This is a genomic window from Bacillus sp. RAR_M1_44 (assembly GCF_020165935.1).
Lineage (GTDB): Bacteria > Bacillota > Bacilli > Bacillales > Bacillaceae > Bacillus > Bacillus altitudinis.
Genome location: NZ_JAIUKX010000001.1, coordinates 1,142,606 through 1,199,958 on the forward strand (window position 1 = coordinate 1,142,606; position 57,353 = coordinate 1,199,958).

Genomic DNA, 57,353 nt, shown 5'->3' on the forward strand with positions numbered 1-57,353 from the left:
ACACCTGCAATTGATGCACAAGAGCCTGGCTCTGCAAACACCCCTTCTTCACGTGCGATCAATTGATAGGCATGAAGAATTTCTTCATCTGTCACTTCATCAATTTTCCCGTTTGATTCATCTGCCGCTGCTACAGCTTGTTTCCAGCTTGCAGGGTTTCCGATGCGAATGGCTGTTGCGACTGTTTCTGGCTGCTCAATGACTTCATTTCTAACGATGGCTGCAGCTCCTTCTGCTTCAAAACCACGCATGACTGGCAGTGCAGTGCCTTTTTTCTCATGATATTCTTTGAAGCCTTTCCAGTACGCTGTAATATTCCCCGCATTTCCAACAGGAATCGCCAGTACGTCTGGTGCGGAGCCTAGCTGCTCACAGATTTCAAATGCCGCTGTTTTTTGTCCTTCAATTCGGTATGGATTGACGGAGTTAACAAGTGCGATCGGTGCTTTTTCACAGATGCTGCGGACAATTTTAAGTGCATCATCAAAGTTGCCGTCAATGGCAATGATCTCTGCTCCGTACATGACAGCCTGCGCCAGCTTACCGAAGGCAATTTTTCCATCTGGAATGATGACAATACATTTCATATCAGCGCGCGCCGCATAAGCTGCCGCTGCTGCAGACGTATTCCCTGTCGATGCACACATGATCGTATCATTACCTTCTTCTTTTGCCTTTGCGACGGCCATGACCATCCCGCGATCCTTAAAAGAACCTGTAGGGTTGACGCCTTCTGTTTTCACATGAAGTTCAATTCCTAGTTTTTCGGAAAGCTTTGCGAGATGAATCAGCGGTGTGTTTCCTTCATTTAATGTTAGTTTAGGTGTTTGTTCGTTTACTGGTAAGAATTCTTGAAATTCTTCAATGAGTCCATTCCACTTCATCAGCTTAAACCGTTCCCTTCTACTCGGTACGTGCTCTTCACTTGAACCACCACGTCGAGATCGTTTAATGTTTGCAGGATATTTGAGAAATCTTCTTCTGATGTTTGATGTGTAATAATCACAATTTCAGCCAGCTCATCATGCCCTTTGACAGGAAGCTGCAGGATCTTTTCAAAGCTGATGCCTCTTTCAGAAAAAATCGATGTAATGCGGGAGAAAGCTCCGACTTGATCTCTCACATGTATTCTTAAAAATTGCTGAGCAAATACTTCGGATGATGATTTGATTTTCTTCTCAAATTGCGGTGCAATAAATCCACTGCCATTCACACCAAGACGCATGTTTTTCATAACAGCGACTAAATCTGAGACTACAGCTGTTGCCGTTGGCAGGCTGCCTGCTCCAGGTCCGTAAAACATCGTTTCTCCGACAGCACTTCCGTAAACATAGACAGCATTAAATTCATTATTGACGGAAGATAACGGGTGATGATCAGGAAGTAAAGTTGGCTGTACGCTGACCTCCACTTTCTCTCCGTCCCTTTGGGCAATTCCAATCAGCTTCATTGTATAGCCAAAACGTTTACTGAAATTAATGTCCTCATCCGAGATGTCCGAAATGCCTTTCACTTTCACATCCTCTAAGTCTACATTCATGGAAAAGCCGAGTCTTGCCAGGATGGCCATCTTTCTTGCCGCATCTAGTCCTTCTACATCCGCCGTCGGATCTGCTTCTGCAAAGCCAAGATCCTGCGCTTCTTTTAATACATCTTCATACTCACTTTTATCGACATTCATTTTTGTTAAAATAAAGTTCGTTGTCCCGTTCACGATTCCCATCATTTTTGTGATGCGGTCAGAGGCTAAACCTTCCTCTAGTGTACGCAAAATCGGAATCCCACCTGCGACACTTGCTTCATAGTAAAGGTCACAGCCGTTTTCTTTTGCTACATGTAAAAGCTCTGTGCCATATAGCGCCATTAAATCCTTATTGGCTGTAATGACATGCTTCTTCTCATTTAGTGCATCTATTAAATATTGTTTTGTCTCTTCAATGCCGCCCATCACTTCAATAATGACGTCGACCTCTGGATCTCGAATCACATCGTATACTTCAGTTGTGAAGACCTCTCTTGCCACATCCACATCTCTTTTTTTATCGGGATTGCTCACAAGCACTTTTTTTATTAATACCGGACAGCCGATCTGGTGCATTAATTTATCCTGATGATCTTGAATAATCTTAACGACACCGCTCCCCACTGTTCCTAATCCTAGTAGTCCAACTCGAATTGCCTTCACCTGAAATTCCACCTTTCTCCGTAAATGTCCTCTCTAAAAAGACATTTGTTAACCTAACACAGACATTCAATGTACACACATTATAAAGGGGTATCCTCATTTTGACAAGGTAATAAAATAAGAGAATATGAGAATGAAACCGCTTAACAGCTATTTATATCAAGATTCTATATTTTCAAAATATTTTTGTGAGAAAAGCTCCCGAAGACGGGAAGCTTGAGATTACGCCTGAACTGGCGTTTTGGCTTGCTGATCTTGCAGGACAAGCGCAATATTTTCAGCACATAAATGCATCATGTTTTTTCTCGTTTCAACACTTGCACTTCCGATATGAGGAAGCACTGTTACATTTGGTAATGTCGTTAATGGGTGATCTGGGCTGAGTGGTTCCTTGCTAAATACATCCAGACCTGCTCCTGCAATTTTTCCTGTCGTGACAGCATCATATAAAGCCTCTTCATCTACCGTCTGCCCTCTGGAAACGTTGATGAAGTAAGCTGTGTTCTTCATCTGTTCAAATGCTTTCTTATTAAACATTTCTTTCGTTTCAGGCGTTAAAGGCGTCAAACAAACGATGAAATCAGACTGCGTAAGCAGCTCATCAAATGCGGCATAGGTCACACCTAGCTGTGCTTCTGCTTCTGGCTTTCTTGAACGATTATGATAAAGCACATTCATATCAAAACCTTTTGCCCGCTTGGCCAGTGCGGTTCCAATACTGCCCATTCCGACAATCCCTAACGTTTTATGATGAACATCAGCACCGGCTAGAAGAAGCGGCCCCCAGCCTGTCCAGTTCCCGTCCTTAATCCAATCACTCGCTTCGACAATTCGTCTTGCTGACGCCATCAAAAGCGCAAAGGCTAAATCAGCCGTCGATTCTGTTAAGACGTCCGGTGTATGACATACCGTGATCCCGTGCTTTTTAGCTGCCTTTAGATCAATATTGTCATAGCCGACCGCGAGATTCGCGACCACTTTTAGATTTGGAGCATTTGATAAAAGTGCCTCATCTACTTGATCTGACAGCATCGTGAGCAGCCCATCTGCTTGAGCCGCTTGTTTTTCTAACTCTTCTCTTGGACACGGCTCATCCTCGCTCGTCCACATGTCAATATGAGCGACTTCTTTTAATGGTGTAAGTGTTGTTTCATCAAGCTTTCTTGTGATATAGACATAAGGTTTCGTCAAGAAGAACACTCCTTTGGTTGATTTCTTTAAGCATAACGAAAAACGCCTCAAGAGAAAAGAGACGTTTCGTCTGTTCACTGAAACTTCAAATCAGCGGATTGATGAATCCATCCAACAGGAGGAATGAGATGCCCACCGCTGCGCATGGCACTCAATTCTTGAAACACCTTGAGAAAATATTCGTAGCGATTCGCATCATTTAAAACGTAATCTAATCGTTCTTCATAATAAGATTTTTCATTTTCTCCTGACATATAATAACCTTCGACAATTTCAAAATAATGAAGCGGAAACAGAAGACGGCTGTACAGCAGACGCTTTGAAAATGATGAAAGAGGCGTAACCTGCTCATAGTGCTGCAAAAAGGAGAATCCCTCTTCAATTAAATCCTCCTTATGCTGGACAAAGGTTTCTCTTAAATATTCCGCGATATCTCTTGTTGGATGGTCAAATACCCAGTCAACAGGTAAACGAATCGGCTGCTCATGTGGCCAGGTCATACGTGAAAAGCGCTGATGACAAACAGTACCTGAATCACATTCTTTTGGTTCATCATCAAGCTCTGTATCCACTAAATATTGAATGGCATTTTCCGTTAATCCGAGATAATACGGAAAGGATTCAATGAATTTCTTTTCAAATCGTTCAAGTGGTTTTTGATGCATTTGCTGCATCCAAAAGCCTTCCAGCTGGTCTAACCGTTTTGCCCATAATTCCTTCCAAGCTCCGACACGTTTTGTTTCAGACACCTCATATGGAAACCCTCTCCCCCTGACATGAAAGGCCGCCAGCTCTGATGCGTGCTGAAATGAGCGGCTTGTAACCAGCGGTGCTGCCTTTAATAGAGCGTACAGTTCTTTTCCATGGGTAAAAGTCGGTTTCTCTTCGTTTGTTAATTCAAACACGGCAACGTATGGGTCACCGTCATTCAGTAAATACTGACTGATATGATAAAGCTCTGTGAGTTCTTCTTCTCGCAAATGAGACACGGGAACAATGATGAAGAGAGCTTTCGCCGTTTGAAAGCTCTGATAACTGCCATATGGCATAAATTGACGCACATCAATACCAAATGTGTGATAAATGGTTTCTTTCATGATTTCACCTGCGTTCATAAAATCAGTCTCTTATCATATCGTAGTCGCAGGTTGAGGGATTTATGAATACTATTTACTATCCGAAGCTTTTTCACACGTTGTGGACAAATTACGAGGATTGGGTGAGGAACATGCCGCATCATCATGAGATGAACGAAGTAGAAAAAACAGCAAGACGCCGTTTACAAGAACGAGGCGTAACCATTCAAGATATAGCAGACCTTGTCTTCTTTTTACAGGAAAAATATCATCCTGGCTTAGACATGACAGAGTGCATCCACAATGTGGAACGTGTCATCGCAAAACGTGAAGTCCAAAATGCCATCTTAACAGGCGTTGAACTAGATGTTCTCGCTGAGCAAAAAAAGCTGACAGAACCGCTGCAATCCATTCTTGAAACAGATGAAAGTCTATATGGTGTGGATGAAATTTTATCCTTTGCCATCGTTAATATTTATGGCTCCATCGGCTTTACGAATTACGGATATATCGATAAAGAAAAACCAGGGATTCTTGGGAAACTCAACGATAAATCCACAGGTGAATGCCACACCTTTTTAGATGACATTGTCGGTGCTATTGCTGCGGCAGCATCAAGCAGACTGGCACATAGTGCGAGAAATGCAGAATAAAACACAAAAGAGGACGTGCGTCTGACGCTTGTCCTCTTTTCATTAAGATAATCGTTCAATCCACTCAGATAATGAATCAATGACATAGGTTGGCTGTTTGTCATATTTCTGAAGCAGCTCTTTTGTCGTGACACCTGTATGGACAAGCAGTGTATCCATCCCTGCATTCATCCCTGCCATAATATCGGTATCATAGTTATCGCCCACCATGAGCGTCTCTGACACATCTGTCCCGAGCACCCGCATGGCCTGTTCCATAATGATAGACTCTGGCTTCCCGATAAATGTTGGCTGCACTGTTGTCGTAACCGTCAGCACAGATGTTAACGATCCATTTCCAGGTAACAGCCCTCTTTCTGTCGGAATGGCAATATCTCCATTTGTTGAAACAAATTGTGCACCTTGACGGATCGCAATGGCTCCTACCGCTAGTTTTTCATATGTAATACCGCGGTCTATTCCAACGACAACGAAATCAGCGTCTTCTTGACCAAACGACAAGCCTTTTTCTTCAATGGCCTGCTGAATGCCTTCTTCTCCGATCACATACACCGAGGCATCTTTCTTTTGTTCTGCGATATAGTTTGCCGTCGCCATACTTGTTGTAAAGACTTGTTCTTCCGTTGCTGGAATATCGAATGAAACGAGTTTCTCTGCTACTTGCTTCGGTGTGCGTGAAGAGTTATTCGTGACAAACAAATAAGGGATGTTCAACTCATTTAACTTGTGAACAAATTGCCCCGCCTCTTCGATCTTTTCTGTTCCTTTATACATCGTCCCGTCTAAATCAATTAAATAGCCTTTGTATTTCATGCTGCTTACAACTCCAATGGTTTATTTAAACGCTGATACTGGTCCAAGCTCCTGCTCCAAGTAAGTGCGAATTCGATTCGGAAAGACTTGCAGCGCCTGTTCTACCTCACTGATGACCTGCAACAAATCGTGATGAACCACTTCTTGGTACTGCTGAACAAGTGTTTTACGACACGAGACCAGTTTTTTCAGGTGAGTGCCTTCTTCTGTTGGTACAACCTTTTCATCCACAAGAATATCCATGATGTCGTCATAGCTTCCTGGGTCCCGCATGATAAAGCCGTCAATCATATCATTTCCTGTATCAAGAATACATTCGACGAGCAAATGAACAATTCGTTCCAGCGCTTTTTTTTCTAAAGGACTTGACCATGTTTGATGGCTGCGCATCAAATCATATTGCTCCTCAAAAAAACGTAATGTCTCTTCAATCTTCTTTCTGTCTACGAAATACATCATGACGCCCCCTTTGCGTTATTTTCTAATCCGCTTTAAGACAAAATAGGCACAGCCAAAATTACAGTATTCATAAATGTATTCATCGAGTGTACTGATTTTTGTATCGAATGTGGCCTTTTGGTTTTGGTCATCAAAAAACCCCTTCAGCCTAAGCTGGTTATAGCCCCAATCCCCCACAATATAATCATACTTATTTAAAATATCTGAGTACCTTGCTTTAAACGCTTCCTCATCAAAGCCGTCTTTGATTTCTCTGACAAGATCAAAGGTAGCATTCTGAATGACGATCATCTTCTCACCTCTTTTTAAACGATCCACCTTTAATGATAATTCATTGGAACAACTCCATCAATTGCTAAAGCATGTTTTTTCCGATTTAGCCGAAGCTAAAGAAAAAAGGAGGTCACATTTATGATGAAACAACTGACAGCCACTATTCTCCTATGCATGCTTTTAGGCGGGTGCGGCTTTCAATCAGGCATGAACCGGCAAGTGGATGAAGATTCTTCCAGCAAGACAATTCGCCTGTCTGATCGTCATGAAGGAAATAATTCCAACATGCCAGAAGCAGATACGAATCGAGCAGGCTATGTTCGTTATCAGCGCCAGCAAGTCACCGATCAGAAGGAAAGAACCCCTGCTTTAAATCGTGAGCATCTTGCCCACGTGATTACAAGTTTAGCCATTCAGCTGCCAAATATAAAGGATGCAGCAACACTTGTCACAGACGAGGATGCCCTCATTGTGTATCGAACAGGCAACAAAAACCGAGATGAATCAGCCGATCAAGTGAAAAAAACAGCGGTTTCTGTTCTCCCTCGTTATTATCATGTGTACGTCTCTGATAACCCAGAGCACTTTCAATCCATTGCCAATTTTTCACGTCTTCAAACCAATTCACGTGATTTTGATCAAATTTTGACAAAAACGATTCAACAAATGAAATACTCTCCTCAAGGCGGAGATATTTCAACGAAAGAAGATGCCAATGGCATGACGAATTCCGATCGGACCATGAGACGAAACGCACCTTACGGCCAAAATTAATACGAGAAAAAACGCCAGAAAGCTCTGGCGTTTTCTTTGTTATGCTTGCGCCTGACGCTTCTTAGACGCTTCGTTTACTTGTTCGTCTGCATGATAAGAAGAACGGACAAGCGGTCCAGCTTCACAGTGGCTAAAGCCTTTTGACATGGCAATTTCCTTCAGCTCTGCAAACTCATCTGGATGGTAGTATTTTTGCACTTTCAAATGCTTTTTCGAAGGTTGTAAATACTGACCAATTGCCATGATGTCGACGTTATTAGCAAGAAGATCATCCATAACTTCAATGATTTCTTCCTTCGTTTCACCAAGTCCAATCATAATGCTTGATTTCGTTGGAATGTCAGGCTGCATTTCTTTTGCACGACGCAAGAATTCCAATGAACGATCGTATGTAGCCCGTGCACGAACTCTTGGTGTTAACCTGCGTACTGTTTCAATATTGTGATTTAAAATATCAGGGCGTGTATCCATTAACGTTTTCAAATTATCATAATTGCCACCCATGTCTGAAGGGAGAACTTCAATTGTTGTGAATGGACTTTTTCTTCTAATGGCACGAACAGTTTCAGCAAATACGCCTGCTCCGCCATCTTTTTGGTCATCCCTTGCAACCGCTGTTATAACAGCGTGCTTTAAATTCATCAAAGCCACTGAATCTGCCACGCGTTCTGGCTCTTGCAAGTCTAATTCAGTAGGAAGTCCGGTTTTCACCGCACAGAAACGGCATGCGCGCGTACAAACAGATCCGAGGATCATAAATGTAGCAGTTCTTCTCACTGCCCAGCATTCGTGAATATTCGGACATTTCGCTTCCTCACAAACGGTATGCAGGTTGTTTTCCCGCATCATTTTTTTCAAACCGGTATAGTTTTCATTCGTATTCAGCTTAATTTTAAGCCAGTCCGGTTTTCTTACGTGCTCTTCCTTCTTTGCCAATTCCATCATCTCCATATGAATTCGTTAAAGGTGCATATACAATCATCTTCCTGCTATATACGATGGATGCAGCTATTGCCGCAAAAAATTGAATCTTCGGCCTAAGGCCTTTTCTTTAGACACTTTAACATAGTACAGATTGAACAACAAGGGAATGAGCTGCAAAAATACCCAAAAGACTCCTAAAATAACAGAAGAAAATTACTAACATTTTCTTCTTATGAAATAACGTGATCAAACCACACTAAACGGTAGAAGAGATGTTCGAAGAAAGGAGATGGACGTTTGTGAAAGTGGTTTTAGCGATCATCATCGCTCTTTCAATGATTCCCGCATCAGTCCATGCACAAGGGACAAACAAACAGCCCGATGAATTAAAACAGCGAATGGCACTGTATGAAAAGATCGCCATCACCACACAGGTCCCGTGGTATGTACTTGCTGCGGTTGATCAGTATGAACACAATATACGCAAAAGCAGAAGAGATTTACCCAAACAAACAGGTGTGATTGGCATCTACATTCCCCGGGAAATGTGGATAGGACCAGAAAATCCAAATAAGCAGGATACCTCTCCATTAAGCATTAAAGTTTTTGACGGTATTGGGCTTGATGGAAATGGGGATGGAAAAGCAGAAATCGATAACGATGAAGATGTCCTGTTCACGTTTGCTCAATACTTGCTCCATTACGGCAGCAGCATCGACCAATTAAAAATCGCGCTGTGGGATTATTACGGACGTGATCAAACCGTTGGAATCATTTCATCTTTTATGAAGCTCTATAAGCATTACGGCCATCTTGACCTTGGTAAGCATGCGTTTCCTCTTCCGGTTGGCGCTGACTACAGCTACAGGAGTACATGGGGTGATGCGAGAGGCTTTGGAGGCAGAAGAATTCATGAGGGCACTGATCTTTTTGCTCATTACGGTCTTCCTGTTCGTGCGACATCGTACGGAGTGATTGAAATGAAAGGCTGGAATCGCTTTGGCGGCTGGCGGATCGGCATTCGAGATATTCATAATCATTATCATTATTTTGCCCACTTAAATGGCTTTGCAAAAGGACTCAAAGCTGGGCAGATTGTAGAACCTGGTCAAGTCATCGGATCAGTCGGAAGCTCCGGTTACGGTCCACCTGGCACAGCAGGGAAATTCCCGCCACACCTTCATTACGGCATGTATAAAGACAATGGACGAACTGAATGGTCGTTTGATCCTTACCCTCATTTAAGGGCATGGGAAAGAGCCGAGCGGAAACGTCGATAAATAAAAGGAGAAGTTTAGCGATACCGCTGGCTTCTCCTTTTAATATGTATCAACATTATCACTTGTCTACTGTTACTGCTTATGCTTTTCTTTCAATCCTAAAACTAAAAAAAGAATACCCATGATGAAAAAAAGGAGATACACAACTGTTACTTCAAGTGGAATCATGTCAAACATCCCTCTAAATAAGTCGACACTCAAACTGTCACTCCCAGCTAATAATATCGATGCTGACATATATTTAGCACTAAATACAATGGCAAATACTAAAAAACAAAACCCGCTTACATGAATTTTCTTCATATCAATCAAATCCTCCTCTCACTTTCATAACAGACGATCGTGAAAAATCAGCCTTCAGGATAGCTACACTATTCAAAAAGGAAAACAATGAACATTTATCATGGCACGCGATTCGTATGGATGAACAGATCACATAAAAAAGTCTAAGCATCGCAGCCAATGAATAATTACTTCACAAAGAGTTAGGGGGTTGTTTTTTTGAAAAGAGGAATGACCTTTACCATTCCAAATGAATACGGAGTCTTCCTTGGAGAAGTGCTAAAACCTATCGACATCACCAAATTCAGCTGGCGAATCGATACCGAAGACTCGAATATACTAGTTGATGGCGAAAAAGATGAAGAACTTTTTCCTGAAGGTAAAACAGAAATGGACGGTATAGAACTCAAACACCTCATTGAAAACAAGACGTATTATATGATTTTCGCCGATTTACAAGCATATCCAAAAGGGACATTGTCTCATATTAAGACCTATGAAGAATTTATTGAAAGCCAATGCGAGCTTGTTCTTTTAGTGGCCGATTGCTCCTATGTTACGATCTATTGCAAAAATAAGGGAACACTCGAATGGCTATACAAGAATGCAGTTGAATGTGGATTTGAAGACGTGACCTATATCACCGATGAAAATGATGCAAGGACAAGACTGTCTGTTTCGTAACAACAAAACGTTCATCACAAAAACACTATATGCAATCACAGCGTATGAAAAAAACAGCCCAATTCGTCCATTGGGCTGTTATTCTTTCTTCTCCTTTTTTTCTGGCAGAACAATCGATGGAGCGCCTGAATTTGTTCCGCTGCCATTATAATAATCTGGGACGTCTCCTTGAACGGCTTGGATGGAGACAGGCACGGAATTTTTGACGACGATGGTTTCTGAGGCGAATGGGATGATGACTCTCACCTTCACCTCAATGAGCACACTAATATCAATCAAGGCATTGTTAATGCCATATGGCTTGATGTTTTTTTCAACGTCTGTATGCGGGTCACCAATGACACTGAATCGTACAGGCACTTTTGGTCCTAGGTTGGCGATAAGTGCATTTCCGGACGCTTGCCCAAGCGGAATGTTATATATAATGCCGTCATGTCCATCTGTTTGATCTTTTAATGCTTCTTTTGCCTCTTTTTGAAAATTCCCCTTTTCAATGTCCTCTAGATTTTTTTGAAGGTGACGTGACAGGTCAGCCATTGCTTTCGATGTTGCTTGCGCATTGAAGTCGATGGTTGTTACTTTGCCGTTCTCACTTGTATTCATCACAACCATATCCTTCATATTCTCCTGATCATCTGCAAAATCCTGAACAGAATATTGGATGAGATGATTGGCGATTCGTTCTGTTTCTAGTTCAGCAATGTGAATCAACGTTGGTTTAATGGAACGATTGATGAAGAATAGGCTAATGACAGTTGAGAGCACAAAAAATAATACGGCAAGCAGCATGACATAACGAAATGGCAGAGGGCCCTTTTTATAGGGGCGATAACGGCGGTTCAATCTCAATAAAAAATCCCCCCTTCTCCATTACAAGTGTATGCAGACAGGCGGGGGGATAGGAATCATCTGTACATTTTATTTCACCATTTTTAATAATGCATCTCTTCCAATTGTGCCAGCATGAATGCCGAGTGACTCAGCGGCATATGTCACAGATTCTAAAGGTGCATCCAGCAATTGCTCGATGGTTCTTACACCGACTGCTCTTCCTGCGATGATTCCTCTATCTGCAAGCTTTTCATTTAGGAGCCCGACATCAAGTGCACCGCACATAATATAACCATGCTCATTTGTCACTGCCATGAAATTGGTCTTTGGCAGTTTGACGGTGACGGCTGTAAAGGAATGGCCATCAATTGTAATAGGTGTTAAATTCACCATATCCCTTCACTCCCTTCAACACAATCTATGTGAAGGGAGGGCAAGTGTTGTTAGGCTGGAGCGGATTTCACTTTGCGTCCTTCAATCGCCAGCTCAGGACATCACGCAAAAATTCCGGCATGAAATATTCGATGTGTTCATGGTCACGTATATGAGGAAAAAGAGAGCCAAGTGTATACATATCCACTGTGCCAACCGTATAGGAATCATCTTCTTTGACGAGTTGATCGTTTACATAGACCTCTTTTACTCGTTTGGTTTCGCCCTCTTCTAATGAATAAGTCAAACCGCTGTATAGCATTTTCCCCATCAGTTCGCCTCTAAAGCCAAAGCCTTTGATGCGTAGCTGTTCCATTTTTTCTTCACAGCCACGAGACACTGTTTCGATCAATTGCTTCCCAGTAAGTGTCACCCTGATTGGATTAATTGGATGCGGACATATCCGGTGAATGTCCTCTCTTGTGACGATGCCAGCCTCTAATGAATCAAGCACCATCCCTGCATTCATCATGCCGATATCTGCCTCGCACCATTCTTTAATGGCATCTGTTAAAAGCTGCGGAAGCTGGGAGTCATCAAACCACTTTGTTTCGAGCTTTGATTCAATGGATGTCACTTTTTCCTGCATGAGTGACTTCGCTCTTCTTTCAGCTTTCTGTAAAGTCGTGATCGCTTCATCGGATTCACTGATCAGCTGGTCCACTGATTGCACCGTCGCTTTTTTCTCGATGAGCTCGCTACTCGCTGTATCAATGGTCAGCTCGACACAGCCAATATAATGCCCATACTTTTCAGCACATGCAAGAAGAACGCCATTGTCCATCTCGCCCTGTTCTAAAAGATGATGCGTATGTGAGCCTAAGATGATGTCGATTTCCGGGAAGTCATGGGCTACCTCTCGATCATGGATGATGCCTAGATGGGAAAGAAGAACAATGACATCGGCTTGTCCTTTCACTTCTTGCAGCATCTCCCGTATGCTCTCAAATGGGTCTGTAATGTCCCAGCCCAGCTTTTCATAGACAGGTGTATACGCAATGGTCACCCCTAAGATGGCGATTTTCAGTCCATTCTTCAATGTGATCACTTCATAAGGCTTTGCCCACGATGGTCTTTTGCCTTTTTCAAATAAATTAGATAAAATCACCGGGAATTGCGCGTCTTTGTACAATTGGTCGAGCTTCTCATGAGGCAACGTAATGCCTTCATTATTACCAATTGTGACGCCATCATAGCCAAGCTGATTGAGAAGTTTGACATTCACTTTTCCATAATCCGCTTCTGATACAAGGTTTACTCGATCCATATGATCGCCAATATCAAATAAGAGCATCTGATCGTGAACTTGACGCTTTTCTTCAATATAAGCTGCGATTTTTGGCCAGTTTTCAAAGTGGCTGTGCAAGTCGTTTGTATGATATAACCATAGCTTCTGCAGCATGTTGATCTCTCCCTCAAGTTGTCACTGAACCGTCTCGTTCAAATTGAAAGCCACAGCTCTCATTTAACTAAATAAATCTAACTGCTTCGGCGATAAGCTTGAATACGTCAAATCCAGTAAATCAATCATTTGCTGGCCATTCGCTGCCGCATCTCCGCCTGAGTTATTATTAAATACGACATATACATCTTTCGATTGTTGATGCAGGATGTCGAGGTTCTTTTTCCATTCCTTTAGTTCAGCTTCATTATATAAATATAAGTAACGAACTTCACGCCAATTCTCATGATCTGCCGGGTGAAGCCAGCCTTGTTTATTTCTTCCGTGGAAACGGACCAATGTTTTGTCACGGTGTGTGGCTTTTATGACTGGCGGTATAGACCCTTCTCCGACTTGCGGTTCATCACAGACGGAATGAATCCACCCTTCTTTCTCCATAAAGGATAAGGTTTGTTCATAAAACTCGTCTGAAAACCAAGTTCGGTTTCGGAATTCGAGTGCACAAGGAATGTCCCCCATCTTCTCCTTACACCATCTTAAATAGTGGACGTGCTCCTTTTTGCAATCAAACCATGGTGGAAATTGAAACAGAACCATTGCCAGTTTCCCTGCTCGAATGAGAGGAGTCAGTGAAAGAATAAAGGCATCAAACATTTCTTCCTTTGAAGCAAACGGGATCTCGCCTCGTTGATGCCCGGTCATTCCTTGATATGCTTTCACAACAAATTGAAAGGCGTCTGGCGTATCTTTTATCCATTTTTCATGGTTGCGCTCAGGCTGAACAGCATAAAAACTTGCATCCAGTTCCACAATGGGAAACGTTGATGCGTAGTGAAACAGCTTTTGAGAGCTGCCGATTCTCGGCGGGTACAGACTGTCATGATCGCCCCAGCCAGTTAATCCGATATAAATCATCTATCTCACCTCTTGCCACTTGCTTGTCTAAACGGATTTTCCCATTGAAAGTCTTTGTTTCTTGGGATACCCATCTTTCTGAAAGAAATTCTTCTGTCTACAACATATCATATTTACCCATTTTTCTGAATGAAGATGACTGATGTGATGTTGCCCTGCCATCTTTTTTGTGATATTACATCACAACTTTCTATCTAAATTGAATGGAGCTGATAACATAAAATTGATATCAGAGACTTTGACAGCGATTGTCCATTTTTTTATTCATCTTCACCAAAGGCTTCAGCTCTAAAAAAAGGAGAATGAGTGGATATGAACATTGTCGATCATCATGTTGAAGTATTGCAAAAAGTGGCCCAAAGAATTCATCAGCCTGTCTATTTGATCAATCAGTATGGACGTATTCTTTTCACCTCACCCCAAGATATGAAAAATTCAGATTGGATACAAATGCTCCGCTTGTTTCACAGTACGCAGCAGGATTATTTTTCTATGGTTCATTCAAAAGAAAGCGTTTCTGTTTTTCCTATCTATATAAACGAACAAGCTTATGATTATTTAGTCGTTCCCGCCTTCATTCATCCTCAAGACGACATGGGGCTGCATTTGATAATTGAACAAGCTGTAAATGCCATGTCCATTTCACGCATCAAACAACATGCCATCAAGCAATCGACAGAGCGAGCCAAAAATGAATGGTTTCGCAAATGGATGGAGGGCACGATTTTCCCAGAGCAAGATGTCACCCGCCTAACACGCATGTTTGGATTAAACACAACGATTCCCTATCTATGTATCGTCTGTCAACTTGATCAGAGCAGTCATTTCTCTTGTTTCCTTAAGCAGCAAACCCTTGTAGATGATGTGTTTGCTTTACTTGAAAGCACCCTTTCGCACTGTCCATTTCCCGCCTTTCTTTTTGTCAAAGGAGATATCGGCATCTTCCTTATAGAAGAGACTGGCGGCTGGCAGGCAATGAACAAATCGATCTGCTCTTTTTTAAAACAAATGCAGATCCTTATTAAACAGCATGTGAATGCCACCATTTCCTTTGGTGTAAGCTTAAGCGGTTATCTCATCACCGATCTGCCAAAAGGATTCAGTGAAGCTGTCCATGCTCTGCAATCAGGCCAGCTCTCATTACGAGCTGAATATATTCAGTTCTATCAAGCAAAAGATGTGTCAGATTTACTGAAGCTCATCCCACCAAAAGATTTAACAACATTCTATGAGCGATATCTCCACCCATTATATGAACAACCACAAGTCGATCCAAACCTTCTCCACACCTTATCTGTTTATGTCGAAACACATTGCCATATTTCAGAAACAGCCAAGCGTTTATCTGTTCATCGCAACACCGTGATATATCGACTAGAGAAATGTGAAGAACTGCTTCAGATCAACCTAAAAGATCCTGACGCAACATTGCGCTTGCGCTTAGCTTTGCGGATTCAAAAGCACCTTTCATCCGATTCGTATTGAATCTTTTTTTCTTACGTCTCATATATTTTGGAGGAGAAATGTGAATGACAAGGAGTGGTGTCAAATGGATGAGGAGATTCGTCACATCCCGCAACCGATTCGAGACGATGGGGCCGGCGCAACCGATTTAGGCCCGCGAGACGTTCTGCGCGATATGGAGAACCCAGATATGTTCGTTCCCCCTAAAACGGATGCGGGGACGATTCCTAATTTAAAATTTTCCTATTCTGATACACATATGCACTTGAATCATGGCGGCTGGTCGAGGGAAATTACCGAGCGAGAGCTGCCTGTTTCAACAACGATTGCTGGTGTGAACATGCGGCTTACGCGCGGAGGTGTTCGTGAGCTTCATTGGCATAAGCAGGCGGAATGGGCATATATGATTTTAGGCAAAGCCCGGATCACTTCTGTAGATGCAGAAGGACGGAATATGATCGCTGATGTAGAAGAAGGAGACTTGTGGTATTTCCCGCCCGGTATTCCGCACTCCATTCAAGGTCTTGAGGATGGCTGTGAGTTTCTCCTTGTGTTTGATGATGGTGCTTTTTCTGAATTTGATACGTTCACCATCACAGACTGGTTTGCTCATACACCAAAAGACATTCTTTCTGCTAATTTCGGCGTGCCAATCAAGCTGTTTGACCGCATTCCACATAAACAGCGCTATATGTTTCAAGGCTCTTCACCGGCATCTATTGAAAGCCAAACAGTCTCTGATCCATACGGCGGCATCAAACCGCCATTTACCCACCAGCTCCTTCGTCAAAAGCCAATCGTGACCGCTGGTGGAACCGTGCGAATCGTCGACTCACGCAATTTTCCAGTATCTAAAACCATTGCTGCTGCACTTGTGGAGGTAAAACCTGGCGGGATGAGAGAAATGCACTGGCACCCGAATAATGATGAGTGGCAATACTATTTAACCGGTACAGCCAAAATGACGGTTTTTGGGGCAGGCGGGACAGCTCGCACTTTTAATTACAGAGCAGGTGATGTTGGTTATGTTCCTTTCGGGATGGGGCATTACATACAAAATATCGGGCAAACGAGCCTTTGGTTTCTAGAAATGTTTAAAAGCGATCGATTTGCTGATATTTCATTGAACCAATGGATGGCCTTAACCCCTCCTCAATTAGTGAAGGAGCATTTGCATGTAGACGATGCATTGATTCATGCGTTGCATAAAGAAAAATCACCAGTTGTGAAGTATGAGCGATGACGAAAAAAACCGATCCATTTGTGCTGATCGGTTTTTTCTATGCTGTCATTACGATACGGCATGGGAATGTTGCTGCGCTTTTTTCGCCCATAAAATAGAAGCAATGAAACTCATACAAAGCACCAGCGTTCCAAACATAAATGGCAGCTCAATATTCACATCAAATAAAATACCCGCAAGACTTGGCCCGACGATATTCGCAAGGCTCATAAAGGAGGTATTGAGGCCGCCTGCTACCCCCTGCTGATTCCCTGCCATTTTAGAAAGTAATGTATTAAGAGCTGGACGAACAAACGAGGTGGCTGATAAAAATAAAATGGAGCCCGTAAAAATGAGCCAAAAGGAAGGAGCAAAGCGGCAGGCGATCAGCATAAACGCCGCAGCTAAAAGGGCATAACGGACGACACGCATTTCGCCAAATCGTTTCACAAAGGTATTTACTAAAGCACCTTGAACGATGACACCCGCAAGTCCAGCTACTGTAATGACAAATGCAATATCCTTCGGTGTAAAGCCATGTTTTTGGTCCACATATAAGCCAAAGATCGATTCAAAATGAATGATTCCGAAATTCAAAACAAAGGCCAAGATAAACAAAAAACCGTATGGTGTTTTTAAAGCCTGAATCATCTGCGTAAAAGGATTGAAATGAAGCTCTTTATTCAATCGTGCTTCTTCCTGCTTTTCCTTTGTTAAAGTTTCAGGTAAGAACAAGAAAGACAACAGCGTCGACAGGGCTGCAAAGGAACCAGCGATGAGGAAAGGAAAAGCAATCCCAAACTCAACCAAATAACCCCCAACACCCGGTCCAATGACAAAGCCTAACGTCATTGCTGCACTAAATAGCCCCATTCCTTTCCCTCGATCCTTTTCACTTGTGATATCAGCAATGTAGGCAAACATGGCGGGCATCAGCAGCGCACCAGCAGCTCCGCCTAAAAACCGAGACACAAACAGCATCCAAAGCTGATCGGCAAATGCAAAAATAAATTGAGCTACCGTAAAGCCGGCAATCCCGGCAATAATCAATTTTCTGCGTCCAAACCGATCAGTCAGCGCTCCAGCGACGGGTGATAAAGCAAATTGTGTGAGGCCAGTTGCAGCAACGAGGAAACCAAGTGTTTTCCCAGTTGCGCCAAAGGCTTCAATATAACTTGGCATGACAGGAACGATCAGACCAAATCCAAGCATGGCAATAAAAATATTGAGCATCAAAATGTACAATCTGCCCATTTTTTTCATATTAAAACCTCTTTCTTCAAAATAAATGAAAATGATGACAAAAATGATAAGAACTTCTTCAGTATAGCGATATCGCTCTCTATAAGTCTAGTTTTTCAAAAAACAGCGTTTTTTCCCAAATAAAAAATACCCGCTGGTGGCGAGTATTTTGAGTATCCCTTTTTTATTCAGCTTGTTCATAGATGGAAAGAGCCGCCTGTAACCCAGCGCCACAATTGATGGCTGCGCCGTATTTCATCAAGATGGCTTCAAGGCCTGCTAAAACAAATAGAATATTTTCCTTTCGGCAGCTATAGCCCATTGAGCCAATTCTCCATATCCGTCCTGCAAGCGGCCCAAATGAACTCGCAATTTCAATTCCAAAATGATGAAGAAGATCAGCCCGGACCGCTTCTCCGTCGATATCACTTGGAATGACGATACACGTCACGACCGGCATTTTGCAGTCTGGATCCCCAAATAATTCGAGCCCCATCGCTTCAAGGCCTGCCATTAAAGCCTTTTCATGAAACAAGTGGCGCTGAAAACGTTCCTCCAGACCTTCCTCTAGCACAAGTCGAACCCCTTCTCTCAGTGCATAAAGCATCGTCGTCGCTTCTGTATGATGATTTAACCGCCTCGGGCTCCAATAATCTTGCAGCTGGCTTAGATCAAAGTAATTGCTTTTGATTGGAGAAATATCTACCTGTTTTTGCAGTTCGTCCTGTGTTGCAATCCCTTTTTCTACTTTCTTTCTCGATTGTACGACGTCTGCCACTCGTTCATTATATGTGATCGGTGACATCCCTGATGGAACAGACAGGCATTTCTGCGAGCCCCCAATTGCCGCATCAATTTTCCATTCGTCAACCTTGACCTCGACACCACCAATTGTCGCCACAGCGTCTACAATAAAAAGCGCATCAAGCGCTCGGCATGCTTCACCAATTTTCTCAAGCGGCTGTAATCTTCCGGTAGATGTTTCACCGTGAACCATCGCAACAATTTTCGGCTTGACTTGATGCATCTCTGCGATGATGTCGTCTTGCTTAAAAACCGTTCCCCATTCACATTCCATTGTATGTACCTCAGCACCATAGCGCTGTCCAATTTCAATCAGCAAATGACCGAAGCGTCCAAAGACCGGAACGAGCATCACATCTCCGGGCTCGATCACACTGGCAAGCACAGCTTCAAGTCCTGAGCGGGACGTCCCATCAATTGGATAAGCCCATTCATTTTCTGTTTGAAAAAGTGATCGTAATAAGGTCATCGTTTCATTCATAATCTCTGTAAATGCAGGATCAAATTGACCAAGAATTGGTGTACTCATCACTCGAAGGACTCTCGGATCTACTTCGACAGGTCCTGGTGTCATAATGGTTCTAGTAGGTGTGTGTAGTTCTTTCACGTTATCCATCCTCTCCCTTGCTGTGTCCATCCTTATATGCCCACTTATACAGCAATGCTGATAAAATAGCAATCTCTTTTCTTACGAATTGATTACATAAAATTTACGATAAATCCATTTATTTCTTTATGGCAATATGATAGAACTAAAGAGTATACATTCCCTATGAAGGAGGAAATAGAATGAAAAGATCTTTATTTGGAACTGTGGCCGCCGGAATCATGATTTTCGGTACATTTGCCGCTCCGCTGCCTCCCGCTGCAAATGCTCAAGGCTTTACTCTGAATGAACCGAGTCAAACCATCACCTTTTCCCCGTTACAGCTACAAACCGAAACATCTGCTCAACATGCCAAAACAACCGCTTCAAGTCAAATTGATTCCTATTACCAATCTGCTGCTGGCAAATCTGGGCCTGCTCTTAAGAAAGCATTACACGATATTATTGATGATCATACGCAGCTATCCTACAGCCAGGTTTGGGATGCATTAAAGAAAACGGATGAAGATCCAAAAAATCCAAGCAATGTGCTCTTGCTCTATAGCGGTATCTCCAGGTCTAAGCAAGCAAATGGAGGAAACGTGGGACAGTGGAACCGGGAGCATGTGTGGGCTAAATCTCACGGTAATTTTGGGACGAGCCAAGGACCTGGTACAGATCTCCATCACCTTCGGGCAACAGACGTACAAACGAATAGCACACGAGGAAATTTAGATTTTGATATAGGCGGAAATGAATACAAGGGAGCTCCGGGTAACTTCTACGACAGCGACTCATTTGAACCTCATAGCCGGGTGAAAGGAGATGTAGCAAGAATGCTCTTTTATATGGCCGTCCGATATGAAGGCGATGACCGCTTCCCAGATTTAGAATTGAACAACAAAGTGAATAATGGAAGCGCCCCTCTTCACGGCAAAATGTCTGTCCTCTTGAAATGGCACAAGCAAGATCCAGTCGATCAAATCGAACGGAATCGTAACGAAATCATCTATCAAACGTACCAGCACAATCGCAATCCTTTTATTGATCACCCTGAATGGGTAAGCGATATTTGGGAATAAAAAAGAGAGGCACTGCTATGAGCAAGCAGTGCCTTTCTTTTTTTCAAGCGGACAGACGAGACAATAATCAAGGCTCTCTGATTTTTTCTCAAGCTTATAATACATACAGCAAGTCTTTCGATTTGATGTGTCTAGCAAACTTTCATCTAAATTTAAGCTGTGCTGAAAAGGATTTTGCTTCGCTCCGAAAAGATCACCCGATGCCTTCTTCAGAAACAAATAATCCTCCCGTACGCGCTCTTTCATTTTAGGCTCTTCCGTTTCTCGCATCATGCTACGGTAAAGAGAATTGATACGTACCGCTATATTTTCCCATAAAATCGAATACGGAAGTCTTGAAGTACGTTTCAATACATCTAAAAGTGGTGTGACACACTGCGTAAATAGCATGCGGACGACCTGTTCTCTCCACTCATGACGATCTCCTTCTAACTGAACAAATGAACAGAGCGTTTCATCTAGCTCAATTTTACGATCTTCTCTAAAGACACACGCCTCTGGTGAAAACCGGTAGACAGCATCATACATCGTCATCAAGTACAAAGTAGAACTAACAGCTAAATAGGCATAGCGTTTTGAAAACATGGACGCCGCCACTGCTATATTCGGTGCATGCATCGCTTCCTTTTCAGCTTCTAATAAACGTCTGATAGATGCTTCTGAAAAAAGCGCAGCAAGTGTGCGATCAGATGTCATTGGTCCATTTGTGATGTGTACCCCGAAATCAAGTAATTCTCTCTCAACCCACTCTGGCTTCATGTCAAAACCCCCATCTTTCGTTTAACGATTTCGCTGTTGATATAACAAATAAATAAAGAACGGTGCACCAATTGCCGCCGTAAACACACCTGCCGGGACATCTAACGGGAGAAAGGCCGTTCTCGCAACTAAGTCTGCCAGCATCACGAGAATACTTCCAACAAGCGCAGATGCTGGAACAAGCGCAATAAAGGAACGACCGATGATCATCCTTGCCACATGTGGCGCCATCAGTCCAACAAATTCAATACCGCCTGCGAATGCAACGGCAATACCGGCTAATGTCACACTCATCAGTAGAAAGAATAACCGCTTCGCCTGAACCTTGACTCCGAGACCTGTTGCAAGATCATCTCCAAGCTCCTTTACATTCATCGTTCTTGCCAGCACCATGACAATCGGTAAAATCATCAATACCCAAGGGAGCATTGCGATGACGTCCTTCATTGTAGAACCATATAAACTGCCCGTCAGCCAGATGTATGACTTGGTCGTGGTCATCGTATCGCTGAGCACAAGAGTAAACGTCACACACGCCTTCATAATGGCGGAAATCCCAATCCCCATCAAGACGAGCGTGATCGGCTTGACGCCTTTTTTCCATGAAAGCATATAAATCAGGCATGATACCGCAAAAGCGCCTGCAATGGCCCACAACGACTGATAAGCAATAGGCACAGTGCCCATCCAAAAGACGATGAACATAATGGCGCCAAACGACGCACCGCTCGTAATTCCTATGATGTCAGGCGATGCAAGCGGATTTCGAATGAGACCTTGTAAAATAAGCCCCGATACCGCAAGTGCCGCTCCCACTAAAACCGCAAGCAGGGTCCTTGGAATCCTCAACGTATTTAATACAAACGTATTTCCCTCGCCTTGTCCGAAGATATGCAGCAGCACATCCGTAGGCGGAATAAACCGGCTGCCCATACAAAGGCTCAGAATAAATAAACCAAAGGCAATACCTGTCAATAATAGTAAAATTAAAAACGTCCGCTTTGAAAATTGAAATGAAATGCGCCCGCCCTTTGAACGCACTGTATATGTTTTAGCCACCTGTCTTCAACCCCTTGCGCACGAGATAAACAAATAGAGGCGCTCCAGCTACCGCCGTCATGACACCAATCGGTACTTCCTGCGGCATGATCAGAAAACGAGCGGCAAGATCTGCGACAAGTAAAAGCGACGCCCCTACAACGGCACAATACGGCAGTACCCAGCGGTGGTCAGGTCCAACAAGCTTTTTCACAATATGCGGCACAAGAAAACCAACAAATCCAATGGATCCTGCGACAGCGACGGAACCACCTGCTAAAAAGACAACAAGTACCCCCATCGTCATCTTCAAAAGAAGCGTACGCTGGCCAAGCCCTTTCGCAATATCATCACCCGATAAAAGGACATTGATCGAGCGGCCAAGAAGCAGCGCCACCACAGTCGCCCCTAGAATATAAGGCAGCACAGGCAGCAGCATATCTATACTTCTTCCTGACACTGAACCAGCCATCCAGAACAGGATGCTTTGAATGGACTGTTCATTGACGATTAAAAGTCCTTGAGTAAAGGACGCAAACAGAGCAGATATCGCAGCACCTGCGAGTACAATTTTGACCGGTGTCAGTCCGTCTCTTCCAATGGAGCCTAGAAGAAAGACGAGCATACCTGCAATGGCAGCGCCTAAAAAGGCCGTCCACATATAACCTGTTAACGACTCGGTAGAAAAGAAAACAATCGAAATCACAATAAAAAAGAGTCCACCTGCATTAATACCTAAAAGATCTGGTGCAGCCAGCGGATTCCTCGTCAATGCCTGCATGAGTGCACCTGAAATCGCTAGACTTGATCCAACAACCGTCGCAATTAAAGCTCTTGATAATCTGGATGTCATGACAATGACACTGTTTGGATCTGACTCATCAAACTGAAGAAACGCATGGATGGTGGCTTTGAGGGAAATTGAGGTTTGCCCAAGAGAAATACTGAGCATAAAAAAGACCAACATCAATACGATGAATCCAGCAAATAGCAGTGCCTTGCTCGAATCCTTTTTTAATAAACTTCTCATCTGATTCCCGCTTTCAATCTGTTATGGAAAAAGGAGAAAATGGTTTTTCACATTTTCTCCTCTGCTACACTTATTTATCAAGCCCTAGACGATCATAAATATCATCAAGCATCATGTTTGCAGCGGTGATACCGCCAGCCATGTTCCAAGTGATTTCATCGACTTTATGCACTTGTTTCGCTTTCACTGCGTCAAGCTGCTTCCATAAAGGATGACTTGTCCACTCTTTATATGCTTTTTCAACTGCTTTATCCTGATCATCCATGAAGTAATAGATCACATCTGCATCCATTTGTGGAATGCTCTCTTTGTCTGTAAGTGTAATGATATCTTGCTTTTTATCTTTGACATTTTTAGGACCTTCAAAGCCTAGCTCTGTTAAAATTGAACCTGCAAACCCAGTTTGATAGATTCTTGCATGATCTGCACGGAAGTTCACCACAGACACACTCATTGGCCAGTTTTTAATGTCTTTCTTTGCTTTTTCTTTGAAGTCAGCGACACGGTCATCCCACTTCGTCAGCAATTCTTTTGATTTGTCTTGCTTGTTTAACGCTTCACCCATTAAATTCACTGTGTCTTTAAAAGTGAACACTGTTTCTGTTGCAACAGTTGGAGCGATTTCTTTCAGCTGATCAAAAATTTGCTCGTGACGGATTTTTGATGCAATGATCAAATCTGGCTTCAGCTTTTCAATTTCTTCTAAGTTTGGTTGTGTTTCCTGCCCAACAATTTTGACACCCTTTAAATCATCTCTTAAATATTTATACGTAGGTGCTTCAAGCCAAGATTCTACAACACCCACTGGTTTAATGCCCATAGCGACGGCTGCATCAGTTGCTCCTTGATACAACGTCACCACACGTTTAGGCGATCCTTTAATTTCAGTTGAACCGATAGCGCTTTCAACGGTTCTTGTTTTCTCATTACTATCTGACTTGCCTTCACTGCTATTACTGCCACAAGCCGCAAGTAATACGATGGAGAGCACAACTAGTAGCGACCAAAAAGATTTTTTGAACATGTACCTCACCTATCCATTCTATATGTAGTCATATCGTTTGATAACGATTCTCATTATCACACTATGATTTTATCATAGAAAAGGATGGTGTCAATGTAAATTTTTAAGAAAAAGGTAGAGTGTTGACTAGTTGTTCAGGTTAATTGGAACTTTTCCACATTTGGATGGTACGCCCAATCTTTTTTCCCGATTCTAGTAAAATAGACAAATGAGTATGGTTTTCTATCACTTGGTAAACAGATTGATTTTTCACCTGCTGATTTGGAAGCGCCAGATATGGATGAAATTTGTCTACGTCGTATAACTCATCCTCGCTTCCAACAAACATGCCATAAGGCTGGTCCAGCCTTGCAAATTGTTTTTGAGGTGCAGATGGCGTTAAGGCAAGAGACATATTGATGGTAATGCCTGTTAAAAGAAGTGGATCTTGTGCAATCACCCATGCTGGGTAGTGAAATCGTACAGCTTCTGAATGCCCCATCAGCCTTCCTTTTGTCATCGCAGATAGCACGAATTTCCAAACTTGAACTGTGGCAAAAGGGACTTGATTAGACTTCGCTGTGTCAGATTTGTAGCCAAATTCAGGAGCAATAAAAAAGTAACCGTCTACTTTTCTTTTTTCATCCCAAGATAGATATTGAAGCAGCAATCCAGCTCCAGAGGAATGACCACAAAGATAAAGTGCTCCTTCGTGCTGCTGTTTGATGACATCCACAACTTGCGAAATATCTTGCCACACGTCAGTGACTTTGGGTGTATCCCCCTTCTTTCCTTCAGAATATCCGTGGCCTCTCAAATCCAGCAAAAACACATTCACGTGAAAATCATGTTGCAATGTATAGGCGATATGCTCATAACCAGCCAAGCTGTGAGCGCCTCCGCCATGAATGATGATCACATTGGTCTGCGTGTTTGTTTCTGATAAAAACGGATAATAAGCAAGACGTATGCCGTCATGTGATTGAATGAACTGTCTTTCTGGAATAGCTACAGGAGCTGCTTCCTGCATACTTGTAAATGAGAACGGTTCTGTTTCGTTCATAATTAACTTTTGACCCCCAACTAGACACGAGAATGGCTAGAGCATTGCTGGCCATCCTCATGTTCGCATCCTATTTTGTCATATCCCTCAAAGGGAACGTCTTACTCTCAATAATGGCGACAATTTGTTTTAACGCTTGGTTCGCTTCGGGAATAGGGAAGACAGGAAAGACGTGATTCATTTTTGGGTATTCGATATAGTTGATGGGAACACCCTGCTTGTCTGCCATCTCTTTGAATTTCCGGGCATCTGGGAGAAAGAATTCATGAGTGCCAATAAAAACAGAAATTCGTCCTAACGATTTGATTTCTCCATAGATTGGACTGATCAAATGATGTGTTTCATCTGTATCACCTGCATAGGCTTTGCCCGATTCGATTAGTAAATCTAGGTTGAGCATTGGCTCTTTTGGAACCATTTTAGCGATATCAGGATTACTTAATGTCACATCAAGCCATGGTGATAATAGAATCAAGTTTCCAGGCTGCGGAAGACCTTTTTTTGCTAAGTATTGAGCAAAGGCCAACGATAAACCGCCGCCAGCAGAATCACCCATGATGACGATTTTTTCTGGTGTTCCTTTTTCTAAAAGAGCTTGGTAAACTGGGAGAACACTCTCGATTGCATCCATATACTGATGATTCGGTGCTTTTGGATAAACTGGCACATACACCGTACTATTTAATTGCTTCGTCAATCGATCCAAGAAACGCCAATGCCATACGAGCGGCTGCTCAATATAGCCTCCTCCATGTAAAAATAGCACCTGATGATCATCTGGCTGCACATCTGATTTCAACATGTACGTATCGACTGAAAACGCGCTGCTTTTGGTGATGTGATATTTCTTTTTCAACTTCTCAGGCAGCACATAAGGTAATTGATTCGCCATTCTTCGTTCTTCTAAATACCCCTCAACATTCAGTTTCTTCTTTGTAAGTACAAGTAACCATTCAACAAACAAACTTTGAATACTTCGCATACGATCGACCCCTATAGATAGAATGATGACAATCAATGTCTAGGAAAAGAATGGTTTCTCTTTTTCTAAAGCATAACATAAGAACTTGTGAATCCGTTAACTGTTTTGGACAGAATACTTTTTCTATACACCTATTCATTTATGAACACCTGTCTATTTATATTATATTTTCTAGATACATCATCATCAATTGTCAATCTTGCAATCATTGTTCATTAATCAACACATATTCAAAAACTGTTCATTTAAACACAAAAAGACGAGTGTTGACCACTCGTCCTTCTTCTTCCTCACTTCACTTCCTCATGCTCATGAGCAGTATCTCTTTTGCTCGCGATAAAGAGTGCACAGGTCATCGCAAGAATGGCCAGTGCCCACCAGAATGTCGATACGGCTTGTTCATGATCAATGATAATCAAACGGATGACAGCTGTGATGCCAATATAAATAAAATAGCGCAGCGGAAAATGAAAGTTGGATTTAAAGTATTTAATAATTAAGGCGATAAATTCAAAATACATAAAGAAGATCAGCAGCTCGCCAAGCATTCCATAATAGCTTTCTCCTTTGTTAAACAATGTTTTATAGACGAATTGCACGATGTACCATGTTTCACTAATTAAGAGTACGCTTAGAGCAATCGCTAGAAAGAACAGGCAGATATTCAGAAGGGCTTGCAGAAGATCAGGTACCTTTTGGAAATTGTTGAATCGTTTCATCAGATTGTTTCCCCATTCCATGATGTTGTTTTTGCTCTCTACATTTTGGTATTCCAAAATCGCAATACGATGTAGTAGGTATCGTGTTTTTCTACACTTTCAAACTGTCCATGCATTCGGGACATCATCCGCTTGATGCTTCGTTCCCCGAGTCCATTGCTTTCCGGGATGTTGTCTGTCTTTTTTATCGCATTGCTCACATGGATTTCAAAAACATCTTGGTCGGATAAAAAAGTGATCTGAATGTCCTTTTCAGGATCTGCGTATTTACGTAAGTTAGACATCACATTATCAAATACTCTGCCAAGCTCCTCGACATTCACATTGATATAGCTATCCGGCATTTCGCCTAAAATATGGACCTTGAAATTCTCCTGATGCAGCAGAGCGACCTGATCTGATAGAAGATCATAAATCACTTCTTTGACTGCAACGGTTTCAAGCTCTGACTCGTGCTCTTTATCAAGCAGAAAATAGGCAAATAGATGATCAGACAGGTTCTTTAATTGCAGTGCTTTTCCATATGCACTCGCTATATATTGCTCCTTGCGTGTATCCGCTAGAGCCTCCTCTTTTTTCGCAAATTCCAGATTCATGATCAGTGATGTCAGCGGGGTTCTCATATCATGCGACATTTCGGTCACCAAGCTGCGGCTCTCTTCCTGCAGATCATCAATAGCCTGAAGCTTGTCCAAAAAGGCTGTTCTTAAATCCTCAATGCTCTTTGCAATCATGGCCAATTCATCATGCCCCTTCACTGTCATCTCATAATCGAGCTCACCGCCTTCAAGAATATGAATCTCTTCACGGATCGTTTGCAAGTAACGCAGACTTCGGCGAATGCCAACAAGCACAATCAGGAGAAAAATGAGTGTTGCACCAAGCAGTTCTAGTGTAAAGGCGAGATCGTGATATCGAGATGAGTAAAACCCGTCTACCATAACCCTACCTTCTCCGTCGCTAAATTGAACCGGGTAAGAATGACGCTTTGCGTAGTCGGTCACCTTTTCTTTCCCATAGGCCGATTGGTCAGCGACAGAGTAAATCGAGTCATATTGAAGTACTTCATCTTTGTAAACAGTGAGATTAATATAATCTTCTTTTTTCACCCACTCACCGAATGCTTTTCGATCCGTTGAAGTTAGCTCATGTTCTGAAACGTAGCGGTTGAATTTTTGGATGTATCTGGCTGACTCTGCCTGATTATACTCATCTGAACTCAAATATCCTTCGATCAGGTGATCGGTGATCTTTTGCAATGTCAAAAAGACAATACCACTTACGATGACAGCGACTAATATAAGTAGTGACAGCTTTTGGGTCAGCGTATATTTACGATGTGCCAAACCGGTATCCTCTCCCCCATTCTGTTTTGATATACACGGGATGAGCCGGGTCATCCTCAATTTTGGCACGCAGCTTTCGGATATGCACCATGACCGTATTGTTTGAACAATAAAAATAAGGCTGCCCCCACACGCTTTCATAAATATTTTGAGCAGAAAATATTTTGTTTCGCTTGTTCATGAGCAGTTTTAATATCCGATATTCTAAATCAGATAACTTGATTTGCTGGCCACTTTTCCACACTTCATTAAATTCTTCACTCAACTTCAGGCTACCGCCAACTAAATAGGTTTCTTCCTGTTCTTTTTTTTCCTGATAGATGGTATATCTGCGCAATTGCGCCATGACCCTAGCGTGAAGCTCCTCCTCTGAAAAAGGTTTTGTCATATAATCATCTCCGCCAGCGAGTAATCCTTCTGTCTTATCCAATGTACTTGATCTGGCTGTCAGAAATAAAATGGGAACGTTTGAGGAGGCTCTTATTTGCTGGCACGTTTCTATACCGGAGATACCTGGCATCATGACATCCAAAATCACCAAATCCAGCGAATCATCTACAACATGCAATGCCTGCTTGCCATTCATGGCTCTCAACACCTCATACCCTGTACGTGTCAGAGATTCCTGCAACAGGTCACCAATATCCTGATCATCCTCTACAACTAATATTCGATGGGTCATATCTCTCTCACCTCATCCTCCATGACTTCATTCTTATATGTTATTACTATATATCATCTAGCTATGTGAAAAGATACACCATAAATCTTAAGTGTTTATGAATATGATCAATTGCCATCAAGTTGTCACATTTATTTTCAAAAAATTGGATCTTCATAAATGATTAAGAATTGACCTGTATATTGATTCATTGAAGGATCTATCTTTAGATCCAATACATGAAAAGGAGCATTAATATGAATGTAAGCAAAGTAGAACACGGACAACCAATGAGTCTCAAAGAACGGGTGCATTTTTTGGATATCGTACGAGGATTCGCCTTAATGGGGATTATTTTGGTCAACTATTTTTTGATTGTGGATTCGGTCAAGGGATTTGAGATGGAGTCTAATGATGTATTTCACAACTTGGTGAATTGGTTCGCCTCAGGGAAATTCATTACGTTATTTTCTTTTCTATTCGGGGTTGGTTTTATGATATTTATGGATCGAGCCGCTCAAAAGGTGGACAGCCCGAACAAGTTGTTTGCTCGCAGATTAACCATTCTCTTAGGGATTGGTCTTCTGCATGTCACGTTTGTATGGATTGGAGATATTTTAACCTATTATGCTGTCGCGGGCTTCTTACTGCTTTTCTTTTACAAACGCACAGCCAAAACCATCCTGTACTGGCTGATCACACTCTTTGTGATTCAATTGCTCACGCCTCTTTTCTCAATGCTGCTCAACACCATCAGAACAGGATCATCAGGCAAGCCGGATTTTGCCGATTTTGAATTGAACAGTCACAACAGTCTGACTTATTTAGCATCGATAGGTGACCGGTGGACAGATATGTTCACGATGGCTTCGAGCTCATTTTCCACCGTCTATTCCATGTTCTTCATGTTTTTACTTGGTGTGTATTTTGTGAAAATGTCGTTTTTCAAAAACATGGAGACGAAAAAAGCGATTTGGAATCGTATTTGGATGATTTGTACAATCGCTTTTCTTATCACACAAGGCAGTACGATTATGACAGCGGTCACCCCTTTTGAACATACGCCATGGATGAACATTGTCTCTGCACTTGAGCAAAATGGGGGATTGACTGGCAGTATGTTCTATATGAGTTCACTTGCGATGCTGTTTTTGCATGTTCCTCAGCTGCGAGGTGCTTTGATGATTTTTACCAAGGTCGGACGGATGTCCCTGACCTGCTATTTGCTTCACTCGATCATTGGAACAGTGCTGTTTCTGAAATATGGAGCCGGACTTGCAGATCATCTTCAACCCGCTGGTACGTTCTTCATTGGCATTGGCGTGTATGCCTTCCTTGTCCTTTTCAGTACGTTATGGTTAAAGCGATTTAAGTCTGGACCGATGGAATTTATCTGGCGTCAGCTGACGTATGGAAAGATCAATGACAAATCGAAAACAAATACATTTCAGGCGGCGAAGTAATAGAAAAAAGGCGAATTACGACAGTTCGCCTTTTTTCATGTGTTGAGTTTTTGTGTTTCAGATACAATCCGTTCATTTTATATATTGATCCATCATTTCTCGCAATTGAGTCAAATAACTCTCTTTTAATTCATCGGGGTATTCAATTTTGATATGTTTCCCAAATGAGATCAAATAGTGAGTCATATACGATAATTCTTCTTGGTTGTACCCCCCTACAATATAAGGCGTATCATCAATGATCTCCAATCTCATATTCGGATAATGATTCTTCAAAAACTTCTCTTTCCCTTGTTCCGTTAATCGACATTTAAAAGAGATATCATGATAAGTTTTTTCGTACTCGAGCTGCAGTGCTTTTAATTCTTCCTTCGTAAAAGTGTCTTTCGTTTCTTCTTCGATCATCATGTCCGTCATACAATCACATCTGTAGACGCCCCACTTTTTATTCTGAACATCAAATGCTTCGGTAAACCAAATTCCATTTCGATAAAACAACTCAAGAAATTGTAGCCTGATCCTTTTATGTTCATATTGAGTGTATGTCATCTTCACGATTTGATCTTCCATCATTGCCTGCAATATCAAATCCAAATGATTTTGTTCACTCACTGGCGCGACATGATAGTAATGAATCACATCCAAAATCTCCGTGATCCGATGTTTTCTCTCATCAGACATTGTAGCAAACAGTTTTTGACGAATCTGTGAGTAAGACTTTTTAAACGGTGTTGCTGACAACAGATCTAGGGCTTTAAGAGCGAAAAAAATGGCTTGAACTTCATCTATTTGAAAATAGATCGGAACCAATGGAGATTGATTCACGAGCCGATATCCTCCATGTCTGCCATTTTCAACATAAAAAGCTAAGCCCATGGACTCTAGCTCTTCCATATCTCTTAAAGCCGTACGTTTAGAAATACCGAATTCCGCTTCTAAATCTTTTAATTGAAATGAGTATTTATCGCTTAAAAAAATAAGCTCTTGGTTTAATCGTTCTGATTTTTTCATTTGATTTTCCTTCTGAAAAAGGTGCCATGTTGTGTCACCTTTTTATTTTATACTCAGTTTATCAAAAGAAAAGGAGCATGTATATGCAAACACTAATCATTAACGCGCACCCAGATTTCACTCATCGAGAAAGTTATTCAAACAAACTGCAAACACTATTTTTAAAGCAGTTTAAAGAAAGATTTCCTCATGAGGAACCAACCATTTTACATTTATATGGAACTGAAGTTCCTCGTATCGAAATAGACCAGCTGCTAGGAATTTGGGATAAGCAAGCATCTGAACAATCATTAACAGCTGCCGAAGAAAAAATCGCCGCTGCTTCATCTGCTCTATTGGCTCAATTCAAAGCACATCATCGAATTGTGATTGTATCACCTGTTCATAATTTCAATGTGACTTCACGAATGAAAGATTATATAGATAATATCTTAATTGCTAGAGAAACGTTTAAATATACAGAAAATGGTTCAGTTGGTCTGATGACTGACGATTATCGTGTACTTTTGCTTCAAGCAAGTGGCTCAATTTTCACAAATAATGATCGGTACACACCACTGGAATTTTCATATTATTATCTAAAGGAAATTTTCCAAAACTTGATGGGCTTTCAACAATTTCATATTGTCCGGGCACAAGGGACAGCGATTTTAGAGCAAGATGTGATCTTACAATCTGCATCTGATGATATGACGAAAACCTTAGATGCGTTTTATGCACCTCGTTAACCTCTATTTTTTCAAGACCCCGAACGAAAAATTTTGCTCACTTGTCATCAATCTTATTTTTTCGTTTTGGGGTGACTCCTATCTGCTAGTACAAATATTATTGATGACTAATGCTGCCGTTTCACTCGGATGGCTAAGAGGGAAATGATGGCCATACGGAACAAAATCAACCTTCCCAAGATGCGATGGCGCAGAATAGCCTCTGTCATACTCCCCCCAAATCATGTGAAGATGATCCTTTGTAACTTCTTTAAAGTCACCTTGATCGGTTTTCAGTAATAAATGGTTAAGCTGAACCGTCGTATTTAAAATTCTAGGAGACGTAAAGCTGTTTCTGGTTTTTTCAATATAATGTTCAGGGATGCTCTCCGTGCTTTCAAACAAACCCTTTCTTAACACATAACGCTCTATCATTTTAGGAGTTGCTAATTTTAATGACCATTTGTTCATCCATTGTGGAACATTTAGCGATTTAGCATTTTTTTTAGCAACAGGCGGCTGAAGTAAAGTGATGGAATACTTCTTATCTATATACTTTTGTGCCAAAGCTTCTAGAAGAATATACGCACCGAATGAATGGCCGATTAGATGTGCACCATTCGTCGCTTTCTCTATTACTTTTTTCACTACATTTAAATAGATATCTAGAAGATGTTTCTCTCGTTTAAAAGGAGAACGCCCCAAACCAGGAAGATCCAAGATCCATACAGGTTGACCTGTTTTCTCATGAAGCTCTTGTGCTAAAGGAAATATATCTTCTCCATCACTCAATAAACCATGTAATAAAATAAACGGCTTCCCCTTTCCTTGTAATTGGTAAAGGGTCGTGTTATCGCATAATGTTCGTTTAAATAAATGATGCTGCTCACCATGTTGATCCATCATTCGATAATCTAGATCAGCTACTACAGCAGGGAAAAATGTCATGACACTCGTCTTCTTAAACCAATCTTCTCCCATTATTTTTTTCGCTGAAACATTTGAAAACGTTCGTTTTGTCATAAAATTCAATCCGTCAGAAGGAATGTTTGTGAGTTTACTGACACCACTCTTCATGATAGCTTTCATCAGTGGCATAGGAACAGAAATGCTAGGTGCCTTCATATTCATACTTTCTGACATCATACTTAATAGTCCAGCAACGTTCTGATCGTGCTCTTTGTCTTCAACAAGTGTATATGTTTGAATAGCCGGCTGCTCCAACTTGAAAACCTGTACAATACACTTCGCAAACTCATCGTTTGAAATAAGTGGTAACCGATAGTCCTTACCTCCAGGAATCACCGGCATGAGCCCTCTTCGCATACTCTTTACAAGCAAACCCAATCCTGCAATTTGCTCTGTACTCCCTGTTTGACTACTTCCAACGACAGTTGGCGGATTAATGATAGAAAGCGGATAACCTACTGCTGATGCCTGCTGACGAATATAAAGATCTGCTAAAAACTTTGTTCTCTCATAAGGATTTTTTATTTTCAAGTAATCGTTTCCTTCTTCAAACACGTCGATGGCAATCTTGCTATTTTGATCATCAAAGGGACTCATATAACCGACAACATGGATAAATTGCTGCAAGCCCTTCAATTGATGAATTCTTTTAGCTAATTCACTTATATGTTTGGCGCCATTCAAAAAGACGGAAGCTGCCTCGTTACTGGTCGCTTGAATATCCATAGGGCCTCCTGCGTGAATGATCACATCCGTTTTCAATACCCTCTCCTGATCTTCAGGACTTAGACCCAAATCGACTTTCGTCAAATCACCTTCAACAAAGTGCATCACTGCCTCTTTTAAAATGCCTCTTTCTTGAAAAATGCGTGTTGCTTTAATTTTTGACCTCACTAAAAGAAGAATGTTCACATCCTCTTTCGCTAATTCTTCGACTAATTGCTTTCCGATAAACCCTGTTCCACCAATTAAAAATACTGTTTTCATATGAGGTCTCCTTTTTAGTACTAAACAGTACTAATTTGATGTAAAAAAAATGCTTCTTTATCGAAGCAAGTTAAATAAATGATCTGCTGTTTTTGTAATGACAGTGGCATCCTTCAATGTTTCTGAAATAAATAACGCTCCTTCAAGATTTGTCATAAAAAGTGATGCCACTTCATCAATATGAATCGTCTTTCTGAATTCTCCATTCTCTACCCCTTGTTTTAGTAACAGAGAAACTTTCTTTTGTAATCCTGTAAAAAAAAGACCTATTTTTTCTTTTATTTGTGTGGCCTGTGCAGGACTTTGAATATAAAGAGTAATAAATGGACAGCCGCCCTTATACTCTCTCGACTGAACGCCTTGTGATAATTGCTTTAAAAACATTTGGGTACGATCTTCAACTGAAAATTGGGTCTGAGACAGTACGTCATCCATTGCAGCTTGATACATATCAATCCAATAATCAACGACCCCTTCTAATAATTCTTCCTTATTAGAAAAGTGATAGTACACATTAGACTTTGACACTTTGCTTACACGAACTAATTCATCCATACTTGTATAAGCAAACCCTTTTTCTAAAAATAAAGTTGCAGCTACTTCAAGTACACGTTTTTGATTCATTAATTTTATCTTTGTCATGATTAGAACTATACAGTACTAAATTATATGTTGCAAGTATTTATGATCATTTAGAAAAGAGTTTGATGAAAAATGCGTCCACAGAAAATTATGATGGCTTTAATGATAATCATGATGTGTTTGGAGGGATTGACCTGACTTCACGAACGACATTATTTCTGTGATTCCATCATGAATGTGAGTAAGAGCTATTTTTTGAGGGTTCATACTGTATTTTTTCCCCACTAAAAAACACAACGCCATGAAGGGTTTTAATTAACAAGTGGTATCACTCGAAATTAAATGTCTTCAAAAAGCGTTGTGTTTCAATGTCTTTATTAACCGATTGAACCTTCCATCTCAAACTTAATCAAACGGTTCATTTCAACGGCGTATTCCATTGGTAGTTCTTTTGTGAATGGCTCGATGAAGCCCATGACGATCATTTCTGTTGCTTCTTCTTCAGAAATTCCGCGGCTCATCAAGTAGAATAGCTGCTCTTCTGATACTTTTGATACCTTCGCTTCGTGCTCTAATGAAATGTTGTCGTTTAAGATTTCATTGTAAGGGATCGTATCAGATGTTGATTTGTTATCCATGATGAGTGTGTCACACTCGATGTTTGAGCGTGCACCCTCTGCTTTGCGTCCGAAGTGAACGATTCCACGGTATGTGACTTTACCGCCTTGTTTGGAAATCGATTTCGATACGATCGTTGAAGATGTGTTTGGTGCAAGGTGAATCATTTTTGCACCTGCATCTTGGTGCTGACCTTTACCTGCTAAGGCAATACTTAATGTCATACCACGAGCGCCTTCACCTTTTAGGATAACCGCTGGGTATTTCATTGTCAGCTTAGAACCGATGTTTCCATCAATCCATTCCATTGTTGCATTCTCTTCACAAATCGTACGTTTTGTCACAAGGTTGAAGACGTTGTTTGCCCAGTTTTGAATCGTTGTATAACGGCAGTAGCCGCCTTTTTTGACGATGATTTCAACAACCGCACTGTGAAGTGAGTTTGTTGTGTAAACTGGAGCTGTACAGCCTTCTACGTAATGCACGTGTGCGCCTTCATCAACGATGATCAGTGTACGTTCGAACTGACCCATGTTCTCAGAGTTGATTCGGAAGTATGCTTGAAGTGGTGTATCTACTTTTACGCCTTTTGGTACGTAGATGAATGAACCACCAGACCATACAGCCGAGTTAAGCGCAGCAAATTTGTTGTCAGTCGGAGGAATGACTTTTGCCCAGTGCTCACGGAAGATGTCTTCGTTCTCTTTTAATGCACTGTCTGTATCTTTAAACACAATGCCTAAATCTTCAAGATCTTGCTTCATGTTGTGATACACAACTTCAGATTCGTACTGAGCAGATACACCTGCTAAGTACTTTTGCTCTGCTTCTGGGATCCCAAGCTTATCAAAGGTTTGTTTGATTTCTTCTGGTACTTCATCCCAAGAACGCTCAGAGCGTTCTGATGGTTTTACGTAGTACGTAATTTCATCAAAGTTTAATGCATTTAAATCTCCGCCCCATTGTGGCATCGGCATGTTGTAAAAGTGCTCAAGAGATTTCAAACGGAAGTCGAGCATCCACTGAGGCTCTTCTTTCATACGAGAAATTTCTTCAACGATCTCTTTTGTCAGTCCGCGCTCTGAACGGAAAATGGAAACGTCTTTATCAGAAAAGCCGTATTTATATTCACCAACATCTGGCATTTTTTTAGCCATCCATTTTCACTCCAATCTTATGATTTGCCGTTATCTTCGGCAGATGCGCCTTTTTCAAGCGCCTTCCAGGATAATGTTGCACATTTGATGCGCGCCGGGAATTTTGCGACTCCCTGCAGCGCCTCAATGTCACCAAGATCAATGGAATCGTCGTATTCTTTTCCTAGCATCATATCGGAGAAAATCTGAGACATTTTCAAAGCTGTTTCAATATCTTTCCCTTTAATCGCCTGCGTCATCATAGAGGCAGATGCCATCGAAATCGAGCATCCTTCTCCTTCAAATTTCGCATCGATGACTTTTTCGTCTTCGATTTTCATCGTGAGACGAATGCGGTCACCACACGTTGGGTTGTTCATATCGACGACAATGCTGTCGTTTAACACACCTTTGTTCCTCGGATTTTTATAATGATCCATAATCACTTGTCTGTACAGTGTGTCTAAGTTTACATTAAAAGACATTCGTAAAATACTCCTTTGTCTTACGGAGCGCTGCCATGAGCTCGTCAATCTCCTCTTCTGTGTTGTACAGATAGAAGCTTGCTCTTGCAGTCGCTGATACACCAAGCCATTTCATGAGCGGCTGTGCACAGTGATGTCCAGCACGAATGGCGACACCTTCCGTATCTAGAACAGTTGAGGCATCATGAGGATGGACGTCGTCTAAGTTAAACGTCACAAGTCCAGCTCGGTGCTGCGGTCCGTAAACCGTGGCACCTTCAAGCTCCTTAAAGCGCTCAAGTGCGTAAGTCGCAAGCTGATGCTCGTAACGGCTGACTTCCTCCATACCGATGTCATTTAAGAAATCAATCGCTTTTCCGAGTCCAACTGCTCCTGCAATAATCGGTGTTCCCGCTTCAAATTTCCACGGCAGCTCTTTCCATGTAGAATCATATAGATCCACAAAGTCGATCATTTCACCGCCAAACTCAGCAGGCTCCATATTATTCAAAAGGTCCTTCTTCCCGTAAAGAACACCAATGCCAGTCGGTCCACACATTTTATGCCCAGAGAAGGCGAAAAAGTCGCAATCCAAGTCCTGAACATCAATTTGCATGTGCGGGGTGCTCTGGGCACCATCGACGACGATAATTGCACCGTGATCGTGAGCAATCTTTGCGATGTCTTTAATTGGGTTGATGGTTCCTAATACGTTTGAGACATGTGTGACAGCAACGATTTTCGTTTGATGTGTGATGGTTTGCTTCACATCTTCAAGCGACAGCGTGCCGTCTTCCTGTAACGGAATATATTTCAATGTGGCGCCAGTTGCTTTTGCTGCCTGCTGCCAAGGGATGATATTCGCATGATGTTCCATATGCGTAATGACGATCTCATCGCCTTCTTTAAGGTTTGCTCTAGCATAGCTGATTGCCACTGTGTTCAGTGCTGTTGTTGTACCTCTAGTAAAAATAATCTCCTGGACAGAAGAAGCGCCAATGAATGCTCGAACTTTTTCTCTTGCACCCTCGTATGCGTCCGTTGCTTTTGTGCCAAGGGTATGAACACCCCGGTGGACGTTCGAGTTGTAAGACCGGTAATACTCATTCATTGCATCAATGACAACTCGTGGTTTTTGAGATGTCGCTGCACTGTCCAAATACACCAAATCATGTCCGTTCACTTGCTGATGAAGGATTGGAAACTGCTCACGAACGTCTTTGATATTCATTATTTTACTTTCCTTTCAATCACAGAAACGAGCTGCTTTTTAACTCCTTCAATCGGCAGTTCTTTGACGACTGGATTTAAGAAGCCATAAATGACAAGTCTTTCTGCATCTTCTTTGGAAATCCCACGGCTCATGAGGTAATAGAGTTGAATTGGATCAACACGCCCAACAGACGCAGCGTGTCCTGCTGTTACATCATCTTCATCGATTAAAAGAATTGGGTTAGCGTCACCGCGTGCTTTCTCACTCAGCATGAGAACACGAGATTCTTGCTCTGCATTTGACTTCGTTGCGCCATGCTCGATTTTACCAATTCCGTTAAAGATAGAGGATGCTTGATCCTTCATGACACCATGCTTCAAGATATACCCTTCAGAGTTTTTACCGAAGTGGATGATGCTTGTTGTGAAGTTTTCCGTTTGATTCCCGCGGCCAACAACAACTGATTTCGTATCTCCGAATGTACCGTCGCCCATAAGCTTTGTGATGTTTTCAGACACAACGTCTCCATCATTCATCAGACCAAGCGCCCATTCGATTTTACTGTCACGACCATTTGCCATACCACGTCTATTCACATAGACTGTCACACCTTCTGCAAGGTTATCCACTGCACCGTAAGTGACGCGGGCATTTGCACCTGTGAAGACTTCAGACACGATATTGAAGATCGCTTCTTCTGGTGTTGCCGTACTGATGTAGTTTTCGACATATGTCACAGCACTATGATCGTCTGCTACAACGATGACATGGTTGAACAACGTTGTTTCGTCATTTTCATGAAGATAAACGGCTTGAATTGGTGCTTCAAGCTCTACGTTTTTCGGTACATAGAGGAAAGCTCCGCCATTCACTAAAGCAGCATGTAGAGCTGTTAGTTTGTGCTCATCCACTTTCACTGCATCAGTCATGAAATATTTCTTCACTAGGTCTCCATGTTCGCGAATCGCAGTATGGATATCAGTGAAGATCACGCCTTTGTCTTTTGCTTCATTAGAAAGAGACAAGTATGCTGGCGTTTGATCACGCTGAATATAGACTGTCTTATCTGTGTCCTCTAAATCAATAAGAGATTTCACTTCTTCAGGAAGCTCTTCTAAAGATCCAAATGGCGCACTTTCAACTGTATGCTGTTTGAAATTGGTTAAATTCCATTTTGAAATATTCGTTTTGTCAGGCTTTGGCATTGGAAGGTCTTCTGCTTTTTCAAGAGCCTGTAAGCGAAGGGAACTCATCCATGCCGGTTCCTGATGCTTCTCGGAGAAGCTTTTGACATAATCTTGATCTACTGATAATTTCGTTTCTAATGTCATCAATAATCCTCCTAACGCTTACGCTTCTTGACCAACAGTTTCGTCTTCAATTCCTAACTCTTTTTTAATCCAGTCATAACCTTCTGCTTCTAGACGCTGCGCGAGTTCTGGTCCGCCAGATTTCACAATACGTCCTTGCATCATAACATGAACGTGATCTGGTGTGATGTAGTTCAATAGGCGCTGATAGTGAGTGATCATTAAGCAGCCGAAGCTTTCGCCTCGCATTTTATTAATCCCTTTAGAAACAACTTTCAGTGCATCGATATCAAGACCAGAGTCGATTTCGTCAAGGATGGCGATTTTTGGTTCAATCATCATTAATTGAAGAATTTCGTTACGTTTTTTCTCCCCGCCTGAGAAACCTTCGTTTAGGTAGCGCTGTGCCATATCTGGGTCCATTTCAAGGAATTCCATGTTTTCGTCCATTTTGCGGATGAATTTCATGAGAGAGATTTCATCGCCTTCTTCTCTGCGTGCGTTAATAGCCGAACGAAGGAAGTCTGCATTTGTTACACCACTAATTTCAGATGGATATTGCATTGCAAGGAAAAGACCCGCTTGAGCGCGCTCATCTACTTCCATTTCAAGAACATCTTCGCCATCAAGCAAAATGCTGCCTTTTGTCACTTCATACTTAGGGTGGCCCATGATTGCAGCAGATAAAGTAGATTTACCTGTACCGTTTGGTCCCATTACTGCGTGGAATTCTCCACCTTTTATTTCTAGGTTTACACCTTTTAAGATTTCTTTCCCTTCAATCTCAACGTGCAAGTCCTTAATTGTTAATGTCGAAGCAGTCATATATCGATACCTCCAAAATAATCATTATTCTCAATTTATTCTCATTCTAATTTTATAACAAATTAAAAGTGAATACAACACATTCACGACAAGCGTGAGAGGATGCTCTCAAAATTCTAACAAAAAATACAGGTAGATAAAAGGATTTATGTCGAAAAGACTGTTTTCATAAAGAAAGGACGGGAAACTATTCTCCCCGCCCCTTAGCTATCAATAGCCTCGTATATTCATTTTTGCGAGCTGTCTTTTCTCATCTCGATAGGACTGCTCTCGTTTAAGTTCTACTTTCATTCGTAAGTCATGGTCTCTTTCATACTCTGCATAACTCATGCCATGAGATTGATGCATGGCCTTTTCCATCTCGGCGGTATAATCCAATCCCAGTGTACTCTGGTCCGAACAAATAATAAACCATTCCCTTCTTTGAGTGTAGCTTCATTGTATCAAAGGCATGCTGCTTCACTCAAAAGGGATATAACACGCTATGCTGGCATATTTTCTCACACAACCGGCTGAGAACGACTCAACTCCCTGATTTGGAAAAATACCATCTTATCCTTCCCTTAATGCGTCTGTCCTCCAAATTCATCAATACATTGCTGAACAACTGTGATGCCTTGACTTAGCGCAGCACCGCCGCCAAACGCTGCCGCCACACTGACGACCTCCAGCAAATTCTCTTCTGTTGCGCCTTGGTCGAGCGCTCCCTTTGTATGATAGATCATGCAATATTCATCTTGTGCATGAATGCTGATGCCAAGGGCAATCATTTGTTTTTCTTTTTGTGTTAAGGAATCGCTCTGAAAGCACTGCTCCGTAAATTCATTAAATTTCTTGCCAAACACCGGCATTTTCTTCTGAAATTCACCCATTGCCGTTTTATAATCCGTCAGTGATTGTTGCATCGATCCGCTCATATGTTGTTCATTCATCTTCATTCCATCCCTTCAAGTCATTTGTTCGTTTTTATTATGAGCGAGATTTGAAAAAATACACAAAAAAACCTCGCTTTCATGAAGCGAGGTTTACAAGTTGTTATTCAGATACAGGCAATACTGCACCATCATACTTTTTGTCGATGAATTCTTTGATTTTATCAGAGTGAAGAACTTCCATTAATACCTTGATCTTCTCTGATTTTTCGTCACCTTTGCGAACAGCGACGATGTTTGCATACGGGTTGTTTTTCGTTTGCTCAAGTTCGATTGAATCTTTTTTCGGATTCAATTTATTTTGGATCGCATAGTTAACGTTAATAAATACAGCGTCGCCTTCACTGTTTTCATAAGCTTTCGCTGTTAGTTCAGGAGCGATTTTTTTGAATTTTAGGTTCTTCGGGTTTTCTTTGATGTTTTTGACTGTTGCGTTGATTGTATCTACTTTTGGATCAAGCTTGATCACACCAGCATTTTGTAATAGGGCAAGCATACGTCCTTGCTCAGCTACGTTGTTTGTCATGATGATCGTGCCGCCGTTTGGAATATCTTTTACTGATTTGTATTTCTTAGAGTAGATACCGAAAGGCTCAAGGTGAACGGCACCAGCACTCACTAAGTTGTAATCTTTGTTTGATTTATTTTCTTCGTTCAAGTAAGGGATATGTTGGAAAAAGTTCGCATCCACTTCTTTTTCAGCTAATGCTTTGTTGTACATTTTATAATCGCTCAGTACTTTCACTTTTAGATCGTAGCCTTTTTCTTTTAGAAGTGGTTTTGCTTCTTCAAGAATCTCGGCATGTGGTGTTTTTGAAGCGGCAACCGTGATGGTTTTGTTATCGCTTGCGTTATTTGATGAACCGCAAGCAGCTAAAATGCCTGCAAATGCTAGAAATAGTGCACTTAAAATCAATTTCTTCATGAATAATTCCTCCCTTAACGTTTATCAATTTTATTTGTAATCAAATCACCGATTATTTGAATGATAAAGACGATGATCAGAATAAACACAGTGGCTACAAGTGTGACATCTGTATTACCAGATTGGTATCCTTCTACATAAGCAAGGTCACCAAGTCCGCCTGCTCCAATTGCTCCTGCAATCGCAGTAGAGCCAATCAGAGCAATCGCTGTTACAGTAATTCCTGAAATAAGGGCTGGCAGTGATTCTGGAAGCAATACTTTGAAAATAATGGTCGACGTTTTTGCTCCCATAGATCGTGCTGCTTCAATGACTCCTTTGTCTACTTCACGCAGTGCAATTTCGACAAGACGTGCGTAGAAAGGGGCTGAGCCAATGACAAGGGCTGGTAATGCTGCATTTGGACCTAATATCGTGCCCATAATTAGTTTAGTAAATCCTAATAATAGAATGATTAATATGATAAAGGGAATCGATCTGAAAATGTTGACTACTGCGCCGATGATAGCATTAATTGGTTTGTTTTCCCACAAACCGCCTTTACTTGTCAAAAAGAGCAACAGCCCAAGGATGATGCCGATAGCAAAAGCAAACGCTAATGCAATGAGTGTCATATAGACCGTTTCACCTGTCGCATTCCAAATAACCTCTAGATCAACGTTCGGAAACCATTTCTCAAACATGTGTCATCACCTCGATTTCAACCTGTTTGCTTTGGATATAGGCGATGGCTTTTTCAACTTCGTTCTCGTCTCCATTAATATGGATAAAGAGTGTTCCAAACGCGCCTTCCTGCGTTTGAGAAATCTTTCCTTGCAGGATGTTCACATCGACCTTGAAGGATCGAATAATTTCCGTGATCAGCGGCTGTTCGGCAGAATCTCCAATAAAGGACAACCTGACGACCTGACCTTCTTTTACTCTCTCTAGGACGTGCTCGATCGTTTCTTTTGCTTCTTCTGGTTCAGCAAGCTGTTTCACGAATCGCTTCGTCATTTCTTCTTTCGGCTGTCTGAAGACACGTAATACTTCGCCTTCTTCGACAATACGGCCATTCTCCATCACTGCCACACGGTGACAAATTTTGCGAATGACGTGCATTTCGTGTGTGATCAATACAATGGTGAGTCCTAGTCGTTTATTAATATCGGCTAAAAGCTCAAGGATGGAATCCGTTGTTTGTGGATCAAGCGCAGAAGTGGCTTCGTCACATAGCAGAACTTTTGGGTCATTTGCTAATGCTCTCGCAATCCCTACACGCTGCTTTTGCCCGCCGCTGAGCTGAGAAGGATATGCATTTTCTTTTCCTTCTAAACCGACCAATTTAATCAGTTCGTTTGCACGAGCTCTCCGTTTTGACGTTGGTACACCTGCGATCTCGAGCGGGAACATAATATTTTGTCTCACTGTTCTTGACCAGAGCAAGTTAAAGTGCTGGAAAATCATGCTGATTTCTTGTCTTGCTTTCCGAAGTTTCGCATTCGATACTTCATTGATCCGGTTGCCTGCCACTTCAACGATTCCTTCTGTTGGCAACTCCAGACCGTTTAATAGGCGAATCAGGGAGCTTTTCCCAGCGCCGCTATACCCGATAATTCCGAATATTTCACCTTTATCGATATCCAAGTTGACGTCTTTCACGGCATCAACATTTCCGCTTTTTGAAAGATACGTTTTTGATACATTCTGTAAATGGATCACAGTCTGTTCACCTGCTTTCTTGCTGAATCTATAGGTTGCCATCACATACGTTCATTTATTCTTCCGACTGTTATGACGCTAGCCTGACGCAAGGTCAGTAAAAAAGACCTAACTGCAACGCAAGCAGAAAGGCCTTTTATATCAAATACGCCTTTCTCTCATCTTTCAAAGCGTTGCGGCTTTGAGTGAATTGGCACCAATTTCAGCTATGCTGACGGTTGCCGGGTTTCATAGGGCACGTCCCTCCACCTCTCTTAATAAGAGAAAATATGTTGTTTTATGTGATGTTCATGTTTTTACTAACGTAGAATATCATGCTATCTGAGATATGTCAACGCTGTAAATCGCTAATTTCCAAGTAAACGACTACGTTATCATTTTTCGAAAAAAACCGTTCGTCAGCCAAAGTACCGCTTCTAGTCTTAGAAGAGCTCGAAATGAGCCTTTCACTTTCACTTGTCCTCTGCTGATCAGCTGCTGTAAGGACATGTCTCCATCTAATAATTGCAAAATCTCTTTTCGCTCACCATAAAAGATGAGATCCGATAACTCAATTGCAGGTAGTTTCTTCACTTCACCACGTTCATCCACAATCAATGTACAAGAGTCCGTTTCCGCCTCAAATGTAATCTTCAAGGATGATGATGAGAGCAACGGCTTTAACAATAATCGCTGCCCTGCACTTCCATGGGCTTTCACATTTTCCACATGTATAACCTCCCTGTCATTTGGTTATACATAACATTTCTCTACAAACATCGGCTTGTCCTTTATAAATAGCTCGACAAATTTTCAAATGAATTGCTTGAAATATGACAAAAAACCGCTTTATTTAGCGGTTTCAATCATTTCGTGAAGATATGGAACGGAGTGAAAGGCATAGCCTTTTTGCACGATTTCACCCTTTTTAAACAGGAGAAAGCAAGGGACACTTTCGATCTCAAATGCTTTTGCAAAACTTGGCGAGTAATTTAAGTTATTTTCATAAAAAGGAACTTCCGGCTGCATGGCATCAACCACTGCCAGCATCTTCTTTGCCAGCTGGCATGTTCCGCAAAATGGTGTATATAAGTACAAAAGAAATAAATCGTCCTCTATCTCCTTGAATTCATGCTCTTCAATCTCTTTCATATACGTCACCCTTATAAATATTTCGAATGAACATCAATGTTTGCAGCTAATAGAATAGATGCAATGTGGGCTGACGGTGAAGCGGCCACTTCGCGGTACGTTCTGTCGACAAAAAGATGCAGTGCTTCAGGGAATTCTTTTCGGAATTGCTTCCGCAGTTTGTCGCCAGCATCGTCACTGTCTGCTAATATGTAAACGTCTTTCCCGAATAAATCGTCCACAAGCTGATCCAGCTTCGATGTACTGATCGTGCCATTGGTGCAAATGATGGTAACAGGTTCACTTATGACTTCTTTTAGCTTCTGTTTATCTGATTTACCTTCTACAATGATGACCTTTTCTATCTCGACATTCATCACGATCACCTGGCCCTTTTGACGTTGATTCACTTCTTCCTTAGATTACAATCTTTCATTCGGGTTGTAAAGATTGGGCACTTGATCAACAAAAAGGCTGTAGCATTCACTCACTACAGCCTTATCTGTGATTAGCACCAGCCATTTTCATCGTCACAGTCTACATATTTTTCAGTCCCATGGGTCAACGTATCTGACAGACGATAAAAACGGTTTTGATCATAGGAATAACCTGATTTTAATTCATATTGATTTTCACTAATCATCGTGCCAATCTCTTCGTTTTGATGGTAAAGCACCATGCCGCTCTCTTTGAATCGTCCAGTGACATGCTCTGTTATATCCACCTGTTCTTTTTGAAAAGACAAATTGGACACCCCCCATATAGGTAGAGTGTCCAATTTCACATGAATTAGTCTTCTTTTGTCATTTCTTCATATTGCTCAGCTGTCATTAAGTTCTCGATTTCAGATGCGTCCGCTGGCTCTACTACGATCATCCAAGCTTTTTCGTATGGAGAGTCGTTGACGAACTCTGGGCTGTCATCAAGCTCATCGTTTACTTCAACGATTGTGCCGTTAATCGGTGCGTATAGTTCAGAAACTGTTTTGACTGATTCTACACTTCCGAAAGGCTCGTCCGCTGTAATTTTGTCTCCTACTTCAGGAAGCTCAACGAACACGATATCGCCTAGCTCAGATTGAGCAAAATGCGTAATACCGATACGCACCTTATCTCCTTCTACTTTGACCCATTCGTGTTCTTCTGAATAACGTAAATCTTTTGGTGTGCTCATTTCATACCCCTCCAGTCTTTTCTTACAATCTATATTGAAGATACCACAATCTGAATGAAAGTTACATCATTTCCAGACGCTTTTAAATGTATCTTCATTAAATCCAACTGTCACTCGTTTGCCGTCTGTTGTAATTGGACGCTTGATTAGCATTCCGTTAGACGCAAGTAATTCAAGCTGCTCGTCCTCTGACATTGCAGGAAGTTTATCTTTCAGCTGCAGCTCTCTGTATTTCTGACCGCTCGTATTAAAAAATTTCTTCAGCTCTAAACCGCTTTTTTCGTAAAGGGCTTTTAATGTTTCTTTATCAGGCGTCTCTTCGACGATATGTATGCTGTTGATGTCTTTATTGTGTTCTTCCAGCCATTTCTTTGCTTTTCGGCATGTACCGCAAGATGGGTATTCGTAAAAATCTAAAGCCACCATTTTCACCTCCTGCAAATAGTGACAACATTTTATCACAAAACATATGAAAAACCTAAATGTATGCTTACAAAAAGGTGCGACATGATATCCGCACCTTTTCAGCCGTCTTATACGATATATTTCTCTGCTTCAAAGATTCGTTTCGCCACTTCGCGCTTTTTGGCGATGACATTCATTGGCGTGAATCTTGTCAGCTTGCGAAGGGCTGACAGACTCATACGGAGTGAATCTCCTTCTTCCATGGCAATCAATGATTCTTTCGCATGAGCTTCAATCTTTAAAAAGGCTTCCTGCGTGAAAATTTGTGTATACGCAAGCTTTTGTGCATTTTTTTCTGCGCCTGATGCTGCGATTGCTTTTTCCGTACGCAAGACCGCCGACTCAGCAGCAAAGAGTTCATTGACGATATCTGCTATATTCACAAGGATTTCTTGCTCTTTGTCTAATGCTTTCCCATATTTCATCGCTGCCATACCTGCCACCATCAAGGCGATCTTTTTCGCATGGGCAAGTAAGTATTTCTCTTGATCAAGCGGCTGATCACCCGGCTCTTCCGGCATCATCATCATTAGCTCTTCCTGTAGGGTTTGCGCTTTTTGAAGAAGCGGAAGCTCTCCTTTCATCGCTTTCTTCAAGAAGGTGCCTGGCACAAGCAATCGGTTAATTTCGTTCGTTCCTTCAAAAATACGGTTAATTCGTGAATCGCGATAGGCTCTTTCGACTTCGTATTCTTGCATGAAACCATATCCGCCGTGAATCTGCACACCTTCATCCACAATGTAATCGAGCGTTTCAGAGCCAAGCACTTTACAAAGAGAGCATTCAATCGCATATTCTGCAATGGATTGCGCAATTTGTTTCCCATCCTTTTGCTCCACGTCACTTAACAGACCCATTCTTTGTTCAAATAACCCGACTGTGCGGTATACAGCACTTTCCATGGCATAAAGTTTTGCCGACATGTTGGCTGCTTTTTCGCCAATTAAGCTAAATTGAGAAATTGGTGTTTTAAACTGCTTACGCTGATTGGCATACTCTGCCGATAATTGAATGACTCGTTTTGATGCACCGATTGTACCTACAGCCAGTTTATAGCGTCCAATGTTCAAAATGTTAAAAGCAATGACATGACCTCTGCCTGCTTCACCAAGCAAATTCTCCTTTGGTACTTCGGCATCTTCAAGGATTAACGTTCTCGTCGAGGACCCTTTAATGCCCATCTTTTTCTCTTCAGGTCCTGTTTTGACTCCAGGAAAATCCTTTTCTACGATGAAAGCAGAGAAGTGTTCACCATCAATCTTCGCATACACGACAAACACATCGGCAAATGCGGAGTTTGTGATCCATTGTTTTTCCCCATTGAGGACATAATGTGTTCCAGCTTCATTCAGGACTGCCGTTGTTTTCGCACCTAGCGCATCAGAACCTGACCCTGGCTCTGTTAGGGCATAGGCCGCAATTGTTTCTCCAGAGGCGAGTCCTGGCAGGTACTTTTCCTTTTGCGCTTGATTGCCAAACAGCACGATCGGCAAAGAACCGATCCCGACATGGGCGCCGTAAGAAAGAGAGAAGCTGCCTGCTCTTGCAAATTTTTCAGTAATGATGGCTGAGCTGATTTTATCTAGCCCAAGCCCGCCAAATTCCTCAGGAACATCCGCACCAAGCAGGCCAAGCTCTCCAGCCTTTTTCAAGAGACGAACAGAATGCTCGAATTCATGATTTTCAATTTGATCGATGTGCGGAACGACATCTTGTAAAATGTAATCTTCTGTTGTTTTCCCGATCATTTGATGTTCATCAGAGAAATCCTCTGGTGTAAAGATATGCTCATAATTCGTCTCATCAATTAAGAAACTGCCACCCTTTTTTACTTCTTCCATTGCTTTCATCCTGTTTTCCCCCTTTAGATCAATTCAAAAATGCCTGCTGCTCCCATGCCCCCGCCGATACACATCGTCACAATACCAAATTGTTCATTTCGCCGTTTCATTTCATGAATGAGGGACAGCGTGAGTTTCGTTCCTGTACAGCCTAGCGGATGTCCTAATGCAATGGCGCCGCCGTTGACATTTACCTTCTCTTCATCGATCCCTAGATGACGAATGACTTGAATCGCCTGAGAAGCAAATGCTTCATTTAATTCAAACAGCCCGATGTCCTTTAGCTCTAGACCAGCGATTTTCAGCGCACGCGGAATGGCTTCAACCGGCCCAATCCCCATGACTTCAGGTGGTACACCACCAACAGCAAACGCCCTGAACTTGGCGAGCGGCTGAAGAGAAAGAGAAGATGCTTTTTCGCGATCCATCATCATGACACATGCCGCTCCATCACTCGTCTGCGAAGAGTTTCCTGCAGTCACTGTGCCTTTTGTTGAGAAGGCAGGTCGTAACGTTGAGAGAACCTCCTCTGTTGTGCCCGCTCTGACACCTTCATCTTGTGAGAACGTAAATTGGCGTTCTTCTAGTTGATACTGCTCTCCTACCCGTCTTTCTGTCACATCAACGGGAACAATTTCATCTGAAAATTTCCCTTCTTGAAGTGCCTTTGCTGCCTTTTGATGGCTCCTCACCGCAAAAGCATCTTGATCTTGTCGTGTGACCTGATACTTTTGCGCCACTTGCTCCGCTGTGTGGCCCATGCTCATATAGTATTCAGGCGCTTGCTCTGCCAAAAGAGCGTTTGGACGAATGGAGTGACCCATCATTGGGACTTGCGACATCGATTCGACGCCTCCAGCTAAAATGGTTTCTGCCTGCCCAAGCATAATTCGTTCACCCGCATAAGCAATTGACTGCAGACCTGAAGAGCAATAGCGGTTAATGGTAATAGCAGGTACTGTATATGGCAAACCTGCTAACGCCCCAATATTCCTGGCCACATTCAGCCCTTGCTCTGCTTCTGGTGTCGCACATCCGATGATTAAATCATCGATTGTTCCATCATAATCACCGGCACGCTTTAGCGTTTCTTTTACACACAATGCGCCCATATCATCAGGTCTGACATGTTTTAATGATCCTTTTTTGGCTTTCCCTACTGGTGTTCTTGCGCCAGCTACAATCACTGCTTCTCTCATTTTGACTCCCCCCCTAGTTACGTAAAGGTTTTCCTTTAACGAGCATGTGCTGCATGCGTGCCTGAGATTTGACTTCCCCTACAAGACTTAAAAAGGCTTCTCTTTCAAGCTCTAATAAGTATTGTTCATCCACCTCTGTACCAAATGGCAATTTGCCGCCAGAAATGACATGCGCTAGTTTTTTCGCAATGGTCATGTCATGGTCTGAAATGTATCCAGACAATCTCATATTTTCAGCAGCCAGCACCATTGCTGCGTAGCCTGTTTCCCCCATCACGGGCACCTTTTGCTTCAGCGGTGCACGATAACCCGCTTCATCAAGAGAAAGAACGAGTTGTTTCGCATCATGGATTAAATGATCACCATTCATGCTGATCCGGTCATTCACTCGAAGCATCTTCATATCACGCGCTTCCTCTGCTGATGTAGATACCTTTGCCATCGCAATGGCTTCAAAGGTTTGTAGCGCAGCATCTTGGATCGCAGTTGCTGATGGCTTTTCCGCTCCTTGCAGATGGCGAATATAGAGTTCTTTATTTCCGCCTCCGCCCGGTATGAGTCCGACCCCCGCTTCAACAAGCCCCATATACGTTTCACTGGACGCTTGGATAGCGGCTGCTGGTAGACAAAGCTCCGTCCCTCCGCCAAGTGTCATACCAAATGGTGCAGCCACAACTGGACGGTCACTATACTTCACCTTCATCATCGCCTGCTGGAACCTGCGAATGACAAAATCAATTTCAAAGAAGTTGTCGTCCTGTGCTTCCATTAAAATTAAGGCGAGATTCGCACCAACACAGAAGTTCTTTCCTTGGTTACCGATGACCAGCCCTTTATAATTCTTTTCCGTTTCATCTACAGCACGGTTGATCATATCAATGACATCAAGCCCAATGGCATTGCTTTTCGAATGAAATTCAAGCAAGGCAACATCATCCCCGATATCGATCAAGCTTGCACCCGTATTTTTAAAAATGACATCGTGTTTCTTTTTCAATCTAGCTAACGAAATATTCTTGTCGTTTCCCTTTTCCTGTTCATAAGCGCCATTCTGATAAAATGCACGGTCTCCTTCGGCATTTTCTTGATAGAACGTGTCATGTCCTTCTGAAAGCATATCTTGCACCCAGGTCGGGATGCTGTGCCCTTCCGCTTCCATTCGACTGACGGCTTTTTTCACACCAATCGCATCCCACAGCTCGAACGGGCCATGCTGCCAGCCAAATCCCCATTTCATGGCGTTATCGATGGACTGAATATCATCTGCAATGTCGCTTTTTAGATGAGCTGAATAAAGAAGAACAGGTGCGGTCATATTCCAAAGCAATTGCCCAACACGGCCGTCTTGATAAATAAGCGCTTTCAATTTCGCTTTTGTCCCCTTTTGCTGCTTGGCAATGTCAATGCCCGGATCCTTCAGCTTTGTCCGTTCTCCGTATGTGAGTGTGACAGGATCAAGCTCTAAAATGGTCTTCCCATTTTTTTGATAAAATCCTTGCCCTGCTTTGCTGCCGATCCACCCTTTTTCGAGCATTCTTTCCATAAACTCAGGCAGCTGAAAAATATCTTTTTCCTTTCCTTCTACCTGTTCATACACATTGCGGGCTACATGAGAAAATGTGTCGAGTCCCACCACATCCAGTGTGCGGAAGGTCGCACTTTTCGGTCTGCCAATGAGTGGACCTGTAACAGAATCGACCTCTCCGATCGTGTATTTGTTCTCAAGCATTTCACGCACTGTGACAAGAAGCCCATAAGTGCCAATTCGGTTGGCAATAAAGTTCGGTGTATCTTTTGCTTCGACCACACCCTTGCCAAGTACATCTTCACCAAATGTTTTCATATATGAGAGTACTTCTGGATCTGTTTCTTGAATAGGAATTACTTCTAACAGCTTTAAATAACGAGCTGGGTTAAAAAAGTGAGTGCCTAAAAAGTGGCGTTTAAAATCAGCTGATCGGCCTTCTGCCATTTTTTCAACAGAAATACCGGATGTATTGCTGGATACGATGCTGCCTTCTTTGCGGTGTTCGTCGATGAGAGAGAATACGTGTTGTTTAATGCTGAGCTTTTCAGTCACGACTTCAATGATCCAGTCAGCATCGTGTACTAAGGAAAGGTGATCTGTGAGATTTCCGGGTGTGATGTATGATAGGTTTTTGGCTGAAGTAAGAGGTGCTGGCTTTTGCTTTAACAATTTTTTCATTGCGTCTTGGCTTAATCTATTCCGAACACTAGGGTGATCAAGCGTTAGCTTTTTTGCCGTTTCTTCCTTTGTCAGTTCATGTGGCACAATATCTAGCAATGTTACTGGTATCCCGATATTGGCTAGATGTGCAGCAATGCCTGAGCCCATGACACCTGAACCAATGACAGCCGCCTTGCGAATATGTTTGCCCATAAATATCCCCCTAAACATTTTGAATGAACAGTCATTCATTTTTTGTCCAAAAAAAAGCAATGCCTCTTTCTTTATCTTAAAAGATTTTCCGAAACAGTTCAATAGCAGATTTCAAAAATTTACACATTCTCATGCGACTTTCTTTACAGCGTATGAATTAAAGACGAGGGGGAATTGTAAGAATGGAGGTGATGTCCACATGTCTCGTTTGCAAAAGAACCCATCAAAAGCAGGCGTAAGTGCTGCAAGTGTGAAAGGAAACGCAGGTCCATCACAAGAAGCAGACCTAGGTGGTAAAAAGACCAGTCAAAATCAGCAATATAAAAAGAAATCGTAAGGAGGAACACATCTTGAACAACCAGCAAATGAATATGCCCCCACAGGTGATTTCAGTAAAAGATTCCTTGTACCTAGAGGATATGCTGAACTGGAATTTGATCGCCATGAAAAAGGCTCATTTTATGGCCGAGCATTGTCAGGATCAAACATTGAAACAAGAACTCAATCAAGTTGGCCAAATGCATCATCAGCATTACACACAAATTCTTCAGCATTTAGGCAGCTCAGGGCAAGGCCAGTCTTCTGGCTTTATGCAATAGGAGGTAACAGACATGGAACAGCAAAACCAACAAAAAATCGGGAATCCACAAACGCCGGTTCCAACAACGACAAACATGAACGATCGCGACTTTGTCACAGACCTTTTGTCGACTGAAAAATATATGACAAGCGGATATAACACAGCACTCAATGAATTCAGCCATGAATCTCTTTACCAAGATATTCAGCGAATTGCGCTAGAAACACAAAAAACGCAAAGACATTTATATGATGTCATGTTCAAATATGGCTGGTACTCTGTCGAAGCCGCTGACCAGCAGAAGCTCCAGCAGGCACATCAAAAGTTCCAGCAAACACTGACAGATCAATCACCGTACGGATCATCACCCATGTCATAAAGAAAAACTGCCAGTTTGAGCTGGCAGTTTTTTAACGGTCTTTATTGGCACGATGAGCTTCATTTAATTGCTTGATCCGCTGAATCGTTTCTTTGATGTCTTCTTTTGCCTCTGGATACGTGTCATTAAAATGCTTGGCTAAAGGCGGCATGCTTTTGGCAATATGAGAATAGATGATCCACTGCGAGACATCTCTTTTCAGTTCCTCATTCGTTTCACCAAGCAGCAGCTCTGTATATTTATCAAGCAGGCCTTCGAGCTTTTCATCTAATTCATTTCCCATTGGTATTCCGCTCCTTTTTTCAGAAAAAAGCCTGACTCTGCGTGTAACAGATGTCAGGCTTTTCACATACGATTATCTTGCAGCAAGAAATGTCTCAGCTTGTGCCTGTTGGACAATACAACGTCCTCTGCCGTGCGGAATACATAAAGGTGTTCCGAATAAAGGATCTGTTGTGACTTGGCAGTTCATATCAAAGACATTTTTCACAAGATCACAGTTAATGACAGTTTCCGGTCTTCCTTCTGCATAAATCGACTTGTCTTTAATGGCCACAAGGTGATGCGCATATCTGCAAGCGAGATTGAGGTCATGCAGAACCATGACAATCGTGCGCTGCTCTTTTTCATTTAAATCAAAAAGAAGATCCAGGATTTCAATTTGGTGCGTCATGTCTAAATACGTTGTTGGCTCATCTAATAGAATAATATCCGTCTCCTGAGCCAGTGTCATCGCAATCCATGCACGCTGCCTTTGTCCACCTGATAATGAATCAACCGTTCGATCAGCAAGATCTTCCATCTTCGTTGACTTTAGTGCGCGATTTACCGCTTCTTCATCTTGCTTTGACCATTGCTTCAGCCAATTTTGATAAGGATATCGCCCTTGCTTGACGAGTTGATGTACCGTTAATCCTTCTGGCGCTTCCGGTCCTTGCGGAAGAATGGCGAGCTGTTTCGCCACTTCCTTTGTTGGTAATTTGGCAATGGAATGACCTTCAAGCAGGACAGAACCACCCATTGGCTTCATGAGACGGGCCAAAGAGCGAAGTAGCGTGGATTTACCGCATCCATTGCTGCCAATAAATACTGTGATTTCACCCTTAGGGATTGACACATTTAGTTCGTCTATGATCATTGTTTCTCCGTAACCTAAGCTTAAACCTTCAGTAGAAATGGCACTCATTCCGCTCAAACGCTCCTTTTCTCATCCAAATTTTTTATATTGAATATCGTCTATGTAGACGTCAAAGATCACTTATCTCAATTTAGTGTATCAGATTTAAGTGATCTTGAAAATCATTTTCAATTAAAAAATGAGAAAGTCTCGTTTACTTTGTCTTTTCGAACGCGCGTTTCGTCCCATCTTCGAGCTTCATATCGACTCGTATTCGCTGATAATCATCATCTAAATTAAAAGCAGATAATAATTCATTGACATATGTTTCATTCAGCTTTGCACTAGGAATCGACATATCATTGAGCTTCATCTTCATTTCACGTAAAGCTTCTTCCCCTTCATAGCGGACACCATTCATATGATCTCGAATTAGTGCTTCTTCTCTTCCACCAGCTTGACGATAGGTAGCTTCATATAATTCGCTTTTTTGTCCATATTGTACGTGCAATTGCAAATGCTGAAATGGCAGTTCCTTCATTTGAACAGCTGACAGACTTTCAGCTTCTGCTTCATGTGGATGTTGTATTGGTTCGATTGAACGACAGCCAGACAGCATAAAGAACAGCACTCCTAGCAGTCCCGCCTTCTTCCAGCACATCATGTGTTTCCTCCTATTTCATAGCATCGTTTTTTATTCTTCTCCAAGCCCCTTTTCGTTATTCAATAAAACAGCAGACTATGGTAGATTAAAACAAAAAGGAGAACCGGATGATGAATAAAACAGCCATTGTGACTGGTGCCAACAGCGGTTTCGGAAAGCTCATCACACTGCGCCTCGCTCAGCAAGGGTACACTGTGATTGCTGGCGTAAGACAGGAAACCAATGCGAAAAAGCTTGCCGAAGAAGTAAAGAACGCCGCTTTATCCGAATCGATACATATTGAAGCATTAGATGTGACAGATACACAGTCCATTCAAGCATTTCAAAAAAGGCTTAATGCCTATGCTCCGATTCACCTGCTTGTGAACAATGCAGGAACGGCCTATGCTGGTTTTGCTGAAGAAGTGCCTGTTGATCAGTACCGAGAGCAATTTGAAGTGAATGTCTTTGGTGTGATGGAAATGACACAAGCAGTCCTTCCGTTGATGACGAGCGGTGCAAAAATATTGAATATGAGCAGTATCAGCGGACTCATGGGAATGCTCGCACTCTCTCCATATGTATCGTCAAAGTTTGCGCTAGAGGGCTATACAGAGAGTTTGCGAATTGAGCTGGCTGCGTTTGGCATTCAGGCCGCTTTGATTGAGCCGGGTTCTTTCCAAACGAACATTTGGAACACCTCCATGAATGAGCAAATGACGCCGCCTGCAGAAGGTTCTAAATACACAGCTATTTATCAAAAGATGATGTCCTATATAGAGGCGCAAAAAAACAACTATGGAGATCCCGGCGAAGTTGCAGAGCTTGTGGTTTCGCTTGCAGAGAAGAAGCGGCTAAAAAAGCTAAGGTATCTTGTCGGGAAAGGTGTTCGGCTTTCATTCATAGCAAAGCAGCTCTTGCCTTGGAATGTATGGGAAAACATTATTTTACGGACACTATCCTCAAAAAAATAGGCACAAAAAAACAGGTGGATAAACGATCCACCTGTTTTCTTTTATTCGTTATCAGACTGCCCAAGGGTAATATCAAGATTTTTGTTCTTTCCATCACGGATGACAGTCATTGTCGTTTTATCGCCAATTTTTGTTTCTTTATAAAGGATTTCTTTCAGTTGTGAGCTGTTTGCTACATCTTTTCCTTTGAACTTGATGATGACATCTCCAGACTTCAAGCCTGCTTTTTGTGCAGGAGATCCTTTTGATACATCTTTTACATAGATGCCTTTACCGATTTGTTTATCAAATAGGCCAAGTGTATTTTCCTGATACGTTTCAGGCACTTGCTCAAGGTCAATCATTTGTACGCCAAGGTAAGGACGTTCGACTTTTCCATTTTTCAACAGCTGATCTACGATCGGTTTGACATCGTTACTTGGGATCGCAAATCCGAGTGATTCTACTCCGCTTTCGCTAATTTTCAAGCTGTTGATACCGATGACTTGACCGTCTGTATTGATCAGTGGACCGCCACTGTTTCCAGGGTTAATGGCAGCATCTGTTTGAAGCACATTCATCTCAACGGTTCCAGATGATGTATTGGCTTCAACGGTACGATCGAGACCACTAATAATCCCTTCTGTTACTGTACCAGAGAACTGCGCACCGAGCGGGTTCCCGATTGCGATGACTTTGTCTCCAGCACGAAGCTTAGAAGAATCTCCAAAACTTGCAACTTTATCAATGCCGTCAGCATTTATTTCCACGACAGCTAAATCTGTCATTACGTCACTGCCGACAAGCTTGGCATCTTTTGTTTTCCCATCGTATAGTGTGACCTTTAATTTATTGGCACCCTCGACTACATGGTTATTTGTGATAATGTATGCTTTTTTTCCATCTTTTTTGAAGATGACACCAGAACCCGTTCCAGCTTCTGCTTCAGTTGAATCACCGCTAAGACCGAACGAGTTTTGTGTAGATTGATAGTTTGAGACCCCTACAATCGTCGGCTCTAAATCTTCTACCATATCAGCAACATTCGTCGCATTGGTGATTTGTTTTGTTGAGAAATTTTCAGATGAAGCCGGTTCGCTTGATGCTGTTTGGGTTTGAGTGTTTGCCGCTGTATCTTGTGACTGCGGTAAAAGCGGTGTAATGCCAAGCACAAGACCGCCGCCAATAATCCCTCCAAGAATCGGACTTAGCCATGCAGCCTTTCGTTTTTTCTCCTTTTTAGACGAACGGTCATCAATCACTTGAGGAGACCCATTTGTCACCCTCTCCTGAGAGGCAGATGCTTCGTTTTCATGATGGTGAAAAACGAGTTCTTTCTCTTTTTCTGGTTCTTCTATTTGTTTCTCATTCTCTTGATGTGTGTGTTCTTGATCATTCATCTTTTTCTCTTCATCTTCTCTTCGGAAATCCATCGCTTGCACTCCTTTGCATCATTTTCATGAAATGCTTCATT

Annotated in this window: 63 protein-coding genes and 1 riboswitch (1 of these 64 cut by a window edge); of the genes, 13 read left to right on the forward strand and 50 right to left on the reverse strand. The window is 42.1% G+C overall.

All coding sequences use genetic code 11. The features are described 5' to 3' along the window. The 4 genes from thrC to yutH form a co-directional block, all read right to left on the reverse strand. A protein-coding gene (gene thrC / locus LCD34_RS06300) for a threonine synthase (RefSeq protein ID WP_039963831.1) crosses the window boundary here: on the reverse strand, positions 1-884 show its 5' portion. It extends 178 nt beyond the left edge of the window; 884 of the gene's 1,062 nt are visible here — the first part of the coding sequence; the start codon lies at positions 882-884; its stop codon lies beyond the left edge, outside the window. Next, positions 884-2,185, reverse strand: a complete 1,302-nt coding sequence (locus LCD34_RS06305; protein ID WP_224558679.1) for a homoserine dehydrogenase — start codon at positions 2,183-2,185, stop codon at positions 884-886. Before LCD34_RS06305 ends, thrC begins: the two co-directional genes overlap by 1 nt. 222 nt (positions 2,186-2,407) lie before the next feature. Continuing rightward, the gene (locus LCD34_RS06310; protein WP_224558680.1) at positions 2,408-3,376 is read right to left on the reverse strand and encodes a 2-hydroxyacid dehydrogenase; all 969 of its coding nucleotides are present in this window, start codon (positions 3,374-3,376) and stop codon (positions 2,408-2,410) included. Between the two features lie 74 nt (positions 3,377-3,450). Next, entirely contained in the window at positions 3,451-4,491 is a 1,041-nt protein-coding gene (gene yutH, locus LCD34_RS06315; RefSeq protein ID WP_263490634.1) for a spore coat putative kinase YutH, read from the reverse strand. 113 nt (positions 4,492-4,604) lie between these two features. On the opposite strand from yutH, the gene LCD34_RS06320 reads away from it, so the two are divergent. Further along, positions 4,605-5,105 carry a phosphatidylglycerophosphatase A gene (locus tag LCD34_RS06320; protein WP_029575457.1) on the forward strand — a complete coding sequence of 167 codons (501 nt, stop codon included), beginning with the start codon at positions 4,605-4,607 and terminating at the stop codon, positions 5,103-5,105. A gap of 42 nt (positions 5,106-5,147) precedes the next feature. Here the strand turns inward: LCD34_RS06320 and LCD34_RS06325 are convergent, their stop codons facing one another. From LCD34_RS06325 to LCD34_RS06335, 3 genes are read right to left on the reverse strand one after another with little or no spacing between them, the layout of a single operon-like run. Further along, the gene (locus LCD34_RS06325) at positions 5,148-5,918 is read right to left on the reverse strand and encodes a TIGR01457 family HAD-type hydrolase (protein ID WP_008346835.1); all 771 of its coding nucleotides are present in this window, start codon (positions 5,916-5,918) and stop codon (positions 5,148-5,150) included. A gap of 21 nt (positions 5,919-5,939) precedes the next feature. Then, positions 5,940-6,374, reverse strand: coding sequence for a DUF86 domain-containing protein (locus LCD34_RS06330; RefSeq protein ID WP_024719757.1), 435 nt, complete (start codon positions 6,372-6,374; stop codon positions 5,940-5,942). An 18-nt stretch (positions 6,375-6,392) separates the two neighbouring features. After that, entirely contained in the window at positions 6,393-6,668 is a 276-nt protein-coding gene (locus LCD34_RS06335; RefSeq protein ID WP_008346837.1) for a YutD family protein, read from the reverse strand. A gap of 120 nt (positions 6,669-6,788) precedes the next feature. Between LCD34_RS06335 and LCD34_RS06340 the strand changes: the two genes are divergently transcribed. Beyond that, positions 6,789-7,424: a YhcN/YlaJ family sporulation lipoprotein gene (locus tag LCD34_RS06340; RefSeq protein ID WP_007500413.1), complete on the forward strand. Its 636-nt coding sequence runs from the start codon at positions 6,789-6,791 to the stop codon at positions 7,422-7,424. 39 nt (positions 7,425-7,463) lie between these two features. Here LCD34_RS06340 and lipA read toward each other — a convergent pair whose 3' ends face one another. After that, a complete protein-coding gene (gene lipA / locus LCD34_RS06345) occupies positions 7,464-8,360 on the reverse strand; it encodes a lipoyl synthase (protein ID WP_008360456.1) in 897 nt (298 codons plus the stop codon). 323 nt (positions 8,361-8,683) lie between these two features. On the opposite strand from lipA, the gene LCD34_RS06350 reads away from it, so the two are divergent. Beyond that, positions 8,684-9,628, forward strand: coding sequence for a M23 family metallopeptidase (locus LCD34_RS06350; RefSeq protein WP_224559398.1), 945 nt, complete (start codon positions 8,684-8,686; stop codon positions 9,626-9,628). A 72-nt stretch (positions 9,629-9,700) separates the two neighbouring features. On the opposite strand, the gene LCD34_RS06355 is transcribed toward LCD34_RS06350, so the two are convergent. Continuing rightward, entirely contained in the window at positions 9,701-9,931 is a 231-nt protein-coding gene (locus LCD34_RS06355; RefSeq protein WP_008346846.1) for a hypothetical protein, read from the reverse strand. 198 nt (positions 9,932-10,129) lie between these two features. Between LCD34_RS06355 and LCD34_RS06360 the strand changes: the two genes are divergently transcribed. Beyond that, entirely contained in the window at positions 10,130-10,594 is a 465-nt protein-coding gene (locus tag LCD34_RS06360; protein ID WP_008346848.1) for a DUF2691 family protein, read from the forward strand. Positions 10,595-10,672: 78 nt separating this feature from the next. Here the strand turns inward: LCD34_RS06360 and yunB are convergent, their stop codons facing one another. From yunB to LCD34_RS06380, 4 genes are all read right to left on the reverse strand, one after another. After that, entirely contained in the window at positions 10,673-11,443 is a 771-nt protein-coding gene (gene yunB / locus LCD34_RS06365) for a sporulation protein YunB (RefSeq protein ID WP_017367991.1), read from the reverse strand. 69 nt (positions 11,444-11,512) lie between these two features. Next, positions 11,513-11,818: a YunC family protein gene (locus LCD34_RS06370; RefSeq protein ID WP_007500404.1), complete on the reverse strand. Its 306-nt coding sequence runs from the start codon at positions 11,816-11,818 to the stop codon at positions 11,513-11,515. A gap of 67 nt (positions 11,819-11,885) precedes the next feature. Next, positions 11,886-13,259, reverse strand: coding sequence for a bifunctional metallophosphatase/5'-nucleotidase (locus LCD34_RS06375; RefSeq protein WP_224558681.1), 1,374 nt, complete (start codon positions 13,257-13,259; stop codon positions 11,886-11,888). A gap of 63 nt (positions 13,260-13,322) precedes the next feature. Continuing rightward, on the reverse strand, positions 13,323-14,174 hold the full coding sequence (locus LCD34_RS06380; RefSeq protein WP_008346854.1) for a DUF72 domain-containing protein: 852 nt from the start codon (positions 14,172-14,174) through the stop codon (positions 13,323-13,325). Positions 14,175-14,486: 312 nt separating this feature from the next. Between LCD34_RS06380 and LCD34_RS06385 the strand changes: the two genes are divergently transcribed. Further along, positions 14,487-15,659 (forward strand): PucR family transcriptional regulator, encoded by a 1,173-nt coding sequence (locus LCD34_RS06385; protein ID WP_224558682.1) that lies wholly within the window; start codon positions 14,487-14,489, stop codon positions 15,657-15,659. Positions 15,660-15,723: 64 nt separating this feature from the next. Then, entirely contained in the window at positions 15,724-16,881 is a 1,158-nt protein-coding gene (locus LCD34_RS06390) for an oxalate decarboxylase family bicupin (RefSeq protein ID WP_224558683.1), read from the forward strand. Between the two features lie 48 nt (positions 16,882-16,929). On the opposite strand, the gene LCD34_RS06395 is transcribed toward LCD34_RS06390, so the two are convergent. Both LCD34_RS06395 and LCD34_RS06400 read right to left on the reverse strand, forming a co-directional pair. After that, positions 16,930-18,123 carry an MFS transporter gene (locus tag LCD34_RS06395; RefSeq protein WP_019743815.1) on the reverse strand — a complete coding sequence of 398 codons (1,194 nt, stop codon included), beginning with the start codon at positions 18,121-18,123 and terminating at the stop codon, positions 16,930-16,932. 163 nt (positions 18,124-18,286) lie between these two features. Beyond that, entirely contained in the window at positions 18,287-19,522 is a 1,236-nt protein-coding gene (locus LCD34_RS06400) for a pyridoxal-phosphate-dependent aminotransferase family protein (protein WP_058213685.1), read from the reverse strand. Between the two features lie 173 nt (positions 19,523-19,695). Between LCD34_RS06400 and LCD34_RS06405 the strand changes: the two genes are divergently transcribed. Next, complete coding sequence (locus LCD34_RS06405; RefSeq protein WP_017367997.1) at positions 19,696-20,574, forward strand: endonuclease I family protein; 879 nt, start codon at positions 19,696-19,698, stop codon at positions 20,572-20,574. A gap of 15 nt (positions 20,575-20,589) precedes the next feature. On the opposite strand, the gene LCD34_RS06410 is transcribed toward LCD34_RS06405, so the two are convergent. From LCD34_RS06410 to LCD34_RS06450, 9 genes are all read right to left on the reverse strand, one after another. Further along, positions 20,590-21,333: an IucA/IucC family C-terminal-domain containing protein gene (locus LCD34_RS06410; protein WP_217816331.1), complete on the reverse strand. Its 744-nt coding sequence runs from the start codon at positions 21,331-21,333 to the stop codon at positions 20,590-20,592. A gap of 21 nt (positions 21,334-21,354) precedes the next feature. Further along, positions 21,355-22,392 carry a FecCD family ABC transporter permease gene (locus tag LCD34_RS06415; RefSeq protein WP_217816330.1) on the reverse strand — a complete coding sequence of 346 codons (1,038 nt, stop codon included), beginning with the start codon at positions 22,390-22,392 and terminating at the stop codon, positions 21,355-21,357. Continuing rightward, on the reverse strand, positions 22,385-23,401 hold the full coding sequence (locus LCD34_RS06420; protein ID WP_007500383.1) for a FecCD family ABC transporter permease: 1,017 nt from the start codon (positions 23,399-23,401) through the stop codon (positions 22,385-22,387). The genes LCD34_RS06415 and LCD34_RS06420 overlap by 8 nt, the downstream gene beginning before the upstream one ends. A gap of 70 nt (positions 23,402-23,471) precedes the next feature. Then, on the reverse strand, positions 23,472-24,425 hold the full coding sequence (locus LCD34_RS06425; protein ID WP_007500381.1) for an ABC transporter substrate-binding protein: 954 nt from the start codon (positions 24,423-24,425) through the stop codon (positions 23,472-23,474). A gap of 139 nt (positions 24,426-24,564) precedes the next feature. Next, positions 24,565-25,467 (reverse strand): alpha/beta hydrolase, encoded by a 903-nt coding sequence (locus LCD34_RS06430; protein WP_061420116.1) that lies wholly within the window; start codon positions 25,465-25,467, stop codon positions 24,565-24,567. A gap of 70 nt (positions 25,468-25,537) precedes the next feature. Beyond that, positions 25,538-26,449 (reverse strand): alpha/beta hydrolase, encoded by a 912-nt coding sequence (locus LCD34_RS06435; RefSeq protein ID WP_045034561.1) that lies wholly within the window; start codon positions 26,447-26,449, stop codon positions 25,538-25,540. Positions 26,450-26,739: 290 nt separating this feature from the next. Next, positions 26,740-27,168 (reverse strand): phosphate-starvation-inducible protein PsiE, encoded by a 429-nt coding sequence (psiE, locus tag LCD34_RS06440; protein ID WP_008346998.1) that lies wholly within the window; start codon positions 27,166-27,168, stop codon positions 26,740-26,742. A gap of 38 nt (positions 27,169-27,206) precedes the next feature. Next, positions 27,207-28,514 carry a sensor histidine kinase gene (locus tag LCD34_RS06445; RefSeq protein WP_224558684.1) on the reverse strand — a complete coding sequence of 436 codons (1,308 nt, stop codon included), beginning with the start codon at positions 28,512-28,514 and terminating at the stop codon, positions 27,207-27,209. Further along, a complete protein-coding gene (locus LCD34_RS06450) occupies positions 28,501-29,196 on the reverse strand; it encodes a response regulator transcription factor (protein ID WP_048003170.1) in 696 nt (231 codons plus the stop codon). The genes LCD34_RS06445 and LCD34_RS06450 overlap by 14 nt, the downstream gene beginning before the upstream one ends. 236 nt (positions 29,197-29,432) lie before the next feature. Here LCD34_RS06450 and LCD34_RS06455 point away from each other — a divergent pair, with 236 nt between their 5' ends. Further along, positions 29,433-30,638, forward strand: coding sequence for a DUF418 domain-containing protein (locus LCD34_RS06455; RefSeq protein WP_108611709.1), 1,206 nt, complete (start codon positions 29,433-29,435; stop codon positions 30,636-30,638). Between the two features lie 72 nt (positions 30,639-30,710). Here the strand turns inward: LCD34_RS06455 and LCD34_RS06460 are convergent, their stop codons facing one another. Next, positions 30,711-31,649, reverse strand: a complete 939-nt coding sequence (locus tag LCD34_RS06460) for a helix-turn-helix transcriptional regulator (RefSeq protein WP_048002051.1) — start codon at positions 31,647-31,649, stop codon at positions 30,711-30,713. Positions 31,650-31,732: 83 nt separating this feature from the next. Here LCD34_RS06460 and LCD34_RS06465 point away from each other — a divergent pair, with 83 nt between their 5' ends. After that, a complete protein-coding gene (locus LCD34_RS06465) occupies positions 31,733-32,377 on the forward strand; it encodes an FMN-dependent NADH-azoreductase (protein ID WP_108611710.1) in 645 nt (214 codons plus the stop codon). A 78-nt stretch (positions 32,378-32,455) separates the two neighbouring features. Here the strand turns inward: LCD34_RS06465 and LCD34_RS06470 are convergent, their stop codons facing one another. The 21 genes from LCD34_RS06470 to LCD34_RS06570 form a co-directional block, all read right to left on the reverse strand. Then, the gene (locus LCD34_RS06470) at positions 32,456-34,312 is read right to left on the reverse strand and encodes an alpha/beta fold hydrolase (protein ID WP_224558685.1); all 1,857 of its coding nucleotides are present in this window, start codon (positions 34,310-34,312) and stop codon (positions 32,456-32,458) included. Positions 34,313-34,369: 57 nt separating this feature from the next. Further along, positions 34,370-34,936 (reverse strand): TetR/AcrR family transcriptional regulator, encoded by a 567-nt coding sequence (locus LCD34_RS06475; protein ID WP_224558686.1) that lies wholly within the window; start codon positions 34,934-34,936, stop codon positions 34,370-34,372. A 335-nt stretch (positions 34,937-35,271) separates the two neighbouring features. Beyond that, a complete protein-coding gene (gene sufB, locus LCD34_RS06480) occupies positions 35,272-36,669 on the reverse strand; it encodes a Fe-S cluster assembly protein SufB (RefSeq protein WP_017368012.1) in 1,398 nt (465 codons plus the stop codon). A 17-nt stretch (positions 36,670-36,686) separates the two neighbouring features. Beyond that, a complete protein-coding gene (gene sufU / locus LCD34_RS06485) occupies positions 36,687-37,133 on the reverse strand; it encodes a Fe-S cluster assembly sulfur transfer protein SufU (protein WP_008347017.1) in 447 nt (148 codons plus the stop codon). After that, positions 37,123-38,343 carry a cysteine desulfurase gene (locus LCD34_RS06490; RefSeq protein WP_007500359.1) on the reverse strand — a complete coding sequence of 407 codons (1,221 nt, stop codon included), beginning with the start codon at positions 38,341-38,343 and terminating at the stop codon, positions 37,123-37,125. The genes sufU and LCD34_RS06490 overlap by 11 nt, the downstream gene beginning before the upstream one ends. Beyond that, entirely contained in the window at positions 38,343-39,656 is a 1,314-nt protein-coding gene (gene sufD, locus LCD34_RS06495) for a Fe-S cluster assembly protein SufD (RefSeq protein ID WP_017359290.1), read from the reverse strand. Before sufD ends, LCD34_RS06490 begins: the two co-directional genes overlap by 1 nt. Positions 39,657-39,674: 18 nt before the next feature. Continuing rightward, positions 39,675-40,460 (reverse strand): Fe-S cluster assembly ATPase SufC, encoded by a 786-nt coding sequence (gene sufC / locus LCD34_RS06500; protein WP_007500355.1) that lies wholly within the window; start codon positions 40,458-40,460, stop codon positions 39,675-39,677. 210 nt (positions 40,461-40,670) lie between these two features. Next, the gene (locus LCD34_RS06505) at positions 40,671-40,808 is read right to left on the reverse strand and encodes a hypothetical protein (RefSeq protein WP_008356693.1); all 138 of its coding nucleotides are present in this window, start codon (positions 40,806-40,808) and stop codon (positions 40,671-40,673) included. 215 nt (positions 40,809-41,023) lie between these two features. Then, complete coding sequence (locus LCD34_RS06510; RefSeq protein WP_003212803.1) at positions 41,024-41,392, reverse strand: carboxymuconolactone decarboxylase family protein; 369 nt, start codon at positions 41,390-41,392, stop codon at positions 41,024-41,026. Between the two features lie 103 nt (positions 41,393-41,495). Beyond that, positions 41,496-42,317, reverse strand: a complete 822-nt coding sequence (gene metQ / locus LCD34_RS06515; protein ID WP_007500351.1) for a methionine ABC transporter substrate-binding lipoprotein MetQ — start codon at positions 42,315-42,317, stop codon at positions 41,496-41,498. A gap of 14 nt (positions 42,318-42,331) precedes the next feature. Beyond that, complete coding sequence (locus LCD34_RS06520; protein WP_224558687.1) at positions 42,332-43,000, reverse strand: methionine ABC transporter permease; 669 nt, start codon at positions 42,998-43,000, stop codon at positions 42,332-42,334. Next, complete coding sequence (locus LCD34_RS06525) at positions 42,993-44,018, reverse strand: methionine ABC transporter ATP-binding protein (RefSeq protein WP_017359288.1); 1,026 nt, start codon at positions 44,016-44,018, stop codon at positions 42,993-42,995. Before LCD34_RS06525 ends, LCD34_RS06520 begins: the two co-directional genes overlap by 8 nt. A gap of 155 nt (positions 44,019-44,173) precedes the next feature. Next, positions 44,174-44,282, reverse strand: a riboswitch (SAM riboswitch). A 102-nt stretch (positions 44,283-44,384) separates the two neighbouring features. Further along, the gene (locus LCD34_RS06530; RefSeq protein ID WP_008347033.1) at positions 44,385-44,726 is read right to left on the reverse strand and encodes an SCP2 sterol-binding domain-containing protein; all 342 of its coding nucleotides are present in this window, start codon (positions 44,724-44,726) and stop codon (positions 44,385-44,387) included. A 120-nt stretch (positions 44,727-44,846) separates the two neighbouring features. Further along, positions 44,847-45,149, reverse strand: a complete 303-nt coding sequence (locus tag LCD34_RS06535; RefSeq protein ID WP_007500346.1) for a thioredoxin family protein — start codon at positions 45,147-45,149, stop codon at positions 44,847-44,849. A gap of 11 nt (positions 45,150-45,160) precedes the next feature. Continuing rightward, positions 45,161-45,505 (reverse strand): toprim domain-containing protein, encoded by a 345-nt coding sequence (locus LCD34_RS06540; RefSeq protein WP_008347035.1) that lies wholly within the window; start codon positions 45,503-45,505, stop codon positions 45,161-45,163. Positions 45,506-45,636: 131 nt separating this feature from the next. Beyond that, positions 45,637-45,873 carry a YusG family protein gene (locus LCD34_RS06545; RefSeq protein WP_008347037.1) on the reverse strand — a complete coding sequence of 79 codons (237 nt, stop codon included), beginning with the start codon at positions 45,871-45,873 and terminating at the stop codon, positions 45,637-45,639. Between the two features lie 44 nt (positions 45,874-45,917). Then, positions 45,918-46,301: a glycine cleavage system protein GcvH gene (gene gcvH / locus LCD34_RS06550; RefSeq protein ID WP_008347039.1), complete on the reverse strand. Its 384-nt coding sequence runs from the start codon at positions 46,299-46,301 to the stop codon at positions 45,918-45,920. Positions 46,302-46,367: 66 nt separating this feature from the next. Beyond that, the gene (locus LCD34_RS06555; protein ID WP_008356673.1) at positions 46,368-46,724 is read right to left on the reverse strand and encodes an arsenate reductase family protein; all 357 of its coding nucleotides are present in this window, start codon (positions 46,722-46,724) and stop codon (positions 46,368-46,370) included. 110 nt (positions 46,725-46,834) lie between these two features. Then, positions 46,835-48,616: an acyl-CoA dehydrogenase family protein gene (locus LCD34_RS06560; RefSeq protein ID WP_224558688.1), complete on the reverse strand. Its 1,782-nt coding sequence runs from the start codon at positions 48,614-48,616 to the stop codon at positions 46,835-46,837. Between the two features lie 14 nt (positions 48,617-48,630). Continuing rightward, complete coding sequence (locus LCD34_RS06565; protein WP_008347045.1) at positions 48,631-49,806, reverse strand: acetyl-CoA C-acetyltransferase; 1,176 nt, start codon at positions 49,804-49,806, stop codon at positions 48,631-48,633. Positions 49,807-49,819: 13 nt separating this feature from the next. Continuing rightward, positions 49,820-52,207: a 3-hydroxyacyl-CoA dehydrogenase/enoyl-CoA hydratase family protein gene (locus LCD34_RS06570; protein ID WP_224558689.1), complete on the reverse strand. Its 2,388-nt coding sequence runs from the start codon at positions 52,205-52,207 to the stop codon at positions 49,820-49,822. 199 nt (positions 52,208-52,406) lie between these two features. Here LCD34_RS06570 and LCD34_RS06575 point away from each other — a divergent pair, with 199 nt between their 5' ends. From LCD34_RS06575 to LCD34_RS06585, 3 genes are read left to right on the forward strand one after another with little or no spacing between them, the layout of a single operon-like run. Further along, the gene (locus tag LCD34_RS06575) at positions 52,407-52,544 is read left to right on the forward strand and encodes a YuzL family protein (protein WP_008347049.1); all 138 of its coding nucleotides are present in this window, start codon (positions 52,407-52,409) and stop codon (positions 52,542-52,544) included. Between the two features lie 10 nt (positions 52,545-52,554). Then, positions 52,555-52,806 (forward strand): hypothetical protein, encoded by a 252-nt coding sequence (locus LCD34_RS06580; RefSeq protein ID WP_060698253.1) that lies wholly within the window; start codon positions 52,555-52,557, stop codon positions 52,804-52,806. A 12-nt stretch (positions 52,807-52,818) separates the two neighbouring features. After that, a complete protein-coding gene (locus tag LCD34_RS06585) occupies positions 52,819-53,166 on the forward strand; it encodes a spore coat protein (protein ID WP_007500333.1) in 348 nt (115 codons plus the stop codon). A gap of 31 nt (positions 53,167-53,197) precedes the next feature. Here the strand turns inward: LCD34_RS06585 and LCD34_RS06590 are convergent, their stop codons facing one another. The 3 genes from LCD34_RS06590 to LCD34_RS06600 form a co-directional block, all read right to left on the reverse strand. Beyond that, positions 53,198-53,449: a YusU family protein gene (locus LCD34_RS06590; RefSeq protein ID WP_017359282.1), complete on the reverse strand. Its 252-nt coding sequence runs from the start codon at positions 53,447-53,449 to the stop codon at positions 53,198-53,200. A 72-nt stretch (positions 53,450-53,521) separates the two neighbouring features. After that, complete coding sequence (locus LCD34_RS06595) at positions 53,522-54,352, reverse strand: ABC transporter ATP-binding protein (RefSeq protein WP_008347057.1); 831 nt, start codon at positions 54,350-54,352, stop codon at positions 53,522-53,524. A gap of 145 nt (positions 54,353-54,497) precedes the next feature. Then, positions 54,498-54,944 carry a YusW family protein gene (locus LCD34_RS06600; RefSeq protein WP_170916856.1) on the reverse strand — a complete coding sequence of 149 codons (447 nt, stop codon included), beginning with the start codon at positions 54,942-54,944 and terminating at the stop codon, positions 54,498-54,500. A gap of 113 nt (positions 54,945-55,057) precedes the next feature. On the opposite strand from LCD34_RS06600, the gene LCD34_RS06605 reads away from it, so the two are divergent. Then, positions 55,058-55,900: an oxidoreductase gene (locus LCD34_RS06605; RefSeq protein WP_224558690.1), complete on the forward strand. Its 843-nt coding sequence runs from the start codon at positions 55,058-55,060 to the stop codon at positions 55,898-55,900. 41 nt (positions 55,901-55,941) lie between these two features. Here the strand turns inward: LCD34_RS06605 and LCD34_RS06610 are convergent, their stop codons facing one another. Continuing rightward, positions 55,942-57,312, reverse strand: a complete 1,371-nt coding sequence (locus LCD34_RS06610; protein ID WP_008347064.1) for a S1C family serine protease — start codon at positions 57,310-57,312, stop codon at positions 55,942-55,944. Between the last annotated feature and the right edge of the window lie 41 nt (positions 57,313-57,353).

Coding starts and splice junctions, on each gene's coding strand:
- yutH (WP_263490634.1), bottom strand. CDS start 4,491: ATGAACGCAGGTGAAATCATGAAAGAAACCATTTATCACACATTTGGT.
- LCD34_RS06320 (WP_029575457.1), top strand. CDS start 4,605: ATGCCGCATCATCATGAGATGAACGAAGTAGAAAAAACAGCAAGACGC.
- LCD34_RS06325 (WP_008346835.1), bottom strand. CDS start 5,918: ATGAAATACAAAGGCTATTTAATTGATTTAGACGGGACGATGTATAAA.
- LCD34_RS06330 (WP_024719757.1), bottom strand. CDS start 6,374: ATGTATTTCGTAGACAGAAAGAAGATTGAAGAGACATTACGTTTTTTT.
- LCD34_RS06335 (WP_008346837.1), bottom strand. CDS start 6,668: ATGATCGTCATTCAGAATGCTACCTTTGATCTTGTCAGAGAAATCAAA.
- LCD34_RS06340 (WP_007500413.1), top strand. CDS start 6,789: ATGATGAAACAACTGACAGCCACTATTCTCCTATGCATGCTTTTAGGC.
- LCD34_RS06350 (WP_224559398.1), top strand. CDS start 8,684: ATGATTCCCGCATCAGTCCATGCACAAGGGACAAACAAACAGCCCGAT.
- LCD34_RS06355 (WP_008346846.1), bottom strand. CDS start 9,931: ATGAAGAAAATTCATGTAAGCGGGTTTTGTTTTTTAGTATTTGCCATT.
- LCD34_RS06370 (WP_007500404.1), bottom strand. CDS start 11,818: ATGGTGAATTTAACACCTATTACAATTGATGGCCATTCCTTTACAGCC.
- LCD34_RS06375 (WP_224558681.1), bottom strand. CDS start 13,259: ATGCTGCAGAAGCTATGGTTATATCATACAAACGACTTGCACAGCCAC.
- LCD34_RS06380 (WP_008346854.1), bottom strand. CDS start 14,174: ATGATTTATATCGGATTAACTGGCTGGGGCGATCATGACAGTCTGTAC.
- LCD34_RS06385 (WP_224558682.1), top strand. CDS start 14,487: ATGAACATTGTCGATCATCATGTTGAAGTATTGCAAAAAGTGGCCCAA.
- LCD34_RS06390 (WP_224558683.1), top strand. CDS start 15,724: ATGGATGAGGAGATTCGTCACATCCCGCAACCGATTCGAGACGATGGG.
- LCD34_RS06395 (WP_019743815.1), bottom strand. CDS start 18,123: ATGAAAAAAATGGGCAGATTGTACATTTTGATGCTCAATATTTTTATT.
- LCD34_RS06400 (WP_058213685.1), bottom strand. CDS start 19,522: ATGGATAACGTGAAAGAACTACACACACCTACTAGAACCATTATGACA.
- LCD34_RS06405 (WP_017367997.1), top strand. CDS start 19,696: ATGAAAAGATCTTTATTTGGAACTGTGGCCGCCGGAATCATGATTTTC.
- LCD34_RS06410 (WP_217816331.1), bottom strand. CDS start 21,333: ATGAAGCCAGAGTGGGTTGAGAGAGAATTACTTGATTTCGGGGTACAC.
- LCD34_RS06420 (WP_007500383.1), bottom strand. CDS start 23,401: ATGAGAAGTTTATTAAAAAAGGATTCGAGCAAGGCACTGCTATTTGCT.
- LCD34_RS06425 (WP_007500381.1), bottom strand. CDS start 24,425: ATGTTCAAAAAATCTTTTTGGTCGCTACTAGTTGTGCTCTCCATCGTA.
- LCD34_RS06430 (WP_061420116.1), bottom strand. CDS start 25,467: ATGAACGAAACAGAACCGTTCTCATTTACAAGTATGCAGGAAGCAGCT.
- LCD34_RS06435 (WP_045034561.1), bottom strand. CDS start 26,449: ATGCGAAGTATTCAAAGTTTGTTTGTTGAATGGTTACTTGTACTTACA.
- psiE (WP_008346998.1), bottom strand. CDS start 27,168: ATGAAACGATTCAACAATTTCCAAAAGGTACCTGATCTTCTGCAAGCC.
- LCD34_RS06450 (WP_048003170.1), bottom strand. CDS start 29,196: ATGACCCATCGAATATTAGTTGTAGAGGATGATCAGGATATTGGTGAC.
- LCD34_RS06455 (WP_108611709.1), top strand. CDS start 29,433: ATGAATGTAAGCAAAGTAGAACACGGACAACCAATGAGTCTCAAAGAA.
- LCD34_RS06460 (WP_048002051.1), bottom strand. CDS start 31,649: ATGAAAAAATCAGAACGATTAAACCAAGAGCTTATTTTTTTAAGCGAT.
- LCD34_RS06465 (WP_108611710.1), top strand. CDS start 31,733: ATGCAAACACTAATCATTAACGCGCACCCAGATTTCACTCATCGAGAA.
- LCD34_RS06470 (WP_224558685.1), bottom strand. CDS start 34,312: ATGAAAACAGTATTTTTAATTGGTGGAACAGGGTTTATCGGAAAGCAA.
- LCD34_RS06475 (WP_224558686.1), bottom strand. CDS start 34,936: ATGAATCAAAAACGTGTACTTGAAGTAGCTGCAACTTTATTTTTAGAA.
- sufB (WP_017368012.1), bottom strand. CDS start 36,669: ATGGCTAAAAAAATGCCAGATGTTGGTGAATATAAATACGGCTTTTCT.
- sufU (WP_008347017.1), bottom strand. CDS start 37,133: ATGTCTTTTAATGTAAACTTAGACACACTGTACAGACAAGTGATTATG.
- LCD34_RS06490 (WP_007500359.1), bottom strand. CDS start 38,343: ATGAATATCAAAGACGTTCGTGAGCAGTTTCCAATCCTTCATCAGCAA.
- sufD (WP_017359290.1), bottom strand. CDS start 39,656: ATGACATTAGAAACGAAATTATCAGTAGATCAAGATTATGTCAAAAGC.
- sufC (WP_007500355.1), bottom strand. CDS start 40,460: ATGACTGCTTCGACATTAACAATTAAGGACTTGCACGTTGAGATTGAA.
- LCD34_RS06505 (WP_008356693.1), bottom strand. CDS start 40,808: ATGCATCAATCTCATGGCATGAGTTATGCAGAGTATGAAAGAGACCAT.
- LCD34_RS06510 (WP_003212803.1), bottom strand. CDS start 41,392: ATGAATGAACAACATATGAGCGGATCGATGCAACAATCACTGACGGAT.
- metQ (WP_007500351.1), bottom strand. CDS start 42,317: ATGAAGAAATTGATTTTAAGTGCACTATTTCTAGCATTTGCAGGCATT.
- LCD34_RS06520 (WP_224558687.1), bottom strand. CDS start 43,000: ATGTTTGAGAAATGGTTTCCGAACGTTGATCTAGAGGTTATTTGGAAT.
- LCD34_RS06535 (WP_007500346.1), bottom strand. CDS start 45,149: ATGAAAGAGATTGAAGAGCATGAATTCAAGGAGATAGAGGACGATTTA.
- LCD34_RS06540 (WP_008347035.1), bottom strand. CDS start 45,505: ATGAATGTCGAGATAGAAAAGGTCATCATTGTAGAAGGTAAATCAGAT.
- gcvH (WP_008347039.1), bottom strand. CDS start 46,301: ATGAGCACACCAAAAGATTTACGTTATTCAGAAGAACACGAATGGGTC.
- LCD34_RS06560 (WP_224558688.1), bottom strand. CDS start 48,616: ATGAAAGCAATGGAAGAAGTAAAAAAGGGTGGCAGTTTCTTAATTGAT.
- LCD34_RS06565 (WP_008347045.1), bottom strand. CDS start 49,806: ATGAGAGAAGCAGTGATTGTAGCTGGCGCAAGAACACCAGTAGGGAAA.
- LCD34_RS06570 (WP_224558689.1), bottom strand. CDS start 52,207: ATGGGCAAACATATTCGCAAGGCGGCTGTCATTGGTTCAGGTGTCATG.
- LCD34_RS06575 (WP_008347049.1), top strand. CDS start 52,407: ATGTCTCGTTTGCAAAAGAACCCATCAAAAGCAGGCGTAAGTGCTGCA.
- LCD34_RS06585 (WP_007500333.1), top strand. CDS start 52,819: ATGGAACAGCAAAACCAACAAAAAATCGGGAATCCACAAACGCCGGTT.
- LCD34_RS06590 (WP_017359282.1), bottom strand. CDS start 53,449: ATGGGAAATGAATTAGATGAAAAGCTCGAAGGCCTGCTTGATAAATAT.
- LCD34_RS06595 (WP_008347057.1), bottom strand. CDS start 54,352: ATGAGTGCCATTTCTACTGAAGGTTTAAGCTTAGGTTACGGAGAAACA.
- LCD34_RS06600 (WP_170916856.1), bottom strand. CDS start 54,944: ATGTGCTGGAAGAAGGCGGGACTGCTAGGAGTGCTGTTCTTTATGCTG.
- LCD34_RS06605 (WP_224558690.1), top strand. CDS start 55,058: ATGAATAAAACAGCCATTGTGACTGGTGCCAACAGCGGTTTCGGAAAG.
- LCD34_RS06610 (WP_008347064.1), bottom strand. CDS start 57,312: ATGGATTTCCGAAGAGAAGATGAAGAGAAAAAGATGAATGATCAAGAA.